The sequence below is a fragment of the Veillonella ratti genome, from assembly GCF_003992115.1.
Lineage (GTDB): Bacteria > Bacillota > Negativicutes > Veillonellales > Veillonellaceae > Veillonella_A > Veillonella_A ratti.
The window spans coordinates 1-47,454 of sequence record NZ_RQUX01000018.1; the positions used below are offsets into that span (position 1 = coordinate 1).

Below are 47,454 nucleotides of genomic sequence, written 5' to 3' on the forward strand. Positions count from 1 at the left end.
ATTCAATAGTTATATTAGGTAAATATTTATCATTAGGCATTAATGCATCTTTATAACCATTGACTAAATCATAATAAGAAAAAGTTTCTAGTGCATGTCTAGCAAAATCTTTATCATTTATAATTAGGTCTCTAGACTCCAATAATATAATTTGTTGATCATATGTTTTAAATGGTTTATCATATTCTATACTCAATTCAGTATCCTCAAAAAAAAAACCACTGCTGTATAAGCAGTGGGACGGTGACCAGCACTTAAGCTGAAATCATTTTACTACTTATACTATAACATGTTTTATTTATATGTCAATGTTTTTTTATTCTAACTAAATCGCCTATTTGAATAGGTGTATATTTTGGAAGTTTTCGATATGAGTAATTAGCGTTTGCAGTTTCTAGTTTTTGCTTTTGGAATGAAATCCGTTTAAAACTAGATATTGGATTAAGCAGGTCAGTAGATATTTGTTTATATTTTCGACAAATAGAAAATTTGGGGTAGGCTGTATCAATATATAAAGTGGCCTTGATGAGGTCATATGTACCATAATCTATATTATCAATTTTAACAGGGTCACCGATAGTAATTATATTTAACTGGTCATTTTCCATTGCTCCATCATTTGTCCCATAATCTACCATTACGGTAAACTCATCTATAATTTCAATAATTTTGTATGTATCATTCATGGTTATTTATCCTCTCTTTAATAAAAAATGATATTGTAATTTTGGCCCCATTGGCTAAGCCCAAATTAATTAGTATTATTTTTTACTTGGAATAGCAATTACCTTGTATTTATCTTACATAATATCTCCTTATTTAAAATAAATTTGTTTTAATCCTTCTAATCCTTCGGGGATACCGTGGCATTTAGCAAGGCAATAAAAGTTTAGTTCATTATTTTCTTTTAATAGGCTATCTGGAAGTAATAATTCAACCGCAAATGAGTTTGCTTGACGTTCTATTTTGTCAATAGAAAAGAGAGTATAACGGCTTAGAAATGGAATATTCACATCTTTATGTAATAACATATGCCCTAATTCATGCGCACAGATGAACGGATGAAGTTCTTCTGGTGCATTTTCGTTAATATGAATTGTCTTCATTCGGAAGTGAGTATCACAATAACCTAAGATAGCGCCTAAGTTTTCGTATTTAACAACAATATCTAATGCCTTGCATATTGAAAAGGGATTATTGGTATTGTTGTTTTTTATTAATCTATTAACAGTACCTTTAATGTCCAATGGCAATCAGTCCTCTTTGTCCTTGTTTTTGTACTTATTAGGTGTAAATTTTTGTTTTGCTCTGCTTTTCGCAAGTCGAATTGAGGACTCAAGAGAGATACGTAATAGTTCCTTGGTTTCCTCATCCATTTCTTCGTCACCATTGAAAAAGTTTAAGGCAGATTTATCGTCAAGATCATCTAAGATATTTTGTAAACGTTTCTGAATGTCACGTTCGTCTTTTTGTGTAAAATTATTTTGCGGTGAGGTAGAATTATTGATTCCGTGAAGTGTATTCATATCAACGTTGAAAAAATCTGCTATACCTTCAAGGATTTCAAAACTAGGTTTTCTTTGATTTCTTTCGTACATACTAATTAAGCTTTTGGATATTTTAAGATAATCTGCTAGTTCTGATTGTGTAACTTTGCGTGTAGTTCGTAAATTATATAATGTTTCTCCGAACGTCATTTGAAATTCACTTCCTTTCTTTTAATTAAATAATATCACATTGAGTGAGTAAATACAATGAAAAAGTTCACATAAAGTGATTGACAACTTTTTAGACATGTAGTAAACTTTAAGTGAACTTAGAAAGGAGGGATAAAAATGAAGATGAGTATTGGTGAAAAACTTACAAAGCTAAGAAACTCTAAAAATTTAACGCAAAAAGAACTAGCAACTAAGTTAGGAATATCTAGTACATCTATTGCTATGTATGAAATTAACGAAAGGGTACCTCGTGATGAAATTAAAAAGCGTATAGCTTCTTTTTTTGATGAATCAGTGCAAAATATATTTTTTTAACAATGAAGTTCACTTAAAGTTAATTTTAGAAGGAGCGAGGTTAATGCCACCAAATAAAAAAGCTAAGTTAGGAAAGAAGCTTTTTATGAAAATAGAGTATAAAAAAAGGCAAGCAGAGCAGTGCTTACCTTTTAGTGTAAAAGTAAAAAATAAGTTGTTGGTAGAAATAAGCTTAAAAGCCTAGTTGTTTAACTACATAATCCTCCGCAGCTTTGCCTTGCATTTCTTCCCAAGATGAAAAATCAGTATGAGCAACTATATAGTTGTCCCACTCTTCATCAGGTATTGCAAGAAAGTCTTCTTTAGATTCAATAGTAAATGGAGAATTCTCTAGAAATTCATCAATACTGCTAGAGTCTGTATGATGCCTCATAAAGCTAGGTGGGAATAGTTCGTCAAATGGAACAGCTGAAGTTTCTGACAATTTTTTAGCGTTTGCACTAAGCTCATTTAAAGATTTTTCTAGGGCGTCTAATCCTTCTATTTTCATAATACACCTCCTTTCTTGAATTAATTATAGCACGAAGGAGTGAAGCCAATGCCACCAAAAGAAAAAGAGCCACAAGAAGATGTGACCCTTAAAGTATATAAGAAAAGAAAAACGCATATAAATTCACATTACACAAAAAGTATAAACCAGATGGTAAAAGAAAAGTTATTAAAAGGTTGTTTTATAAAACGAAAAGTTGAAAGAAGAAAGACGGTTATTCTAAATTATTTCGTATCTTTTCTTTTAACTTAATTAAATCAGTAGTATTAGGGAAATCTTCTGATTTGATTTCTTGGTCAATTTCGTTAGTTTCGATGAGATTAATAATGTAGTTCAAAGTTTTAAATATTTCCTCAATTTCACCTAAGGTAAATTTGAGTTCCAATGAATTAGATTTTAGTTTAGTGTATGCAGAATTAAAGCATGATTTTTCTTTTCCTGAAAGATCTAATTCTTCAAAATCAAAAATATCTAGGAGTAGATAATCAAGGGCGTTAAAAAGTAGCGTATGTTCGTTGGGGGTTAAGACGTATTTAAACTTTAAAGACATAGTAAATTCACCACCTTTCTAGCATTTATTATAGCACGGAAAGGAAGCGAAGAGAGGTAAAGCCAATGAAAGTAGAAATTAAAGAAAGTTTAAAGGAACTTATTTTAAAAAAAATAGAATGGTATAAAAAATCAGAAAATATAGGACAAGAAATAGATGCCACGATACCAAAATTGCTTGATTTATATATTAATTTAAAAGAAGAAGAGTCTTGCAGATGCAAGACCCTAAACAAGAAAAAATTACGAATTGTTAATAATGGCACTATCACTAATTTCAACGGTCAAGGTATCTGCAATATGACCATTAATGATACCGATAAGAGTTCCATGGATAATAGCACTGGAATTTTTAGAAATTTTATCCTTCCTTTCTTAGGACATTATAGCACGGAAAGGAAGCGAAGAGAGGTGAAGCCAATGAATGTATCTAATAGCATGGAACGTTATTTAGTAAAAAGGCGGCTAAAAAAATTACTTGAAATTAGTGAAGAATTAAATAAAAAAGAGTATTCTCATACAACAAAAGTAAAAGAATACTCAAGAGAATATAACAAATTAGTAGATCAATTAGATAAAGCCATTGATGAAGAAGCTAGATGTTTAATTTGCTTAGTAGACAGTATAAAGAAAGGAGAAAAGGAATGAAATTAGAAATTAAAGGAAATGAAAAGTTAGAAAAGGCAATGAAAAGATTAGAAGCAGCACAAAAGGAATTAAAAGCTGCTGCATATGAGTTAAGTAGATTAGGTGTAGAAATAAAGTTAGAAATAAAAGATCCATGGAAATAAAAAAGAACCTCATTATTTCTAATAAGGTTCTTCAAAAGAATCATTTGATACAAGTTACAAGTTCTTCTAAAGCATGTTTAATATCTGCACCTAAATCATATAAAGCCTGCCAAGCTTCAGGTGGCAAATTATCTTCATGTTTTTGTAAAGTTTCTTTGTAATTAGTTTCAAAATTTTCTACTATGGTTAACATTTTATCATTCATAATATCACCCCCTTTCTTGATTTGATTATAGCATTTAAGAAATGAGGAATAAAAGGAGAGTAAACAATGCCACTACAAGAAAAAAATAAGTTAAGTGAAACTGAAAGACAAATAATTATTAAATACTTAAACGAAGAATTTAAGCCAAAATCTTTAAAACATGGAGTTAAGCAAGAGAAAGATGAGCCTGAAATTATTAAGAATATCATTTTAGAACTTAAAAAAATTGAAGGACTCACATATGCAGAAGCTTATGGAATCCTTCAAGCGGTAAAACAGAAATTAGAATATGAATCTAACTTTGTTTCTCTATAAGTTCAAGAGAAATAATTTGAATGGGCTGTTCTTTATCTACAATTACAAACGGTAGCTGTGTATTACTGTTAAGCAAGGTTACGTTGTGAAGAGCTGGCGGTAGAAAGTCTAACTTTTTAAGATCTAATTTATTTAAGAGTTCAGGCTTACTACAACGTAAGAGAAGTTCAGCCGGTGTATGAAGTAACCAACCGGAAACGGTTTCAAAATTATCAAAACGCCCTTCTAGACCTTTGGCAACTATTGGAAAATACGTTTGATAATCAAATAGACCAAGTAAAGATTCACTATGAACAGCATTATATGTTTTGCTAAAGGCTTTGTAGCTAGGCTTTCCTTCTTCATAAGGTAATGTAGTAGCTTGTAATAATTCATTGTTAGCCTTTAACGTCCAAACAAAATGGCATGGATTATAGTAATTGGTTAAGTCAAACATAATAGATTCTATGGCTTGCAATTCCTGTAATTTAAGTTCCATATTATCACCTCCTTTCTTGATTAGATTATAGCATTAAATTACAGAGGGGGTAATAACAATGGGCAATGAATGGGATTCAGAAGATTGGAAAACGGAAGATGAAGAGACAGAATTAAGTGCAGAAGATGAACGCTTGGTTCAAGAAATTATAGATTGTTTGAAAGGATAAAAGAATGGATATTAAAGATATTGAAAAGGCAACAGAAGAATATACATCAATTCTTAGCGTTAAAGATTGGGTAAAGGTTGATGAAGATGATGTAAATACTGTGTTAGCTACAGTAGAGTCTAACCGTATTTTGACAGCTGCACTAATTAGTGTACTGATGAATAAGAAAATTATTACCAAGTGTGAACTAATTAAATCCATAGCAGCAGTTAGTAAAGCTGAAAAAGAATTGGAGGGCTAAGCAATGAAAAAGGGTGAAGATATTCTATATGAAAAAGTAGGCAAAATTGCTAAGCGTTTTGATATGAATCCAAGTACCGTGTGGCGAAAAATGGAACTAATGCGTCAAGAGGGCGTGTATGACAAAATCGTTATAGAAATTAGCCCTAAAGTAAAACGTATCAGTGTGCCGGCTTTTGAAGCTTTTTTAAAAGGTCAGCATTTAGCATATTTAAAGGGGTGATAGTCATGAGAAAGTATTTACAGAATATACTACTATTTTTAGCTGGTTTGGGGGTTATGGCCACAGTGGGAACAGATGGCCCGCAGAGCACAATAGTAGATACTTTGATATGTGCATCATTGACTGTTAATTGTGTGCTAGGTGCATTGCTTTTACGGCAACCTGAAAAGGTAGACTTTGATACTAGCTATGATGATCTAGAAGAAAAAAAGTTACAAAGGTCATTTAATATGCCAGTGAATCCTTTTACTAGACGTATCAATGTGAATAATCCATATGGGGGTCAATATGAACAGAAGAAAGCGTAAAGCAGATTTAGAACTATTGGCCAAGGAATTGCTATTAAATGAAGAACAGCAAGAAGGACTACTAAAGCAAGCCCTTAATATAACGACTATACGGCGTTCACAAGGGTGGCAAGCTGATGTGATGCTACCTAAAGCTATGGTGGTAATTAAATCTAAAGCTGGCAAGTATGGAATCACGGTAGTGGCTAATACAAAATTGAAAGGAAGTTATTTTTTTACTAATAGGGAAAGAGCAGTGGCAAAGTTAATGGAGATTACTAATTATGCCACTATGTAAATTATGTGATGAAGTGGATAAGAAGACACGGGCTTATGTAAATTGTGCAAAAGTAGGAGGTTTAGTGTGTATGGAACACTGTAACGAATGTAAATATTATACTTTTGCTATGGGAATGAGCCGTTGTGTTTGTCCAAATCATGAAAATAAATATTATAAGAAAGTAAAAGAGGACTTACTCAAAAGAGTAAGCCCTCAATCCAGTTATCACGGAAAACCATGATATATTTTATCGACAATAAAATTATATCAAAAATGGTTAATGATAGCAATAAAGGCCTGTAAATATAGGCCTTTATTAACTAGATATAACATATTAAATAATCAACCATTGAGGATATAAAGATGAGAAAACGTAGAATTGTTAGCAGTAAAAATATAAAAGAAGTATTAGACTATCATAATGGCAGAACTTATAAGCGAAACTCTAAACGTAGAGAAAAGATAAATGCTACATCAGAAGCTATTCAGAAGCAGAATGAAAAAATGGCAGAATCAGAATTACGTATGACGATAGATAATAACTTCAAATCAAATGATTACTACTTGACACTTACGTATAAAGAACAGCCGACATGGGAGCAAGCTAAGAAAGATATTAGAAATTTTATAAGAAGATTGCAAAGAGTATATAAGAAGCTTGGTCAAGAATTGAAGTACATTTACGTGGCAGAAGGAAAGCGGAGAATACATTTCCATTTGCTTATTAATCGGGCGGTAGATTTATTTACAGAAGACTTGACTAAATTATGGCCAAAGGGAATTCATAAATTAGTATTGTATAGAGGACAAGCAGAGGATGCTATACGTCTAGCATCTTATTTTGTAAAAGAAAAACGTGCTTGTTATTACGAGAAAAACGAAGTATTTAAAAGACGATATACATCTAGTAAAAATTTGATTAAGGCAGAAGTTAAAGTAGAAACATTGAAAAGTAACACGTGGAGCCGCTATATTGAGCCACCGAAAGGCTATTATGTAGAAACTGATTCTATTGTTGATGGTGTGAGCCTTGAAGGTTATCCGTATAGATTTTACAGGTTAATAAAGATAAGGGGGCAATAATGAATACTAGGCGAAAGCAACGCATTTGGGAAACATGGAAGATTATTAGGAATCCTAATGCTAGAAGATTGCGAAAAACAGACAACTACACGTATTTAAAAAGTGATTTTTTTAAAATTTATATTAGAAACGATTCTACAGATTACAATGAGTTGTTGTTTAGTAGATTGGAGAGACTATAAATGCAGAATATTAATCAAGTATTGCTATGTGGACATGTAGCAAATGATGTGGAGTTACGGTATACAAAAACGCAAAAACCAGTACTTACATTTAGATTGGCTACAAATGAGACTATTAATGGTCAGAATGCTGTGTATTACCATAACATTGTATTGTGGACTGATGCGGAAGAATATGGTGCGCTTATGAAAGGAGATTATGTGACTATAGTAGGTAAGATACGCTATAGAAAGTGGACGGATAAGCAAGGACAAGATAGATATACTACTGAAATTTTAGCAGTTACTATGACGGTAGGAATGAAGAAGACTGCTTGTAACTTTGATACTTTTAGAACAGAGGAAAATATACCATTTTAAAAGGAAGTAGAGCGTAAGAGCATTTATTTGAAGGCGAAGATGATAGCAATGAAGTATAGACTCATGATTGCAATATTAATAGTAACAGTAACCGTTGTAGTGGTGACAATGTATGTATTAATAGGATTACTGGTAAGCAGAACACAGCCATATGTTTTGCTTTATATTATGGAGTTAATAAAAAATGATTTGCACGTTATTAAGGAAAACTTACTAAGGCCATTTAGATTTATAGAGAGGGTTAATAAATGAAAAAAGGACAAACAACAGATGATATTGCGGTGGTAGAAATCATTAATTTAGAAACAAAAGAAACTACATTTATAAAAGCCTATAAGAAAGAAATTACAGGCGATGCCATTAATCGTATGATGGAAAGTATGGCCAAAGAGAAACTTGAACGCAGTAAGTTAGCTGTTAAAGGAGTTATTAGTGTAGATGAATGGAAATTAAAGGAACGGTTAAAGCTAGACCAAGGTGAAGCGGTGGGTGCAAAAACAGGAGTGGTTATAACAGTAGCTACAACTATATGGTGCATCTTAGCATATTTTGCATATCAGTGGTGGATGGGGGTATTATAATGGACATAATTGAATTTAGAGGACGTGACCTTTCTGGCGAATGGCATTATGGTAATGCAGTACAAGAAATAGAAGGACACACATATTTAATAACAGGTACATGTGGGTTATCTTGTTATAGTCGGAAGCAAGTATGTGTTAATGCTATAGCGATTGAAATTGAAGCGGATACAGTAAGTCAGTATACAGGGTTAACCGATAAATATGGTATACGGATTTACGAGAACGATATTTTGTATGATGAATATGATGAAACAATTAATCTTGTAAGATTTGATGAAGGAAAATTTGTGGCAGATTATGGGGGATATATTACTGATGTATGTGAAATTAATGACACATCATGGGTACGAGGGAATAAATTTGAAGAGGATATGGAGAGTGAAGATGATGAAGATTAATGAACCGTTATTAGTGTATGTAGCGCATCCATATGGTGGATTGATAGAAAATAAAGAAAAAGTAGATAGGATTATGAGGTATCTCATTAAAGAGGATACAGACAATGTTTATTTATCACCAATTCATAATTATGGAATGACATATTTTAAGAATGAGTATGCTAAGGGGCTAGATATTTGTTTGCGTATGTTAAGGCAATGTGATGTGTTGGTATTGTGTGGAGATTGGCAAAATAGTAAAGGCTGTATAGGGGAATGGGTACAAGCTAAGTCCGATAACATTGATGTATATAAATATGATGAGTGGGTAGGGAGGTTAAAAGAGTATGGACGATAAAAAGAAAGAAGTGGCAGAAGATATTAAGCGTATTTGTCATGATATTGTAAATGAAGTGGCAGGTACAGTTAATAAGCGTAAATTTAATTATTACAAAATGACAGAACGTAGATTATATGCTTACTCAACTTTGAAGCTTAATATTATAAATTATATGAAGGATTTAGAAGATATTAAGCGTGAAAGCTTTGAACGCTCTAAAGACTTTGTAATGTTCCTTAGTAACTCTGGTTCAAAAATGCAGACAGATATAGAAACCTTGAGAGCTGCTAAGACATTAGAAATTAAGCGCAAGATGCATATTGATGAAAGTGAAATAAAAGAAGTTGATAGGGCGTTAGAAGCGATTGTTAATGAAGAGTACAAAGACATCATTAGGCTATATTACTTTGAAAGCAAGTCACAAGAAGAGATTGCACAGGCACTACATTGTGTTGAAACTACTGTGTGGAGACAACGCAAACGCTTGGTAGATAAGCTAGCTATTATCTTATATGGTGCTGATGCGGTTAAATAAAATTTGCAATTTATCGGTGCAATAATCGTGCAATTTACTGGTGCAATTTTATGTGATATCATAAATTGAAAGCTAAAAAAGGCGAAAAAGTAAGCATCCATTATATATGATGGGTGCTTTTTTTATTGCAGAAAGGAAGATAACATGTTATTGCCAAAGTATAAACGAATTGTAGACCGTAAGATGATACAGAAGATGCGCAAGCCATATTGTGAATTGTGTGGCGAGCGGACAAATATTGAACCGCATCATGTGCATACAGTAGGAAGTGGTGGCGGAGATATTAGCATCAACTTAATACAACTATGTACAGAGTGTCATATTAAAGCACATAGTGGGGGAATTAGTAAAGCGCAATGTGAAGAAGCGATTGCCATACGTGAAGGCATATCATGCGAAGAAGTCCATAGGATTAATAGAAAAGCAATGGGGTATGATGTATACTAGTAAGGAGGTGAAAATATGGAATATTACATTGAAATAATTATTTTATTAGCACCTGGATTTATTGCGAAGGAGGTTGCAAGGGCGTTAGGCAATGTAAAATCAAAAATAACACCAATAGACCAAGTTTTAAATTATTTTGTTTATAGTTTATTCGCAAGTATGTGGCTTTTATTAGGATTCGTGATAGTTCGATATTATATTCAAGATAGTATTATCTTAGGAATTATTATGATTATTGTTGCGATAGTAAGTGGTATTTTTACAGGAGCTATATGGCAATTAGTAATAAAAGGAATATGGCATCGAGCTATGAGGTTTATTACAATTAGTAAAGATGGCTATGAATACTTTCAAGAAGACACTTTATTAAATGGCAATTTAATGGATGGGAAGCCACACATTATTGAAATTGTAAGAAATGGAAATCGAATTGCCAGAGGTGAATTTATGGGGGCATCGTTCGGCTCTGATTCGTTAATAGAACTAAAAGTGAAAAGCCATCCTCATTATGATGGATGGCTAGATGGTCAATATAAGGATTATTTTCCATATATATCTACATATGTAGATGTGACAAATGGAATAGAAATAATTGAATACGGTTATCCAGAAGGGTTCTTTTCTGGAAATTTTGATGTAAATAAATTTATTTCTTCGGTGGAGTTGGAACAGAAGTTTGAGGGGGCTGTGGAGTAGGCGGAGCAGGTGGAGAAGTAGATGTTGGGCGCTGAAAACTTCTACGTTCATAACCTTCATTTAATGGTATTACTTTGTCCGACATTTAGTTCACCTCCTTTCAGTTGTATTTTATTATAACAAATTAATAGTTAATTTAGTAAAAGAGATGATATTCATATCGTCTCTTTTTTTATTGGAGCGAGTATGTTAAAAGCATGTAGTTATTGTGGTAGAGTCCATGAAGGTGATTGTGTAAAGAAACCTAAACGAAATTATAAACGTGAACATGATAATGCAAATGCAAAACGTGTGAAGATAAGACGGTTTAGATCTAGTCAATTATGGCAACGGTGTAGGAGTGAAGTATTGGATAGAGATAAACACTTATGTGTTCTGTGCTATAAGCAAGATGGCATAGTCAGTGTGAATGAATCGTTAGATGTGCATCACATTGAGCCATTGCATCAAGCATGGGCAAAGCGATTAAATAAAAATAATCTGATTACACTGTGTAAATATCATCATGGGTTGGCTGATAAAGGGGAGTACAAACCAAACTTTTTGAAAAAATTAATTAAAGCCCCCCCTATCAAAAATTAAAAATTTTGGCAGTGATAGCAAGACCGTACTGCTCCCCTCAATTTACACAATTTTCCCTTTTGGGACAGGCGCGTGTGCGCGTGTAAAATATTTACTTATATATATAGGCCGTATTCAAGAAAGGTGGTGAACATCTTGCGAAAAGCAACACCTGTAAATGCGACTAAAAAGCATTTAACTAAGAAGGAAAAAGAAGAACGATTAGCAATTGAAAGTGCTTTTACTAAGAGTGGTGATGTTGAGATTACACCGCCAGAATATTTAGATACAGTACAATTAGATGCCTTTAAATTTATTGAACAAGCATTGCGTGAAGCGGGCGTGCTAAGCAAGTTAGATACGGTGACGATAACACAAGCAGCGGTATCAATTTGTATGTTGCACCATAGCAATAGGCAGGTTATAAATGTACCAGATTTAGCGTATAATGATAAATTTGTGGCCACGCATGAACGGCTGGTTAGAACATATTTAAAGCTATGTGATGAATTATGCCTATCACCGCAGGCACGGGCTAAATTAGGGGTGTTAGTGGCTAATAAGCAAAAGGAAGCGCAAGACCCTTTGCTTATTGTATTGCAAGGTGATAGTACATGATGGATAAGGAACATAAAGCGTATCAATATGCATATGCTGTAGCTAAGAATAAGGTTAATGCACCTAAGTATGTTAAGCTGCAGGCGAAACAGTTTTTGAAAGTCGCCAATGGTAGAGACAAGAAATATATTGTCGATGAAGAAAAGCTTAAAACCATAGACAATGTGTTGAAATTGTTGATTATGGCCAAGGGGTTAAAAGCAGGCGAAACCATATATAATGCGTTAGCTGGATTCCAGTGGTTGTTTTTGGTCGCTGTGCTATGCGTAGTCCATAAGGATAATCCAAGTAAACGGCGGTATGAAAACGCAATACTGGAGATATGCCGTAAGAATGCTAAGACATTTTTAGTGGCATTAATATTTATTCTCTTATTTTTTTTAGAACCAAAGTACTCTAAGTTCTATTCTGTGGCACCTGATGGGGCATTGTCACGTGAAGTAAAAGACGCTATTGAAGAGATTATAGGTAGTTCGCCCGCACTTAGGGGCAAGCTAAATGGCAAGGAAAAATTCAAATTGTTACGAGATTATATTCACTGTAATCTGACTGACAATAGATATGTGCCGTTAAACTATTCAAATAGTCGCTTAGATGGGCGCTTGCCTAATGTATTTTTGATTGATGAAACAGGAGCACTACCTAATACATACGCTATTGAAGCTATGCGCTCAGGCCAACTCACTATATTGAATAAGTTGGGTATTATCATATCAACTAAATACCCTACTGTAACTAATCCATTTGAGGACGAAGTAGAATATGCAAAGCGTGTATTGTTGGGTACAGTAGACGATGATACAACCTTTTCATTGTTGTATGAGCCAGATAATCAAAAGGCATGGGCAACAAGTGATAGTATATTGGAACAAGCCAATCCACTAGCATTAGAAGTCCCTACCATGATGAATGATTTGAAGAAGAAACGCAAAACTGCTATTGAGATTGAAAGCAAGCGTGAAAACTTTATTACCAAGCATTGTAATATTGTATATTCGGGCGTTGGGTCAGAATCGTTTATTAACATTGCCGATTTACAGAAGGGCGCCGTAGATCATATTGATTGGTCAGGTCGTGAAGTATATCTAGGGGTTGACTTAGCGTTGACAACGGATAATGTAGCCGTTGCTATGGTAAGCTGGGACGATGAAGCGGAACAAGTGCTAATTGATTCACGCGCATTCTTGCCAGAAGATAGGGTTGAAGAAAAAAGTAAGCTTGAACGCATTCCATATCAAGACTTTATCAAGGCTATGTATGCGGTAGCCTGTGGGGATAGGACAGTAGATTACAGTGTAATTGAAGACTATGTATTCAAGGTTGAAGAAACGTATGGCGTAACGGTTATGGGCATAGGCTATGACCGATGGAATGCGCTTTCTAGTGCGCAAAAGTGGGAAGAAAAGTATACCGTAGTAGAAATTAAACAACATTCCAGCGTGCTGCATCCACCTACTAAATGGCTAACAGAACTCATTACTGATGGAAAAGTAGCCTATGAAAAGGGCAATAAACTGCTTGAAATCAACTTTCAGAACGCACGTTGCGTATACGATACAAATATGAATCGGTATGTCAACAAAAAGCGGTCAACAGGTAAGATTGATATGGTTGTGGCCACAATTAATGCCATGTACTTATTGCAACAAGATTACATGCTTAATCAAACAATTGGTTGGGCGATTCAGACGTAAAGGGGGTGATTGATAAATGAATTGGAAGAAATGGCTAGGACTGGAAACACGCAATGCAGAAGTACGGCAAGTTGAAGATGAGTTAGATGTATTGTTGAAAGGGTTTATGTTTAGAAAAAAAGTAACCCGAGAAGAAGCCCTATCAATACCAGCTGTTGCTAGCGGTGTACAACTAATAGCTAATGTTATAGCTGGCCTACCTATAAGGTTGTATAGAGAATCAAATAATCATGTGGAAGAAGTAGATAATGATATACGATTAAGGCTATTAAATATTGAAACTAATAGCGTATTAAATGCCTATGAAACTAAGGTGTCCATGATTCACGATTTAATACTAGAAGGTAGTTGTTATTGCTATTTAGGGAAAGATGGTAATACACCTATTAGTTTGGAATATATTCCTAAGGGGGCTGTTGGCTTAATTGACAATGGTAGGCGGATTAATCGTGAAATTTATTATGTTATTGACGGTAATATATACGATGAATTTAATATATTGCGTGCAGTAAGGAATAGCGCTAATGGCGTAAGTGGTAGGGGGATTATTGATGATAATGCTGTGATTTTATCCACTATGTACAATGCATTGTGCTATGAAAACGGCGCAATGAGTAAAGGCGGTAAGAAAGGCTTTTTAAAATCGGATAGGAAGCTATCTAAAGAAATGATGGACGAATTGAAGAAGGGGTGGAATCGTTTATATAGTAATAACAACAGTGATGTTATTGTATTGAATCAGGGGATAACCTTTGAAGGGGCTGATTCAACGGCTACTGAAAATCAGTTGAACGAGAATAAACAGACTAATACAGAGTTACTATATAAGATTCTAGGCTTTGCAGAAGACACCTTTACAAATGAAGAAGCCTTTAGGGTGTTTGTAAAAACGGCCATAGTACCTATCATAGACTGTTTAACACAAGCTATGAATAGGGCGTTGCTGCTTGAAGCGGAAAAAGGAAGCTACTATTTTAGTTTTGATATGAACGATTTACTAAAAGCGGACATGCTAACACGTTATCAAGCATATAAAACGGCCGTAGAAGCTAACTGGATTAACATTGATGAGATTAGAGCCTTAGAAAATATGGCACCGTTAGGCATTGATTTTGTAGGGCTTAATTTGGCTAATGTATTGTATTATCCAGATAGTAAAACGATATATACGCCTAATACAGGTACATATGGAGATTTAACAAAGAAAGGGGGTGAAGAGAATGAAGGTAGAGATACGAAACGGACAAGCAATAATTGAAGGTTATGTCAATGTAACGGAGCGAACGAGTTTGCCTTTGCAAGATGTACGGGGCAAATTTGTTGAAAAGGTAAGAAGCGGAACATTTAAGCGTGCGTTGGAAGAAAATAGAAATATTGATCTAATGTATAACCACAAGAGGAAGTTGGGTGACCAAGCAAGCGGTATGCTTGAATTGCGTGAAGATAATGTTGGATTATATGCACGTGCAGTTGTAAATGATGCAGAAGTTATTGAACAAGCGGAGAAAAGACAGCTTAAAGGGTGGTCATTTGGGTTTAAAGAAGCGGAAGCAACATGGGAAAAGGTAGGAGAAACAGAAGTACGGAATCTGAATAAGATTAGCCTACAAGAAGTTAGTATCTTATCTATTCAACCAGCATATTTAGGAACGACTATTAGTGTGCGTGAAAATAAAGAAGAATTGCTTGAATATCGTGCGATGGCATGCATTGAAGACATTGATTATGATATGGAGACAAGAAAAAAAGAAGAAGGGAGTAAAGAAAAAGATGAAGAAAAAGCTGATGTAAACCAAAAGTACAAAGATATTGTAAAAGCATTAGGAGAATAGCACTCATAAGAGTGTTTTTTTTATGTTCAAAGGTAAAGGAGAATTGAAATGAAATTTAAAAAATTGATTGAGAAACGTAATGAACTTGTTAAACAAATGAATGCGTTAGTTGAAAAAGCTGATACAGAAACACGTGCATTGAATGAAGAGGAAGTTAAAGCATTTGATACACTTAATGAAGAAGTAATGGCCATTGATAAAACCTTAAAACTAGGTCAAGAAGAACGCCGTATGTGGAACGTGGTTGATGATGACCGTAAGGATAAAGAAATTAATCAGGACGATTTAGAAAAACGTGCGTTTGCATCCTTCTTGCGCACAGGTACTATGGAATATAAAGATTTAGAAACACGTGCAGAAATGAGCTTTACCAAAGGCAATAATGGCGCAGTGATTCCTCAATCTATTGCAGGGAAAATTGTGGAAACAATTAAAAACATTTCGCCAATTTTAGAACTTTCTGATTTTTATGATGTAAAAGGTAAGCTAATCTTCCCTGTATATAATGAAGAAGAAAGTCGGATTAAATGTACGTATGCAGATGAATTTACCACATTAACAGCGAGTGCAGCGAAATTTACATCTAAAGCATTGGAAGGGTACACAGCAGGAGCCTTGGCTAAAATTTCTAAGTCCTTAATCAATAATAGTGAATTTGATATTGTGAATTATGTGATTACGAAAGTAGCGGAAGAATCGGCATTATTCCTTGAAAGAGAGTTATTGAACGGGACTACAGGAAAAATGGAAGGAGTACTCATGATTGGTGATGATCGTGTAATTAAAGCACCATCTGGTATTGCCATTACGGCTGATGATTTGATTGATACACAAATGTTAGTGCCACAAGTTAAACGTGCTAATGGTGTGTGGATTATGCACCCTGAAACCTTTAAGGCTATCTCTAAATTAAAAGATAAAGATGGCAATTATTTGCTTAATAAGGACATTAAGGACGCCATGCAATACCGTTTACTTGGTAATCCTGTGTTTGAATCTGATGCCATGCCAACGTTACAGGCAGGTAAAGCGGTGGCCGTATTTGGCGACATGAAAGGCTTAGCCACTAAGATTGTAAAGGATACGATTGAAATCCAAGTATTGCAGGAAAAATACGCTGACGAACATGCTGTAGGTGTAATTAATTGGCTTGAAGCGGATAGTAAAATTATCAATCCGCAATACTTTGGGGTATTAAAAGCAGGTGCTTAATTATGAAATACAGAACATTAGTAGGCTTTAGCGGTGTTATATCGGCACCGCTAGGAGCCGTCATTGAATTAGACAATGAAATGTGGGAACGGGATTTAGTCAACGCTGGTTATATTGAAGTACTTGAAGTAGATGAAGCTAAGCCTAAAGGCCGTGGCAGAGGTAAGAAGAATGAAGGTTAGTGAATTGACGGTAGAGAAAGTTGCTAGCTTTATTCGTGTTGATTTAGTCGATAGTATGGAGCGTGAAGTAGTTGCAATGGCTATTCAAGGGGCTAAAGCCTTTTGTGCCAGCTATACAGGGTTAACAGTGGAAGAACTGGACAATTATGAAGATATGCCATTAGCTGTGCTAGCTTTATGTGCAGAATTTTATGATTTAAGGCAATTTACTGTGGCGGAAACGGCTAATATTAATCCAACTACATTACAGATTTTAAGCGCTTATTCTAAAAATTTGATTTAATTTGATTGAGGTGATGGCGTGTATAGAAAAGGCCATTTAAGCAGTATGTTACAACATAGGGCGGAACTGTGGCATAATAGCGAAGCAAAGGAAATGGACGAATTAGGACAGTATCCTATTGAACCTACCTTACTTGGGCAGTTGTATTGCGCTGTGATACCTCAAACAGGTAGTTTACTAAGTGGGCGTATGGCTGATACAACACTATCAAGGACTACACATAAGATTGTTATAAGGTATCGTAACGATATTAAGCCTGATATGTGGTTTGTAATTGATGGTCAACGGTACGATATCTTATACATTCTAGATCCATATCTAAATAAAGAACGGCTTGAAATATTTTGTGAGGTAAAAGTATGAGTGGAAAAATTGAGGTGGAAGGTCTTAGCAATTTAGGGAAAGAAATCATTAGGCTAGGGCAAGAACAATTTCCTAAGCAGACGAAGAACTTTATGCAGCGGGCTGGTAATAGGCAACTTAAAATTGCTAAGGCACAATATAAAGCAGATTTATCTAGTGGTGGCAAAGCTAGATATAAGGAAGTTGACGGCAAGCGCAAGAGAACCGACCTTATAGGGGGCTTATCACGTGGGAGCGCCTATAAATATCAAGGCAATGAGTTTCAAGTGCGTGTTAAAAATAAAGCGCCACATGCGCATTTATTTGAGCATGGACATGCGACTAAAGCCAAGAATCCTAATAAGCAAAAGTGGGTTAGGGGGCGCAATACGATGGGTAAGGCTGCTAGACAATTTGAAAAAGAATATGGCGATATGGCAGAAGCATTTGTTGATGAGTTATTAGCGAGTGGATTAAAATGATTGGCACAGCAAATATTATAAAAGCATTAACCGTTACCATTAGAAATATTCTAAATGTAAAAGTAAATGACCGTGATATAGAAGAGGGCTTTGAACGGCCCTCTTTTTATATTGACGTAGAAGAGATTGATGATGAGCAATTAACTACTGAATATTACTATGATACGTACCATTTAGAAATGTATTATTTTGCGAGTGATAGCAAGATAGGATTTAAAGAGTTATTAGGTGTGCGTGAGAAATTACGTAGTATGTTTAGCAATCGAATTGAAACAGAGCAAGGCTTTGGCATTACATTTGATGAGGTTAAGCATTACATCAATAAGGCGGATAAAGTTTTACATACTACATTTAATGTGTTGGCAGTACAACGCATTCCAGATGTTGGTACTGAACCAATGATGGAAGAATTAGACGTTACTATTAATAAGAAGTAGAAAGTGAGGTAGTACAATGGGGCAACCAGTCATTGATATTATTTTTATTCAAAAAGCAGTCACGGCTATTAAGCGTAGCCAACGAGGGGTAGCGCTTGTTATTTTGAAAGATGATACACGGCAAGAAGCTGGTGTTGATTTGTTTAAATATGAAGCGGATATTACGAAAGATAAATACAGTGCAGAAAATATTGAGATTTTGAAACGGTGTTTCTACAACGATGTATTTAAATTACGAGTAGTTCATGTGCCAACATCGACTACAGAATTTGCGGATGTTAAGAAACTTATTGATAAGCAGAAATTTAACTATGTTTGGACAACAATTAAAGAGTTTCAAAAGGACTTGGCTAGTTATATAAAAAGTCGCAATAAGCAGTCTAAAGGGCGAAAATATAAGGCCGTATTACACAATGTAACAGTAGCGGATGATATGCATTTAATCAATGTACGTAATGACAGTGTGCATGGCATTGATGAAAAGCGTGACATTCCAATGAATGAATATTTACCACGCATTACATCGGTATTAGCGAATTTGCCAATGAATCGTAGTTGTACTTTTTATGATTTAGAAGATATTGATAGCGTAGACGAAAGCTTCATTGACGATGATGAAAATACGATTGATGCATGGGTAGATAAAGGTTATTTAGTATTATTCCAAGATGACGATGAAACTGTAAAAATCAACCGTGGTGTTAATAGTTTAACAACCTACACAAGCACAGAAACGGAAGATATGAGCAAGATTATCATTGTGGAATCTTTGGACATTATTTTAGAAGACCTTTATACAACCTTTAAAAAATTCTGGGTAGGTAAATATAAGAATCGTTTAAATAATCAGTATTTGTTTATTAGTTCTGTAAACACCTATTTCTTGACTTTAACTTCTATTGAAGCAGGTGAAATTCTTGATGAAGAATTTAATAATATTGCCTATATTGATGTAGAAGCGCAACGTCAAGCATGGTTATCTGTTGGCAAAACAGAAGCAGAAGACTGGGATGAAGATACAGTCAAGAAACGTACCTTTAAATCTACAATCTTCTTAGCTGGTAATATTAAGATTTTGGACGCGGTAGAAGATTTACATTTTAAAATTACGATGGAATAGGGGGTAAACTATGGATACGGTGATTCATAATAAAATTATTCGGGGGAATTTTGGCAAATGCTGGTTAGATGGTGAGCTGCTAGCAGAAGTTAAATCCTTTGAAGCAAAGTTAACGCTAGAATATGAAGAAGTAAATGTTCAAGGTGAAGCGGGGAAATATCAACGGCTAGTGGGTACGTCGATTGCAGGTACCGTTGTATTACATAAGATTGATAGTAAGATTCAAGCCAAAGTGGCTATAGGGGCTAAGACGCTACAATTAGGCGACATGAAGTTTGTAACAGCCTTAGCTGATCCTGATTCACACGGAGCGGAACGAGTAGAAATTTTAGGTGTAACATTAGATGAAGTCATGTTGACACAATTTGAAAATAAGAAGGTGCTTGAAACAAGTGTCCCATTTAAAGCAGCTGATTATAATTTCTTAGATATGATTGTTTAATTAAAAAGGCGAGAGGGGTATATACGCCCCTCTTTTTATATGAGGAGAAAATCAATGAAAAAATTGACATTAGAAGAATTATTAAATCGTAAATTAAATGATGGATTTCAGAGCAAGGAAGTAGAAGTTAAAACATTGGGTGGCACATTAACCATTGTTAAACAGCCATTGACTACTGTATTACGCATTGTAGAAGGTATTGATAAAGCGGAGGGGCTAACAGAACAGCTATCCATTTTTACTCAATTAATTTATAAATGTACCCCTATGTTGCATAATAAGCAGCTACAAGAAAAATATGAGTGCGCTGAACCTACAGATATTGTTATGAAGCTGCTAGAAGATAATTTTGATGAAATCACAAATTTAGGAACAGAAATTTTATCATTCTATGGCAATTCGTTCAAAGGTTTAAATGGTGAAATAAAAAAGCCGTTAGAACAGACAGCGAACTAACTGTTATTAGATATTACTTGCGTCATGGACATAAACTAAACGATTTATTAGCAATGGATAGTTTAGAATTTATATTTCTTCAAGCTTGTATGAATGCAGATTGTGAAGAAGAAAAGGAAATGTGGGAGAAGATATATGGCAAGTAGAGGAATCAATGTATTAATTTCATTGGTAGATAAATTTACGGCACCATTAAAAAAGCCTGTTCACGCTACACAAGAAATGCAACGGCAAGTGAAAAAAGCAAGTAATCAGTTATCTAGCTTTGGTAAAGGTGCTAATGCACGGTTTCTATCGATTACTAGCTCTATTGGTACAATGACAGCGGGGCTAACAGGGATAGGTGCTATATTATCCGTTGGCGCCTTTAAACATTTTGCCGATGAAGCGATGGAGTTAGCTGCACATCAAGAAGAAGCAGAAGTGAAGCTTGAAACTATCTTGAAGAATGTTAAGTCTATTCAAGCCATGGGCGGTGATGCGGTAAAGCGTACTAAGGAAGAACTAGTAGAGTATGCAGGCAAGCTACAATCTATAGGTGTTATTGGTGATGAAGTAACGCTTAGTGGCATGCAACAACTAGCTACCTTTCAACTTAATGGGGAACAAATTAAAACATTAAGTGGGGGCATGCTTGATCTATTAGTGCAACAAAAAGGATTAAACGCTACGCAGGAAGATGCTGTAGGGATTGCTAATTTAATTGGTAAAGCTATGATGGGTAATGCTGGGGCGTTATCAAGGGTAGGTATTACCCTATCTGATGCAGAAAAGCAAGCTATTAAATTTGGTGATTCCAATCAAAGGGCTGCTATTATTGCACAAATTTTACAAAATAATGTAGGGGGCGTAAATAAAGCGTTAGCAGAAACGCCAGATGGCAAAATACAGCAAGCACAAAACGCTTATGGTGATATGCTGGAAGTGATGGGTGGAAAGTTAGTAAAGATAAAAGCAGTATTAGCAGGGACTTTTTTCAAATTAATACCCGTTATTCAAGAGAAATTAGGCGCTGTATTTGATGTATTAGTATCAAAGCTAGATGTATTTGCTGTTTGGGTGGCAGAACATGGAAATGAAATAGTTAATGGCTTATCGGTGGCATTTAATGCTATTGTTCAAGGCATTACTATTATAGGCACGGTTATTGATGTGTTTATACAACATTCAAATGTGCTAATACCGTTATTATCTGGCATCGTAGCAGGATTTGTAGCATTTAATGTTATTAGTAAAGTAGTAGCTGTGTTTACGCTATTGAAAACGGCTATGCAGGGCGCACAAATTGGCATGGCTGCTTTTAATGCAGTCATGGCGGCTAATCCAATTGTATTGATTGCCTTAGCCATAGCTGCACTTATTGCATTGATTGTAGCGTTGATTATGTATTGGGACGAAGTAAAGGCAGTAGTTATAGCCTTTGGTGAATACTGTAGTGCGGTTATTAATGATGTAATGCAGTGGTTTACAGAATTAGGTAATGCTATTGTTGACGCTATTTCAAGTGCTATTGATAGTGTGATTCAGTGGTTTGTTGAGTTAGGTAATGCTATTGTTAATGCCATAGCTAATGCAATTAAAATGGCAGTTGATTGGTTCAACAACATGGTAAATGATGTGATTACGGCTATTAATCAGATTATAGTTGCAGTTACGGAAGCCATAAATAATGCTATCCAAGGGGTTATAACATTAGCACAGACAATTGTTACAATTATTACTAATGTAATCATTGTATTAGTTGCAGGTTGGATTAATATGTATGCCACGATTTATACTGTGCTAACATCTTTAGTGAGTAGTATGATGGAATGGTTTGTGCAATTAGGAGCGTCAATATTTAATACTATAATGTTTGTGGTTGATACAATTTATAATTTTGTAGCTACAGTACATGAAGCAGGTTATAAAGCGGTTATGGGTTTTATTAATCAGTTTAGTGGTCTGCAAGATAGTATTGCACAAATATTTCAAGGGATTATTGATTTTATAACAGGCGTTTTTACTGGTAACTGGGAACAAGCTATTTCTGGACTTGTTAACATATTTACAGGTTACTTTAACGCAATTAAAACTGTTGCAGATGGTATATTAGGTGCTATTAGTGATAAGATTGCTAGTATTGGAAATGGACTATCTGCGGTTAAATCCTTTATATTTGGTGATGAAAGTAATAATGAACATCACAATGCAACAGGTACAGGCTACTGGCAAGGCGGTAGTACATACGTTAACGAAAATAATCGAGGGGAAGAAATTGTATTGCCAAGTGGAACACAGATTATACCTCATGATGAAACCGTTAAGCGGGCATCTAATAGGACTGGTGACATAAAGCTTTATTTAACGGTACGAGGTAATGTTATTGGTAATGAGGAATTTATGGAACAATGTGGACGTTATATTACTGATAAGGTTAGATTAGCAATGAATAATATGTAAGGGAGTGGTGTAATGTCATTTTTGAATATGCTATTGGATCAGGTAGAATACTATTTGAATAGACCATCAAAAGCTGACATAGTATTGTATGATGATCTAACCTATGAACATGTAGTTATGCCTGTGGTGCCTGCTACATTACCCGAAGTAGAATACAACATGAATAATGAAGTGTTTAATGGTGCTACAGGTGATATTTTATTAGCAGGATATATGGGATTAAGAATATATACTCTAAGTGATATTTTGTTACCTGTAGATAAAAACTATAAATTTATTAGACCAAGGGGAAGTGATGGGGAAGAAGTAAAAGAATTTATAGAACAACGAATGAAAGAGCGAAAAGTAATGCGTATTGCTGTAACATTTAGTGATGGAAGTGAATTGATTAATATGGCGTGTTTATGTAATAAAGCTGAATTTGTGAAAGATAAAGTAGGAGATTATAAAGCGACTATTGAATTTTGTGAGTATAAGTATGTAAATCAAACTACAGATAGTACTACAGGTAGTAATAACACATTAACAGGATAAGAGGTGATGGTATGAAGTTAGAGTATGTAAATGTAGCTGATAATGATAACCGTGAAATCACGGCGTATACAAGTAATTACAAGCTATCGGATAATACGGATACACTTGGCCAAGAATTTACCTTTGACTTAGTAAGCAATCCTATTGATGTTAATATGGATAATCTACAGCTTGCGATGGGTGGTAAAATTACTTTTTCTAACGATAAGGCAAATAATAATAGAACAAGTTTTAATGATTCAGGGAGTGAGCAAGAATTACAATCTATATTTACTGGCATTATTGTGGATTGCAAGAAATCAGGTATTAACAAGTATTCATACACCGCTTTTGATTATGCTTTTTATCTAAATAAATCGGAAACATCAATACAATACAATGATATTAATGGGACTACGGCAATTAGGCAGGTTTGTGCTGTTAATAATGTACCATTAGCTAGTGTACCTATAATTAACACTAAGATTAAAAAGGTGTATGAAGGAACGCCAGTATCTGATGTTATTAAGGATATACTCAAACAAGCCACAGAAGAAACGGGAAATAAGTATAGGATTGAAGTACGTAATAATCAGTTGTATGTAGAAGACTACAAGGACTTAGTTCTTGATGTGGCCATTACTGGTATTGTTGGTGATTATAGCTATACTGAATCCATTCAGGATATGAAAAATCGTGTACTTATTATTTCCTCTAGTGAAAAAAATATGCAGGTGTTAGCCAATGTAGAAGATGGCGAAAGTATTAAGCGATTTGGCGTATTACAAAAGGTACAAAAAGTAGAGGACAAAGAAAAGGCAAAGGCATTGCAGGTGGCAAAAAAATATTTAGACGATCTAAATAAAATTAAGAAGTCCTTTAGTGTTAAAGTGCTTGGTGATGATAGTGTGCGCAGTGGCCGTATCTTGCAATTTAATCAACCTATTATAGGTATGGTAGGTAAATTTTTAATAAAAAACTGTAGTCATGATTATGGGCAAAATCATACAATGAATTTGGAACTCATTAAGCAAGAATGAAGGTGATGTAATGGAAGAATGGCATGCACAAATGGCCAACGAATTTAGGAATCGTGATAATCCTAAACCAATGGGATGTATTTTAGGTAAAGTAGAAGCCATTGGCAGTGATTGGCTAGTTACTATACGTGATGGGAAATTTAGGATTGATAAGACTAATGGTTATATTTGTAATCAAATCTTACGCCATGAAGCGGAATATACCTATGAGCATAGTGGTAAGACTACAGTTAATGGCTGCATGGGTGGGCCTGAAACAAATTACAAATCAAAAGGCAGTGGCAAGCTGTATATTAAACCTATATGGCGTGTAGGTGATTTGGTAAAAGTGACACCTGATGAAAGTGGCCAACATTATTTTATTGATGATATTGTTAGACAGTAGGTGAATAGGATGTTTCCAACAGACTATAACTTTAATAATTCAATTGAAAGCACATCGACCAAGACTAATGCACAAAATAGCGTAGGGCGTAACATGAGGTTTGACTTTAAATTAAAGCGATTTGTTATTGTAGATGGTGTGAACGTAGAAACGAATCAAGTGGACGCTATCAAGCAATGGATTGAATTATTTATCAGAACAGAACTAAATAAGTTTAGGATTTATAGTGATACCTTTGGCTTGAACTTAGATAAGTTAGTAGGTTATCGTTTGCCACGGTCATTTGTTGTAAGCGAAATTAAACGGCGCATTACAGATGGCATATTGAATAAAGTACCCTGTACAGAATCGGTGAGTAATTGGCGATTTGACAAGGGTACTTTTTCTTTTACTGTAAAAACAACCACAGGTGAGGAAGTGAAATATGAGTACGAATATTGATTTTAATAAGCCAATTACTGTTGATATGGTGCATAATGTGATGCTTGATGAAATTAATGAAGCCTATCAAAAGACTGAAGGATTTCCGACCTATGATTTAACACGTGGCATGGCATTTGCTGCTTTATTATTGTGTTTAAAAGCACAGGATATTGAACGCAAGCAAGATGTAGATAATCTTGTAGGTGATGAGTTAACAAGAGTAGTATTTCAAAGGCGTGGCACGGAGCGTAAGAAAGCGACCCACGCTACGGGATATATTACAGTAATACAAGGCAACGGCATTATTAGCATTGGCAATATATTTGAAAGTGAAAGTGGCTTACAATTTGTAGCTACAGAAACTAAAGATGTTAGTGCTGGTAGTAGAGTAGCAATAGAATGTGTATCAACTGGCACTAAAGGCAATGTGCCTAAAGGGAGCATTACTAAAATGCCAGTTACCTTGGCAGGTATTATTTCCATAACTAATGAAGCGGCTACTATCAACGGTGAAGATGAAGAACGTGATGATGATTTAAGGCAACGGTATTATGAGGAACTAAGAGAGCCTGCAACTAGTGGCAATACATTCCACTATAAGCAATGGGCAAAAGAAGTAGAAGGCGTTGGTGAAGCTAATGTAATTCCGCTTTGGAATGGTGATAATACCGTAAAAGTAGTGTTGATTGATAGCGACAGACAGCCAGCAAGTACTGATTTAGTTAATTTAGTACAAGCATATATAGATCCTAACTCTAGCGGTACAGGGGAAGGTAAAGCACCTGTTGGGGCTTATTGTACTGTAGTTAGCGCACAGCCTGTAAGAATTAGCGTGAATATTAATGGCGTGATTAAAAGTGAAAATACAACGGCAAGTATTATTAAAGGCAAGCTAGAAAAGAAAATTAAAGAATATTTGAAACAGATTGCGTTTAAACAAGATTATGTCAGTGTAGCACAAATAGGGGCAATCATAATTAATACAGATGGAATTGAAGACTATGATAGTTACCGTGTTAATGGTAGCACCACTAGAATTAATTTGACTAAAGAGCAGGTTGCTATATTAGGACAAATAGAGGTGACAGTAAATGAATAATGATAGGGAAATGCTAAAAATATATGCATTGAAATCAATCAATAAGTTATACCGCAATGATCCATGGGTTAGACAATTATATGACGCAGCAGGCGTAACAATGGAAGACGTTGACAAGAAATTGGATGAACTTTTTGACAACGTCTTTTTTGATACAGCTAGCGAAAATGGCTTGCTTAATTATGAAAAAGATTTAGACATTGGCGCAGAAGGCACTTTAGACGAACGAAGACGAAGAGTGCAAGCGAAGTGGCAACAATCAGGTAAGTTGGACTTAGAAAAAATACGTAAAATTGTAAAAATCTATGTGCTAGATGATATTGACGTGTTATTTGAAAATGGGCGGTTGAAGTTAGTATTTAACAATTCAAGTTTTGTATATGCGTTACCAGAAATTAGGCGAGACATGGAAGTAGTTAAGCCAGCACATTTGGGCATGGAAGTAGCAGATTTACATAGTGTTGACGGTGAATTATATGTAGGTGGGTGTGTAACAACATCTAGCATTGTAACGATTGAACCTAATGTAGGCATTAGCACAGAATTAGATGATGCGGAAATAGTGGCTGGTATTTATATAACTAAATCAAATGTAATTCATGATATTTATTGTTAGAAAAGGAGTGATTAATTAATGGCTTCACAATATCCTAAAAACGTAGTAACTAAAAAAGGATTAGCATTAATCAGTGAATGTATTGCTATGAATAAAGAATTGCAATTTACAAGGGTTGTTATTGGTGATGGCGATGTTCCTAAAGGAAAAAATATAAATGAATTGAATGATTTATTTTCACCAAAAATGGAATTACCTATTACTAAAGGCATTAACGAAGGTAATGGACAATTTTTAGTTAGGGCAACTATTTCAAATAAAGATTTGCAAATAGGTTTTTTTCCAAAAGAAGTTGCATTATATGCACGTGCTGAAGGTGGCAGCGAAGTATTGTATTCTTATACTAATGGTGGTGATAGGGTAGGCTTTGTGCCAGATAAATCAATACCTATTGAAAGCGAAATTTACAACATTCGTACAATTATTGGTGGCGTAGAAAATGTAACTGCAATTATCAAAGATGAAACATTTGTAACTGTGTTAGATTTGCGTGAAGCATTTGAGGAAAACTTTACAAATGATACAACAAGCATTGATGATACGGTGATTGATAAGAATAGCACATTAGCGAGGTTAGGCGCACGTGTGGCATGGGTCAAAAAATATTTTAAAGAGAGATTTAATATTGAAATTGCTAATGTATTAAAAAGTGAAGACTTTGATAATAATGTAATTCGGGCTATTGGCAAAAAAACCTTTAGTGGATTAGGAGTAAATGCACGGTTTAGTAATCCTAATTCATGGTTTATTTGCTTTGGCCCATTATTTTTTTGGTTAATTATCCAAGGTGGAGCTACAGGCCCCGTATCATCGTTCACTGGGCCCGTTAAGGTTAAATTTGCTATTAACTTTGCTGTACCTTTTGGCGTTACCCTGGGGGCTAATATCGTTGTTGCTGACATGGTTGGTATTGATAAACCCATAGATAGAGATGGCTTTTGGTATAGTGCTTACTCGCCCAACGGATCACGTGATAGTGGTATCGGATCGTGGTATATCGCAATTGGACGTAGTAGTTAAATTTAGTTACCAATCGCTAACCAACCAAAAGCGCCAAGCACATTTGATGATGTAATAGCTCTAAATTTGTCCAAATTAGATGTGGACATATCACTTGAAATAGACAGATTAGCTGTGCTAGTAACCCCACTTGTAGCATTTGTGTCCCAAACTATGACCGCGAGTAATTTATTTGTAAAATTGATTGGATATGATTTGTCCACGTAACTCGCATTTTGTGGCATATCGGCACTTCCACCTTGGATAATTAAGTATAGTGGATCACCCGTAACTTGCTTTATTGGTACCTTTCCCCACCATTTATTAGGGTCTCTAAAGTCGCCTTCACTTCCGCTATAACCCGCACGATTAGCGGCTTCTACAGCCTTTTTGATTTTTTCATTATTGGTTTGTCCACTTGTTAAAAAATTATTAAGCAACGAGTAAACATACGCTGTAGTTGCAATTTTAGTTGAGTTGTCAGAATAGCTTTGTGTTATTCCTGTTGATGTTCCTTGCAGATTAACGTTGCTATTAAAATTAGTCGTACCAGTTACTGTCCCACCCGTCAATTTTAAAAACAACGCTTGTAATGCATCATGAACATTTGTACTTTCATTATGGTCCTGCATCATATTTTGATGCGCATCTAGTGCTGTATTATGCTGATTCATGACAAATGCTAGTCGTTCTTCTGTTACTGCGTTTGCAACATTAACTACAGCCGATATATTTTGTGTATCGCCGATTGATAATACAACTTTCATTGTTTGCAGCGGTATCGCCTTTGATGCATCTGAAATATAAGAGTAATTATCGCCAGCGTTAGAATAAGCTATTAATTTCTCTATCCCACCAACACCATTTTTGGCAAAAATCCCAACTTCTCTGTGCTGGAACCCACTAAATACGCTTTGATTATCGTACACAAATGAATACTCAACTTGACCATTACCTAAAGACTTATAAGCACTCAATGTTACTTCTAAGTCTTTTTTTACTACATCTGTTAGTGACCTAATATCACCATTAAACATTCCAGAGCCTAATTTTGCTTTAGTAACGATTAATTGGTCATTTGTTAAGCCACTAGCAGATCGTGTAATCATTTCGTATCCAGTTTTAGTAAATGTTAATCCTGGAAATTGTGCCATTCTATGCCCCCCCTATTACCGAATTTTCTTCAAAGTAAATAGCACCTGCAATGGCAACGTGTTGCTCCATTTGCGGTGCTGTATAATCATCGGCAGTTTCTATTACCAGTGCTTCGGAAATGGTAATTATGCCGCCTAATTTTAATTTTTGTTCTAACTGATATTCTTCATACAGTTTGTAACCTAAATGTGATGGTTTATATACCTCAATCCATTTTTTCAGCTGATCAAGATTTATACATTTATCACGGCTAAAAAATAAATTAAAGTAATACTCTTTAGATACTTCTTCTATTCGAGCAGATTTATCAACAATATATTTATTGGCCAAAGATTCCATAAATTCAATGGTACTTACACTATTGCTATTAATTTTTAGCAATACTGCTTCCCGCCTATCCTGGATATTTTCAGCTACATCTTCGATGTGTAAATATTCTTCCCAATACTTTAATCCCCATGTGGCCGTTTCCGGGAACAATTGTTTTATCAACTCTATTTTAAATTGACGTAATCTCTCATGCTCACGGCTTTTAGCATCATTAATCGCCTTAAAATGTTTATCTTTAGACAAATAATTCGGCAAATATTGGGATATGTCTACTTTTTTTTGACGTATAAAATCAAACAATCAGTTTCACATCCTTTACATATGGCATTGATTCTTCATCAATCGTAATATTCTCTACTCCGCCATTAACTGTTAAATTAGCATAGTCATTAATCCCTGTTTTCTCAAGGATCATTTGACCTATTTTAGCTACAGATACATATGGCAGATTAAATATTTTGCTTCTAAAATAATCATTTACCATATTTTTTATTTCTTCCGCTGTGCCCGTGCCATCAGTTACTTTTAACTGTATATTTATCGCTACTTTTGTAGGACCTACAACTGTAACTGTTGGCCCTATTATCCTAAATTCAGCGATATGATTTGCAACTTTACTTATTAAATCATCACTCGGGAAATCATTGTTACTATCTCCAATTACTACTTTAACGGTGCCATTGCCTGCCCATAAAGGTATAACCCATACTTCACCAACACCTGGAACTTCTTGTGCCATTAATTTGTAATGTGCATCATTATTTGATGTTGCTGGCATATTTACCTTAAAATCAATTCGCTTTCGTAATTCCTCATCCTCTTCTTCGTCAAATCCATCATACGCTGCTTCTGGATTATTTACTTTTGAAATCCCATAAATAGATACTGGGATTTTATTAATCGTATCAGCTTCCACATTAAATTCTGCGCCTGGTTCCTGTGCTTCGGCTTTAACTTTTACTTGCCCTGAAGCGGGAATAATTACATCTTCTGATGTAATAAAATTTATTCCTGTTGCTGTTGCGAACATTGACCCTTTTAATAATTGAGCACCACTATTACCAAATACAGTTAATTCTACTATTGCCTTCGTCGCCTTTTTTCGATGTATATTATGCCGATTGCCAATCATCTCAAGATAAGGCCCCCAGGAAGTTTCTAAAAAGGCTGCAGCTAAAATCAATTCATCTTCTGCATATCCTTTTTCAAACTCCACTGCACTTGCTGACATCGTATCAAATGCAAATGTACCTTCTGTGGTGCTTATATTATCTGGATTTTTTTCTTCAAAATCAGCTTTTAATCTCTCTAAAATTTTCAACTGAGTTTGATTAAATTCAAATTCAATCATTTCACACCTCAATTCCAAGTACTGTATCACCATAAATAGTTACTAACTCTATTTGTAACTTAAATATTTTCTTCTCCTGTTCAATCCCTAATATATTTACATCTTTAATATAAGGATTTACTAGCAGCGCTTCTTCAATATATCTAAATACTTCTACCGCTTCAGTGCCATCATTAGTTACTGTGCCTATAAAATGCTCTAATTCTGCTCCGTAATCGTCAAAATAAGCTCTATATCGATAACGTTCTGTGATTAGTGCTTTGTAGGCCCATACTTTAATAGCTTCATTTTGTGTTAAAACTACCAGTCGGCCATTTTCTATGACAAATTGATTCTTTTTAAAATCAAAGGCATATTCCCTAAATTCTGGTAATTCATTTTTAGGTACGTCTTTTAACTCCAAAAATGGATTTGCCATTAATAAACACCATCCAATCTTACAAGCTTACAGAGCACCGCATATTGTTCGACAGTTTTATTATCCTGGCCTACGATTGGGATTAGTAAAACCGTATCCCCAACATGCCAAGTATCCGTCATAATAATATTTTCTGTATAGTCATTATCAATGTCATGATTATGACTAGCAAATTCTGCATAGCCCCCTCCACCGGCCCTGTTTTGAGTAGCCGATACTAAATGACCTTTAGTATGTCTTTCATGCCCTTGTAGCCAATATTCATCGAGCCAAATAAACGCTTTTGTAATTGGCATACCATCAACAGATACAACTAAATTAGGTGGTGGTGATACTATCTTGCCAAGTTTGGCCATAGCCTGTATACCTGCGCTCCCTGCCATACTTTTATTTAAATCTAATAGTTGTTTGTAAGGATTATCCAACTCTTTCATTTTTTCTTCCTCTTTCTTTTGCTAGGTTTAAAATATGGCGGAGCGATTTCACTTTGTGTAATTACTGGTTGTTCTGGATTGTCTGGCATATACTCTAGGGATAATTGCATGTCATGTTGATAATTATCAAAAGTATGCGTATCCGATTTTATAAAAAACTTTCCTTTTAGCTGTTCTTCTTCAACAATTATTACATAGCCAGTGATGCATTGAAAATATCCAGTTCCCTTAAGACTTGATTCATCTTCTACACGTTTTAATTTAGATTTGGCCATCTTAACATTGTCTACCGTTTCCCCTTCTTTGGGTGGTTGCATCTTATAAATATCTTGAATTAACCCATATCGCTGTACATCTGCATCATTAGTAAACACTTGACTTACTGACCCATGTTGGTCAATAGCCTTTACTCGATTAACCATATTTTCAATGCTTTCGCTATGTTCTGTATTGTTTACATTGAGCATGTCACTGGCTATATAATTTTCAATGACTGTCCCCTTTTCAATTACATTAAGTCCACCATCTAACATGATTGCTGTATAGGTTTTCCCTGTGTCCGCATATGTACGTTCAAATAACATACTAAATGTTTCTGTGCATGATTTATTTTCGGCTATAAAACTGACTACTGTATTTAATTGAGGTATTGTCTCTGCCACAGGCACACCAATTTCATTACAGATTTGTTTAATGGCATCTGTCACTGTTACCTTCTCAAACACACGTTGTATTTTTGATTTAGCCAAATAAATCATATCGTCATAAGCTGTAAAAGAAAATGTATATCCGTCTGTTGACCGTCTTCTAAAGAATATACGGCCGTAAAACAAATCATACGTCCGGTCTTGTTCATCAATTACGCTAAATGTAACTAAACCGCCAAGCTGTAATGATAAATTGATAAAGCTTTCATCTTTAGTATTGTAAGCTATTTCAAATTCAATTTTTCGTGCCGCTTGTGATGTATCCCCACTCCACGTTACTTTAAGAATGTAATTACTTATGTCTTTATCTTCAACCCCATTTTCTGTGCCCGGGGGATCTGTATAGTATAGCTTAATCATAATGTAAACCTCTTACCATTAAGGCTGACAATCCCTCGTGTTGCTTTAACTACATCACCAGCCTTTAAATTTTTCTTAGCTAACTGCTTGTATAATGCCAGTCTTTGAGGTCCTTGTTGTTCAATTTTACTAAATTGTCCAACTGCTCGTGCTGCAATATCCATAGGACTATCTCCAGGATAAATATTAAATTCTCTTTTTTCAGGGATTTCAGCCACACGACCATTTAGCCCTGTAATATCATTAATTTGTTCCGCTTCAGGTGTGATGTAACGATACTCTTTTAAATTCAACGTATAATAAATGTCACTCGTACCATCTTTTTCTTGATAAGGGAACGATTCTATGGTGCATGCCAAGCTAATATTTGTGCCAGAAATAGTAATGCGGCATGGCTTACGTTTAGTCGCAAATGTTTCTATTTTTTTTACATATGACCACGGATCATCAGCTTGCCCATCAACAAAACTATATTGTTGCGCTGGAAATAATGAACTAAACTTTAATGTTTTAAGCCCTGGTGTACCAATCATATTAATATCGCCAATATTATTAACTCGTATTGTAGCATTATTATACGGGTTTTCTACTTCATATGATGATGGTGGAACAGGTAATCGAACCTGCTCCCCATCACACGAAATAACAAATGTACAGCCTTGATTTAATCCACCATTGCCAGTGCTACTCAACACTTTACGTATAAAACTCATAAAAGATGCCATTACACTGCCCCCTCATTTTGATTAATCGCTGCCTTTTGCATTTCATAGTAAATCGCTGCTGCCACTTTTCTTGCTAACTCTTTAATGTCACCACCAGAAGTAATAGTGGTGCCATAAAAGTTAATATTAATCGCTGGTCCGCCACCACCACTACGTTTGCCTTGATTGTAAGCACTTGTTAACGACTGGTCATGTGGTATTACTTGTGTGCCGGTAGGTAAATTTACAATTTCAGCGCCTTTATCATGGATCATCGCTGGGCCACCCATCCAGTTGTTGGTGCCTGTATATAAGCGTGGTATCCCCAGTGGGCCAAATTTAGAGCCACCAATACCAGGAACCCAAGATGGTACGTCAACAGATATACCATTAATGCCATCAATAATAGAGTTAATAGCCCCCTTAATACCATTTAACACGCCTTCACAGATGCCCGTGATGCCACCAAAAATGGAATCAAAAATGGAAACAACGGCTTGCCAGGCCCCAGCCCAATCGCCGACAAAAACCGCTACAATAAAGTTAATTACCCCGGCTAGCACGCCTATTACTGCCCCCATGACAGATGCCACTACATCAATAACCATCACTAGTTGATTGGTAAATATATTAATTACCACCATAATAGCTCCTACTAGACCCGCTCCAAGGATTTGTGATACAGCTGCAATAGCTCCAAATAAAATAGCCAAAGGCCCTTGCCCTTGTGCAGCTTGATTAAATAAATCGGCTAATAAATTAATGATTGGTTGTACCGCTGTAATCAATGCATTAAATGCTGGTTGTAATGTTGTATAAGCACGATTAAACGCATCACTAATAATCCCCCACATTTGCATAAAAAACGGGCCTACTTTATCCCAGTTTTGATACAAAATATACGCTGCGCCAGCAATAGCCATTATGGCAATGCCAATTGGGCTTAAAAATAGCGCTCGACCAGCCATAGCAACCATACGTATGCCTCTTGCAATCATAGTAAAGGCTCGAAAAGCCCCACTACTAATTGAGGATAAGTTAAATCCTTTTAATGCTCCAAAAATACCTTGAAACACATTGCCAATGCCGGCTCTCATGCCGCCAAGTAATCCGCTAAATAATCCACCTACATTAATACTTCGAATCCCACCAAGAGCGCTTTTAATAATCCCACTCCAAGTTAATCCACGCATAAATGTAAACGCACTAAGCGCACTACTTTTAACTACGTTAAATACAGTTGTTAACCCCCCATAAGATTTCATGAGCCCTTGCACAGAGTATTGTAATAACTTGTTACTTACAGTGCCACCAGCCATTACAATACGCACGCTAGCCCAGGTACGCATTAATGTGCCACCCATAGTAATTGCTTTGCCCAATACCAAAGTAAATCCAGTAAAAGCAACAATCCCAATTGCAATATTGCCTAACAATAATTTTTGCTCTGGTGTTAACGCATTAAGGCTATCTGCAAACCATGCAATAGCAGCAGCTGCGGCCTGGATTTGAGGCCGTAATACATCGCCCATATTTATCGCAAATGATTCAATGGACCCCATCATATCGTCAATGGATCCTTTTACCGTATTTTTCATAATTTCAAATTGGGCTTGTGATGACCCAGCTGCGTTGTACATCGCCTCTGTCATTTCCCGATATGCTTCAGGTGACGTTTTTAATAGTGCCAATAGCCCGCTATAGCCTTCTTCGCCTGAAATAGCTTTAGCCATTGCTACTTGCTCTGTATCAGCTAATCCCCCCATCGCTGTGCGCAATTGTCCAATTACATTTTCTAGGCCAATAAAATTCCCCTGCGAATCTTTTACCTGAATGCCTAACTGCGATAAAGCCTCTGCTGCCGCTTTAGGTGGTGCAGCTAACCGTGATAACGTAGAGCGCAAAGTTGTACCAACAGTTGATGCTGCAATCCCATTATTACGCATAATCGCCATAGCAGCTGATAAATCCTCAATCTGTATCCCCAAGGTTGCTGCTGGTGCGCCTGCATATTGCATAGCAACACCAAAATCATTAAGTGATAGGCTTGACATATTATTTGCTTGTTGGATTACATCGGATACTCGTACAGTATTGGCTGCAATATCCCCTTGTTTTAACCCCCATACATTTAAGGCATTACTTACTACTTCTGAGGTAAGCGCCAAATCTTCACCGGCGGCAACGGATGAGGTAATAACGGATGGCATCATAGCCATTATTTCTTTAGCATTATAGCCCGCAGCGGCTAGATTATCCATCCCCTGCGCTGCTTCAGTAGCCGAAATCGGAAAATCAGCCCCTAATCGACTAGCTGTAGAGCGCATTTGTTCCATTTCTTCAGCGGTGGCTCCTGCTTTAGCAGCCGCAGCAGTAACAACAGAATCAAACCCAACAAAGGCTTTTGCTCCCATTGCTCCCATTGCTACAATGCCTGCTGCAACCGGAGTTAAGGCTTCCCCCACGCCTGAAATATCTTTCCCCAGGCGTTGAACATTGCGACCGGCAGCGTTTTGTTGCTTAGCTGTCATTGACAACTGGCTATTAATTGCCCGTAATGGCGCTGTCACACCATCAACCAAGCGCATCATTACATCAATTACTTCCACTACCGGTTCACCCCTCTACTATTTAGCTTATTGATATAATCTGCCTCGGCCTTTTCTTCTTCTATTTCTTTTAAAAAAAAGGCTCTCAAAACAATTTTTTCATTTTCTGGTAACGATAAAAACACCGACGGCAACACGTGATGTTTTTTAAATAAAATATATAAAAATTCCGTGTAACCGTCGGTCTTAATTAGTTTTTTACTTCTTCAACTGCTTTTTTATTTTTTTCTTTTTCAAAACCACTTAATTTATTAATTTTGCCAGCAATGGCAGTGATTTCACCGGCTAATAAGATTTTTTCAAACAAATCTTTTTTAGTGCCAGCTCCAAATTTTTTCAAAACTTCTTGATTTTTAAAGTCTTCATTGATAATCCCATCGGCGAGAGTGGCCAATTGTAAATCAAACAAATTAACTTCCTGTTTACCATCTTCACCAACCGTCATATTTCGCTGCTGAATTTCATTCATGCGCTTCGTAGGAATTGCTTGTAATTCTAATACAAATGCTCCCCCTAGTGCCTTACTTAACCGAGATACTTCATAATTTTCTGTAGGCAATTTAGTAACTTGTTTCACATCAGCATTTAAAAGTAATTCTGTTAAATTCATTATTTATTCTCCTTTTTACAATAATTATTCTGCAACATCTAATAATTCAAAATCTGTAAACGTAAAATCGTAATCATCTTCCACTAATTTTTTAGCCTGCCAGTCAGCTAAAGTTAACTTATCAAATGTGGCATCTCTAATTACCACCCGCTCTGCTCCAACCGCATCAGGATCATCCACTTTAGATACAATCGTACAAACAGTTTGCTTACCAGCTTTAATATTATCAGCCATTTTTACGGCAAAAAAAGAAGAGACATGGTTTAACTTAACGTTGCCCGTTGCCTCTGCGCCTGTAATTTTATACTGCTTAAATACTTTTTTTACCTGGTTAACTTCTTCTTTAATCAATTTTACTTCTGCTTTAAAGGCCGTTACTTCAGCCATGTATTCACCATCAATCCAAAGTTCGCCTTGCGTGCCAGACATTACCTGTTCGGCTTTCATGTTATCCATATTAATTTTCTCCTTTTACTAAATTGCAATATTTAAGTCAATATCTTCCATGGCATCTAAAATAGTAACTTTGGCTTTTAAAAATACATGCTTCTTAGTATCGGCTTTCTTCAATTCTAAATCCGACATTTGTGCCAATTCTTCTTTTGTTTTCTTACCATTCTTTAGTAGCCAAGTCTTAACCGCTTCAATGTCAATATCAATCGTGCTGCCACCTTTTAACAATAAGCGACCATCTTCTAATTCTTTGAAATAGCCCATAATCGCTGTAATCAATAAGCATTTATTGTCATAATCGTTGGTGTATTTACCGATATAACTATCTTCCGCTGTTTTTTTGATATCGTCATACATCATGTCGGCAATATCAACAGATTTAATCGTTTGATAGGCTTCCAATCTACCTTGTGTAGTTGTAACAAGGCTGTTCATGGCACGAGACATTTTAAATTTGTCACCATCAAACCAGATAAAAAATTCCCCTTTATTTACTTTTTCATCATTTTCATCAAGGTCATATTTATCACAGTCAATAACTTCGTTCATAGGTGCGTACGTCGCAGAAATAGTCATAGGTGTTCCACAGATAAGACCTGCAATACGTGCTGTATATTCTGCACCGGTATATGTCTTAGTTTTTGTTTCTACAAATTCGTTGCTAAAGTTAATTACTCCTTCGTAGTCCGCATTGTATTGAGGTAATACTACTTTAACTTTTTTGTATTTATTTTCACGATTAGTTTTTAACCATGTAGCAATTTTTTCTTTTTGCGTTTCTTCAATTGTTGGGATTGCTAAGTAATCCCAACGTTCCGGAGCAATTTTCTTCAAAGATGCATCAAATTTATCAGGCGTATTTTCATTTTCGCCCCCTTTAGGCTGCAACATCACTCGAACCCGATACGGTGTTGTTACATAGCCCATTAATGTCTTCAAAATATAATCTTTATTCTCTTCAGATAATTCCGACGGAATATCATCAGTTGTATAAATCGTAAATGGATTTGTTAATGCTTCTATCTTTTCGTCATTTACGGTACGTTCTTTTAATAGCGTATTGATAGTAGATTCATCATCTTCCAGGATTAAAACTGCAATCCCTCGTTTGGATCGTTCTACCGCTTCAATCCCCGCTTCGGTAAACGCAATGGTTACTTTCGGCATGCCTAATTTAGCCATAGTTATTCCTCCTCAATTACAAGGCTTACATCGCCTATTAATTCTCTGTCTCTTTCGCCATTATCGACTTCAAGAGCTTCTATAAATTCTGTTGTTAAATAAATTTGGTAAATATCGTCCTCTTCTCCAGCCCTGCCTACACTAATATCCAACACTTTTAAATGCCGTTTACCTACCTGTATACCTTGCACAAATAAAAAATAGACCCGGTCTAGCAGGTCTGCATAATGTAAGTTGTCTTTATCTCCCTCTTTTGGGAAATAGGTTAGGATGATATTTACCTTTTTCTGCGCTGTATTTTTGGTATATTGCCCCGCAGTAATTAGCAGTTTAATAAAAAAGCAAGGTGTATTATAATTCCGTTGCACATCATCGGCATACACCTTGCAATTAAATTCTTTTTTTAATTCTCCAGTTACAGCGCCCATAATACTAGATAATTTCATAATTTATCCTTTACAAGCCGATAAAACTTCTTGGCCATAAGCGTTTTAATAATTGGTCCTTCTGTGTTAATAGTACGTTTTGTAAAGAAAGTCCCTTGCCTAAACCCTTTTGCATTGCCTTTTGAGTCAACAATTTTATGACCTCTTTCTGCCAAATGATAGTGTGGAGATGTATTTCTGATTTTGGCTACACTTTCATTGCCTCGATAATCATACGATACTTTCCAATTTTTACTAATTCGTTGCTTAGAGTTTTGGTTTTTACCTATTGGCGAGTTTTCTATCAAAGCCTTGCGCATTCGCCTAGCGCCAGTTTCTAACGCTGCTTCACTTTCCGTCGGAAACGTCTTGGCCATATGATCTAACTTAGCCATAAACTCTTCAATTTTCATCAGTTTTCAGCTTCCTTTCCACACACATCAATTCCAGTTTGACATCAGCCATATAAGGATTAATTACTGTGTTTATTTCGTATACTACATTTCGGTATCGTACGTACATGCCATTATTAATTCCTGGTCTAAACCGTATCGTAACCTTAATAAAATCTTCAGCTTTATCTTTAAACTGTTCAAAATAAGCACGTCCCCTAGTTGGTTCAAAGCGTGCCCATATTTTATGCTTAAAAACAGGCAAAAGCCCTACGTGAGTAAGACCAATTTCATCTTCATATTCACCATCAGTTAAGATTTCGATGCGCTTATCTAATACGCCAATCTCGTCAATATTAATCATTTACATCACCTTTTGCCTGGCCTGCATTAACCCCTAAATGGTTAATGATCGCCTGTACACTTAATGGCATGTCATGGATGTTAGTTTTAGTCGTATAAATAGACCTATTTTCGTACCAATGTCCTACTAATTGCATAATGGCCAATGTAAATAATTGGCTGTTGTCATAGGTTCGACCTGTCATTTGCTCAATGATAGTTTGTGCTGCTTCGGTCAATGACATAATTAAATCATCATCTTCCGTCAAATCCTCATCAATTCGCAAAAAGTTTTTTATTTTTTCTAATTCAACAACAGCCATTATTTACCGCCTTTCTATGCACCTGTAGCAGCTTTGTATACTAATTTAACTAAACCGTTAGTATCAGTAGGTTTACCATCAACTAACATAATGGATTTACGTACAATATCATCTGTTTCGTTATCTTCATAAATTTTTAACCCGATAGAGTATGCTGTATTTAATGTGTAATGTTTAAAATCAAACAAAAAGGCAAATACTTCTCCATCAGCAATGTTGTTAGATCCTAAAGTTTTAAGATAAGGAATAAGCACAACCGGGCGCCCCAATAAAGTGCGTTCTGGCTTACCATCAAGGCCATAATCAACACGGGCAATTGGTTGTTTATTATCATCAACCATACCAATAAACTTCATAAATGTTTTTTTCGTCATAAACCATTTCGGTCCATCTTCATAAGCTTCATCAAGCTCACCTTCAGCTTCCGTCAATAAGGCATAAGAGGCCGCACCAGCTTCAATAGATACGCCTGCAGCTGTATCTTTTAAAATCCCAGTAGGTTTTTTATTGCCATCACCAACAATAATTGCTTCTTCTAAAGCAACGGCCATTGCTTCGGATAAATGCTTAACTAACATTGTTTCAAAAGCACTCCAGGCTTTAACTTCAACTTCAAGGCTTACAGATACGGCGCAGCGTAACTTATATGCACTAAAGGTAATGCTAGCATCCAATTTTTCTTTTTGCTTGTCGCTAGTTTTCCCTTCATCTGTCCATGTTGCCGTTGGTTTAATGGATGCCGTTGGGATTGCAAGACCTGTTTTATAATTAGTCTGATTAACCAGTGGGATCACTCGACCATACACCGTTAATTTTTCTAAAATTTTATTTAGTGTCGTAACGGGAATGATTGCACCAATATCATCTTGTTTGGTATTAGCATTCGCTCTAAATTCCACTGGCATCGCTTGGCCACGCATTACATAATTCATAAATGCGCTACGATATTCTTCAGTTTCGTACATTTCCATGGCTTCAGGCACAGTTCCCGGTTGTTCAACCTGACGTACCTGGACATTTTCGTCTGTATTAATTCCTGTATTAATAGCTTTTGCAATACGTTCGCGTTGTTCAATTACATTTTTTTCTTCAGCAAGCGCACGAGCTTCTGCTTCTAATGCATCTAAATCTAATCCTTCAGCAGTTCCTTCAAGTGCTGCTCTAATTTCTTCCTGGCGTTTAATAATTTCTTGTAATCGTTTGTTCATGATTCACCTCGTAATTTACAATTTACATATTTGTTAAAATAAAAATTCGTTTCCGCTGTTCAGCTGGAGCACGCTCTTCTTTTTTTACTATTTCTTCAAATTTTTCAATATCAATTCCTTTTGCCCGGGCATTTATGGCTGTTCCTTCATATGCTGGGAAATCAACAATTGATACGTCATATAGTTTCTTAATTCGTTTAATAACCCGACAATACAGTTTGTTTGTCGTATCCCTAATTTCTTCATCTTCATCGACAACAAAGGCAAATGACATTTCCTTCAAGTCACCACGCTTAACCAATTTATACACATCAGTCCCTGTAGTAGTATCAATGATATCCGCATCAATACGCAGCCCTTTTTCATCTGCTTTAATGCGCAATGTCCCATTACTAGCACGTGCTAAAATTGTTCCCACTTTTCCATGATTATAATTAAGCACTGTATTTGTCATATCACTACCTTCAAAAGCTTTTGGATCAACTCGTTCTAAATACTTCCATCCAGTATCAGGACTTTCATAAAGGATTGTTTCCTGATTAAACACGGCTGCATACCCTTCAACTTGCATTTCATTGCTTGTCGTCATCTCCGCCATTCGGCGTTCCACTGTTTCCCCCATCACCATCACCCCCTTTCATTGGCTCTTGTCCTTCATCATTCACTTGATATTTCGACTGATCACCAGCTTTAACAAAGTTCAAACTAATCTGGCGTTCATCGCCACCTTCGATGCCAGCATATCCAAAAATTTCACGTATTTCATTAATAGTTAGACCACCAGCCGGTATTAATGTCTGACAAATTTTAATCTTTGAGGAAACAGACATAAAAGAAAGACGATTACTTTCCATGATGATTTCATGGCCAGCTCGTCTTTCTTTTTCTGTAAATATTTTTTCTGTTAATTCCTGGGCAAATTTTACAGCTAATGGTTCAATTACAGATTCATAAAACGAAATATACTCATCTTCTTTGTAATTTCCTAGTAAAATACCTTCCGATAATCCAAAATGCTGTAGCACATTTTTCTTTGCATAATCCATCTGCCCACTATCAAAAGTAGTAACAGTATCATTAAGCTGCTGAAAATCTGCTTTATTGTCCATACTACCAATACCACTGCCATTTTCTGGCGTTGTGTAAGTATCAACAAATAATTGCCAATTTTCCTTTTGGTCTTCCGGGCGCATGGTTGTCTTCCATTTGATAATTCCTCGCAATTTACCAAATGATTTAACAACATTAATAATGGCAGCTTTAACCGCTCGTAATGTATTGATATCTTCAGCAAATATTTTTTCATTGCTATCGCCCCAAAATTCGTTGCGGTTAAAATGACGGCGTAAATGTACTATTTCGCCATATGGGACTGTAATATATTCACCACCCATAAACTGAAATTTTAAAAACAATTCCTTATTCGTACCTACCGTGCTTTCATAGAGTTGTACAGTGCCAGAATCTATAGGATATAGCCCTAACACATGCCCAAACTTATCAGTTTTAATGTACACAAACGCATTATTATAGGTGTAATATTGCGCCACAACTTTTTCCAAAAAATCACTAGCATTCATGAATGGGTTAGGCCTTACGGTCAAAATATATTCCAATTCGCTATTTTTGTCCTTTTTAATGACATTTTCTTGTCTAATAACTTTTCTTATTTTGATTTTACTAAAATGGCGTGCAATAGTATCAATGCAAGTCCTAATAGTCGAATCATCATATAGTTTGCCATCAAACATTGTAAAGAGGTTGTCATAACCATTTAGCAATTTTGCACCTTGTAATTGCTGCGTATTTTCTTCTTGGTTTCCCCATGTAAAGCCAAATATCTTTTCAAATAAGCTTCGCTTTTGCAATATTCCACCCCCTTTCTTTTTTAAATTATATTCAAATACTCTTCCCGATTACGTTCAAACACAACGTAGGCATCTAATAAACTAGCAAAACCATCAATACGCTGCTTCGCATTCATAGTTTTTGTAGGCTGTATGTTTCCGTTGCGGTCAATATCAATAGCCACATTGGCCATACACCATTTCAATACAGGGTTATTATCATAATTTACCCGATTGGCTTCCAAATCAGCACCTATCGATTTCATGGGTCCAGATAATGTCTTTTTCCCTTGGATAACCGCTTCCATTACGGCTTCCCCAAATACGTCCTGCATTTCATTGACAAAATACGATGCACTCCAGCTATCATAGCCAACTTTATACAAATAAATGTCTTCCTGCTCTTGCATCTCTCTAAACCATTCAACAATCAAACGATAGTCAATGCTATTGCCAGGCGATTTACGTACAAAGCCACGTTTGTGCCACACATCATAAGGCACTTTATCTTCATGTATACGTTTTTCAAATAAGTCCTCAGGTATCCAATACATCTGTTTAGCATACAATTGATTTGCTTCTTGATTACACCAAAGCAATGTGGCACAGGTTAAATCAGTGGTTGCTGATAGGTCAACACCACCAATTGCATATCTCGGCCGCACATCGGACAATGTATATGTTGCTTCATTATTCAACTGTTCAAATGTCAAAAACGCTTCTGAAGATGTTTCCCTAATATTAAAATCTTTAGTTAATAGATTTTTAACATATATCGGATTAGCTTGCGCACGCTTCACTTTATCGGCCAATTGGTCTTTATCTTTAATGGTTCCCAACGCTGGATTTGCTTTCTGCCAACACTGTGGCCTTACCCATTCTGACCTATGGTCCAATTCATAAATTATTGGCAACACTCTCTCGTCATGATAGCCGTTGGGATCATCATACCCTGCAATGATATTTGCCGCTTCATCGTATTTAATATCGTAAATGCTTTCTCGCACAGTCCCGGCTGTTGACGTAATAACCATTAACGGCTGCTCTCGTGCCGTCATTCCATCAAAAATTACATCATACAAGTTTTTATCCTTAATAGCATGTAATTCATCGATTAACGCACCATGTACATTAAGTCCATCAAGATTGTTAGAATCTGCTGCTAATGGCTCAAATACACCATCATTCACTTTGCACTTAATTTTGCTTACCAAACATTGGCAACGCTTATTTAGTGCTGGTGATTTCTTAACCATCTTTACCGCTTCATTCCAAATAATTTTTGCCTGGTCTCGCTTAGTAGCAGCGGAATATATCTCAGGCCCCGCTTCACCATCCGCAATCAATAAGTAATCGCCAATTCCAGAACTCAATGTTGATTTACCATTTTTTCTGGCCACAATCAAAATTAATTCTCGGTACTGCCGTAGCCCTGTTTTTTTGTCAACAAAGCCAAACAAAGCTGATAATAATGCTTTTTGCCAAAGTTCCAGGATTACTGGCTTGCCCGCCCATTTACCTTTAGAGTGTTTACAAAATCGCTCAATAAAATCAATGACATACTGCGCCTTTCCCTCGTCAAACCTATACGGATTATTTTTATCTGCCATATTTTGTATTAGATGATCATACAGTCTTTTTACTTTTTGCGATGTAACTACCTTACCTTTTTCAATAGCTTGATGATAAATTTTAATATAATTCATGGCTCACCTCGACATCGTTTTTAAAAATTCGTCAAATCCATCATCATCTTCAGCTTTGATATGATCAGGTAATTCTCCTAAGATAGTTTTTATCAATAAATTGTAATTTTTTAAGGCAGAATTGTATGCTTTCCCAGCAGAACTTTCTTTTTTCCCGTACTGATTATCACCATTTTTATACATTTCAATAAAACCGGTCTCATCAACCAATACCCTCAATTCATCTAGTTTAAACTCTAAATCAATTGCAAATTGTATTGTTTTTGACAAGAGTTTCATTTTATCTTTATCAATTTCTTTAAAAGCTTCTTCATACTCTTTAAATCGAGCCTTTTTCTTGCGCTCAATCTTTTTTAAGAGTTTTTCTTCTTCGGGCAACTCCCTTCTCATACCACACCCCCCTACTAAAATTACTTGCATTTTACGAAAATCCCCGCCCCCGGCGTAGAAAAATTTTTAAATTAATCTACACCATGGGGGGTGTCCTCAACAATCTTAACTAAGTTGCCATCACCGTCGAACACGAGCTGTCGACCTATACAGTGCTTGGCATGTACAGTGTTATGGCACTCAATGCACAACAGCTGTAGGTTATCCCAGCCATAAGCTATGTAGTCATCATTAATGTTGTCTGGCGTGAGTGGCTCAACGTGATGTACTATAAATCGTTGCTTGCCCTTAGTAATCACACCGTCTACATCTCCACTATGATCAGCTACTGCCTTTTTTATATGTCGGTTTTGGCAGCGTTCACATATCCATAATTTGCTTTCTGCAAACGCCCGTGCATTCTTACGCCATCTTGTTGCATTGTAAAAGTCTTTAGAAAAGTCTCTAGCCATACAATCTTATGCATTGTAAATTTACAATGCCCCCTTTTAATTTCCTAAATTTTTCTATAGTCTATTTTTTACAGGCCCCTTTTATTTAATAACATTTTTTGGTGGCTCTTTAAATCTACCACTCCATTTAATTAGTCTACCTGCTTTACTCCGCATCCCACTTTTAGCAGTCACATAGGACTGACACAACCCGTCATAAATAATTTGAGTTGCTGTACATTGTCCTTTATCGTTATTTAGGCATTTCTTTTTTGTGCATATAATGTTGCTAATAATCATCACCGTCCTAAAATTAGCATAAAAAAAGCACCTTCAAAAGGTGCTTTTTTATGGAGTTTTGCAAGTGAAAAACGAAGTGTGAATAAAATGCTGGAGACTACATTTCATTAATTCACACTATCATTTTATCAAAAAGTCTTGTGACTTGCTGTGACTTGTTTATATAATATATCAAATTCTTCCAATGCTTCTTTGTGTAATCTCCTGGAAATCCATTCTCGGCCATAATTTACAATAGATGCTATCATTGACCAGCCATATCCGTTAATATATCGCCCAATTAAAATGCTTCGATATACCGGTTCTGACACATTTTCAATAATCTCTCTTGCATATTCTTTATATGCCATCAGCTTAAATTGCTTATTCTTCAGTTCATTAATGCAGACTTCAATTTCTCCGATTTTATCTGCTATATCTTTCCTAATTCCGCCTGTAACTTTAAAAGTAGAGTATTGAATGCCGTGCAACGTATACAAATCATCTTGCAATCTCTTGCGATCTAACTCCAAATTGTTTACTTCGTTATTCAGCTTGCGAATTTCTTGCAAAAATTCGCTGCTAGTCATTCATTCTCCTTTCTTGAATAAATACTTCTATTTTTATTTATTCTATCATTTTTTATAGCTTTTATCATTTTAAACTATGGGCATATTTTTCTTCCAATCCGTCTATAAGCTTAAAAATAGAGTTGTAACTCATTTTTAAAGCTTCCAATATGCAATCAGTATTATTCATGCCATAAATATTATAAATTTCTCTTGCAATCCTTAATATCTCCTCTTTATCTTCTGAAAATAAAAAATTATATTTCCATATTTTATCAATTAACTGATTAAGTTCAACTGCACACATTAAAAGATTGTTTTTATTTTTTATAAGCCCTGCATACTTACTATCTATAGCATTAAGCTCTCTTAGTAATCCTGCTCTAAATTCCTCAATTTCCATTTTTCGTCTCCTTATAATTATTTATAAAAAAGTGTTCCTATTACACCACCACCAATGCCAATCTTTATCAAATTGATAAATTATACTCTGATTTTTATAATCCTTAATTCCTAATTCTACATAGTCCCTAATCTGCCCCCCTGTTAATTCAATTTCATCTCCATTACTATAAAGTAACTTAAACTTGCTTACCTTTATCTTTGTTCCAACTATCATTTTGGATGATTGATAGCCCTTAACATTTTCGGGATATTTTTCCACTAATTGTTTTATGATTTCTCTTGTTGATATAATATTAGCTTTTACTCCATACTGTGGATTTATCCAAAAATCCATATATATTTCTCTCTTATTAAAATCAAAAAACTTTTGCCGAATCAAAGTATGTCCAAAACCATTTGCTAAGGCCGCATCAATTTGTATTTTAAGAAAATTTTCTTCTGTTCTATTCATATCTTATTCGACCAAACCCAAATCCTTTTATTTATTTCATGGTAAAAATACCAAAAACTTATTTTTAATGCCTTTTCTTTCATTTTCTTTCTTTTTTTAGCGCCATATCCATTAATATGCTCTCCAATTACATATCTACGTGCTAAATACAAATTTATTCTTGATTGTCCAATTTTATAATACATATTCTTCACCTAATTTTTTCTCCATCCACCTTTATTGCGTCAACAATTCCATGCTTATTAAAATTATATCTTTGCCTGTAGATTCATCTTCTATGACTGTTTCAACTTCTTTTAACATCGATACTACATCACAGGGATAACCAATCTCGTATTCCTTATGTATTTTATTTTCCCCATCAAAATATGTAACTTTATAAAACATTATTATCACCATCTCCAAATATATACAAGCCTTCGAGTTCATAACTATAAATATTAATTACTCCTGACTTATGTAAACTCAAATCCAATATATACGATTTCCCATTTATTGTTATTACATCTACAATTGCTCTTGATACAATAG

71 protein-coding genes and 1 pseudogene are annotated in these 47,454 nt (G+C 35.5%); 39 read left to right on the forward strand and 33 right to left on the reverse strand.

Translation table 11 applies throughout. The features are described from left to right. The 4 genes and pseudogenes from EO124_RS10275 to EO124_RS07880 all read right to left on the reverse strand — a co-directional run. Positions 1-196: pseudogene (locus EO124_RS10275) on the reverse strand (Abi family protein); the annotation flags it as partial. A gap of 109 nt (positions 197-305) precedes the next feature. Continuing rightward, the gene (locus tag EO124_RS07870; protein ID WP_127059061.1) at positions 306-686 is read right to left on the reverse strand and encodes a hypothetical protein; all 381 of its coding nucleotides are present in this window, start codon (positions 684-686) and stop codon (positions 306-308) included. A gap of 129 nt (positions 687-815) precedes the next feature. Beyond that, positions 816-1,247, reverse strand: coding sequence for an ImmA/IrrE family metallo-endopeptidase (locus tag EO124_RS07875; RefSeq protein WP_127059123.1), 432 nt, complete (start codon positions 1,245-1,247; stop codon positions 816-818). A 6-nt stretch (positions 1,248-1,253) separates the two neighbouring features. Beyond that, the gene (locus tag EO124_RS07880) at positions 1,254-1,697 is read right to left on the reverse strand and encodes a helix-turn-helix domain-containing protein (protein ID WP_127059062.1); all 444 of its coding nucleotides are present in this window, start codon (positions 1,695-1,697) and stop codon (positions 1,254-1,256) included. A 138-nt stretch (positions 1,698-1,835) separates the two neighbouring features. On the opposite strand from EO124_RS07880, the gene EO124_RS07885 reads away from it, so the two are divergent. Further along, positions 1,836-2,033: a helix-turn-helix transcriptional regulator gene (locus EO124_RS07885; protein ID WP_206512557.1), complete on the forward strand. Its 198-nt coding sequence runs from the start codon at positions 1,836-1,838 to the stop codon at positions 2,031-2,033. A gap of 43 nt (positions 2,034-2,076) precedes the next feature. After that, entirely contained in the window at positions 2,077-2,217 is a 141-nt protein-coding gene (locus tag EO124_RS10205; RefSeq protein WP_164726586.1) for a hypothetical protein, read from the forward strand. Here EO124_RS10205 and EO124_RS07890 read toward each other — a convergent pair. Further along, positions 2,206-2,523, reverse strand: a complete 318-nt coding sequence (locus EO124_RS07890; protein ID WP_127059063.1) for a hypothetical protein — start codon at positions 2,521-2,523, stop codon at positions 2,206-2,208. The two genes, EO124_RS10205 and EO124_RS07890, sit on opposite strands and share 12 nt — an antisense overlap. Positions 2,524-2,737: 214 nt before the next feature. Further along, the gene (locus EO124_RS07895) at positions 2,738-3,073 is read right to left on the reverse strand and encodes a hypothetical protein (protein ID WP_127059064.1); all 336 of its coding nucleotides are present in this window, start codon (positions 3,071-3,073) and stop codon (positions 2,738-2,740) included. A 65-nt stretch (positions 3,074-3,138) separates the two neighbouring features. Here EO124_RS07895 and EO124_RS07900 point away from each other — a divergent pair, with 65 nt between their 5' ends. Then, the gene (locus EO124_RS07900; RefSeq protein ID WP_127059065.1) at positions 3,139-3,720 is read left to right on the forward strand and encodes a hypothetical protein; all 582 of its coding nucleotides are present in this window, start codon (positions 3,139-3,141) and stop codon (positions 3,718-3,720) included. Then, positions 3,717-3,863, forward strand: a complete 147-nt coding sequence (locus EO124_RS10210) for a hypothetical protein (RefSeq protein ID WP_164726587.1) — start codon at positions 3,717-3,719, stop codon at positions 3,861-3,863. Before EO124_RS07900 ends, EO124_RS10210 begins: the two co-directional genes overlap by 4 nt. 40 nt (positions 3,864-3,903) lie before the next feature. Here EO124_RS10210 and EO124_RS10215 read toward each other — a convergent pair whose 3' ends face one another. Continuing rightward, entirely contained in the window at positions 3,904-4,068 is a 165-nt protein-coding gene (locus tag EO124_RS10215) for a hypothetical protein (protein ID WP_164726588.1), read from the reverse strand. 66 nt (positions 4,069-4,134) lie between these two features. Here EO124_RS10215 and EO124_RS07905 point away from each other — a divergent pair, with 66 nt between their 5' ends. Continuing rightward, positions 4,135-4,383, forward strand: coding sequence for a hypothetical protein (locus EO124_RS07905; protein WP_127059066.1), 249 nt, complete (start codon positions 4,135-4,137; stop codon positions 4,381-4,383). On the opposite strand, the gene EO124_RS07910 is transcribed toward EO124_RS07905, so the two are convergent. Next, positions 4,364-4,861, reverse strand: coding sequence for a hypothetical protein (locus EO124_RS07910; protein ID WP_127059067.1), 498 nt, complete (start codon positions 4,859-4,861; stop codon positions 4,364-4,366). The genes EO124_RS07905 and EO124_RS07910 overlap by 20 nt on opposite strands. Before the next feature lie 173 nt (positions 4,862-5,034). Between EO124_RS07910 and EO124_RS07915 the strand changes: the two genes are divergently transcribed. The 34 genes from EO124_RS07915 to EO124_RS08080 all read left to right on the forward strand — a co-directional run bounded on the left by EO124_RS07915 (position 5,035) and on the right by EO124_RS08080 (position 27,863). After that, positions 5,035-5,271, forward strand: coding sequence for a hypothetical protein (locus EO124_RS07915; protein WP_127059068.1), 237 nt, complete (start codon positions 5,035-5,037; stop codon positions 5,269-5,271). A 3-nt stretch (positions 5,272-5,274) separates the two neighbouring features. Further along, positions 5,275-5,493, forward strand: a complete 219-nt coding sequence (locus EO124_RS07920) for a hypothetical protein (RefSeq protein ID WP_127059069.1) — start codon at positions 5,275-5,277, stop codon at positions 5,491-5,493. A 5-nt stretch (positions 5,494-5,498) separates the two neighbouring features. After that, positions 5,499-5,801, forward strand: coding sequence for a hypothetical protein (locus tag EO124_RS07925; RefSeq protein ID WP_127059070.1), 303 nt, complete (start codon positions 5,499-5,501; stop codon positions 5,799-5,801). Further along, entirely contained in the window at positions 5,782-6,078 is a 297-nt protein-coding gene (locus tag EO124_RS07930) for a hypothetical protein (RefSeq protein ID WP_127059071.1), read from the forward strand. Before EO124_RS07925 ends, EO124_RS07930 begins: the two co-directional genes overlap by 20 nt. A gap of 345 nt (positions 6,079-6,423) precedes the next feature. Beyond that, complete coding sequence (locus tag EO124_RS07935; RefSeq protein ID WP_127059072.1) at positions 6,424-7,143, forward strand: rolling circle replication-associated protein; 720 nt, start codon at positions 6,424-6,426, stop codon at positions 7,141-7,143. Positions 7,144-7,325: 182 nt separating this feature from the next. After that, complete coding sequence (locus EO124_RS07940; protein ID WP_127059073.1) at positions 7,326-7,685, forward strand: single-stranded DNA-binding protein; 360 nt, start codon at positions 7,326-7,328, stop codon at positions 7,683-7,685. A 248-nt stretch (positions 7,686-7,933) separates the two neighbouring features. Beyond that, positions 7,934-8,266 (forward strand): hypothetical protein, encoded by a 333-nt coding sequence (locus EO124_RS07945; RefSeq protein WP_127059074.1) that lies wholly within the window; start codon positions 7,934-7,936, stop codon positions 8,264-8,266. Next, positions 8,266-8,667 carry a YopX family protein gene (locus EO124_RS07950; protein ID WP_164726589.1) on the forward strand — a complete coding sequence of 134 codons (402 nt, stop codon included), beginning with the start codon at positions 8,266-8,268 and terminating at the stop codon, positions 8,665-8,667. Before EO124_RS07945 ends, EO124_RS07950 begins: the two co-directional genes overlap by 1 nt. Then, the gene (locus tag EO124_RS07955; protein ID WP_241230690.1) at positions 8,654-9,004 is read left to right on the forward strand and encodes a DUF4406 domain-containing protein; all 351 of its coding nucleotides are present in this window, start codon (positions 8,654-8,656) and stop codon (positions 9,002-9,004) included. The genes EO124_RS07950 and EO124_RS07955 overlap by 14 nt, the downstream gene beginning before the upstream one ends. Then, entirely contained in the window at positions 8,994-9,521 is a 528-nt protein-coding gene (locus tag EO124_RS07960) for an RNA polymerase sigma factor (RefSeq protein ID WP_127059076.1), read from the forward strand. The genes EO124_RS07955 and EO124_RS07960 overlap by 11 nt, the downstream gene beginning before the upstream one ends. A gap of 144 nt (positions 9,522-9,665) precedes the next feature. Further along, positions 9,666-9,968, forward strand: coding sequence for an HNH endonuclease signature motif containing protein (locus EO124_RS07965; RefSeq protein ID WP_127059077.1), 303 nt, complete (start codon positions 9,666-9,668; stop codon positions 9,966-9,968). A 15-nt stretch (positions 9,969-9,983) separates the two neighbouring features. Then, positions 9,984-10,664: a hypothetical protein gene (locus EO124_RS07970; RefSeq protein WP_127059078.1), complete on the forward strand. Its 681-nt coding sequence runs from the start codon at positions 9,984-9,986 to the stop codon at positions 10,662-10,664. 348 nt (positions 10,665-11,012) lie between these two features. Further along, entirely contained in the window at positions 11,013-11,246 is a 234-nt protein-coding gene (locus tag EO124_RS10280; RefSeq protein ID WP_206512558.1) for an HNH endonuclease, read from the forward strand. A 135-nt stretch (positions 11,247-11,381) separates the two neighbouring features. Next, positions 11,382-11,843 carry a hypothetical protein gene (locus tag EO124_RS07980; RefSeq protein WP_127059080.1) on the forward strand — a complete coding sequence of 154 codons (462 nt, stop codon included), beginning with the start codon at positions 11,382-11,384 and terminating at the stop codon, positions 11,841-11,843. After that, complete coding sequence (locus EO124_RS07985) at positions 11,840-13,537, forward strand: terminase large subunit (protein ID WP_206512559.1); 1,698 nt, start codon at positions 11,840-11,842, stop codon at positions 13,535-13,537. Before EO124_RS07980 ends, EO124_RS07985 begins: the two co-directional genes overlap by 4 nt. Positions 13,538-13,553: 16 nt before the next feature. Further along, positions 13,554-14,795 carry a phage portal protein gene (locus tag EO124_RS07990; RefSeq protein WP_127059081.1) on the forward strand — a complete coding sequence of 414 codons (1,242 nt, stop codon included), beginning with the start codon at positions 13,554-13,556 and terminating at the stop codon, positions 14,793-14,795. After that, the gene (locus EO124_RS07995; protein ID WP_127059082.1) at positions 14,758-15,369 is read left to right on the forward strand and encodes an HK97 family phage prohead protease; all 612 of its coding nucleotides are present in this window, start codon (positions 14,758-14,760) and stop codon (positions 15,367-15,369) included. Before EO124_RS07990 ends, EO124_RS07995 begins: the two co-directional genes overlap by 38 nt. Positions 15,370-15,417: 48 nt before the next feature. After that, the gene (locus EO124_RS08000) at positions 15,418-16,581 is read left to right on the forward strand and encodes a phage major capsid protein (protein WP_127059083.1); all 1,164 of its coding nucleotides are present in this window, start codon (positions 15,418-15,420) and stop codon (positions 16,579-16,581) included. Between the two features lie 2 nt (positions 16,582-16,583). Next, positions 16,584-16,763, forward strand: coding sequence for a hypothetical protein (locus EO124_RS08005; protein WP_127059084.1), 180 nt, complete (start codon positions 16,584-16,586; stop codon positions 16,761-16,763). After that, entirely contained in the window at positions 16,753-17,046 is a 294-nt protein-coding gene (locus EO124_RS08010) for a head-tail connector protein (RefSeq protein WP_127059085.1), read from the forward strand. Before EO124_RS08005 ends, EO124_RS08010 begins: the two co-directional genes overlap by 11 nt. A gap of 45 nt (positions 17,047-17,091) precedes the next feature. Continuing rightward, positions 17,092-17,409 (forward strand): phage head closure protein, encoded by a 318-nt coding sequence (locus EO124_RS10445; protein WP_127059086.1) that lies wholly within the window; start codon positions 17,092-17,094, stop codon positions 17,407-17,409. Further along, complete coding sequence (locus tag EO124_RS08020) at positions 17,406-17,870, forward strand: HK97 gp10 family phage protein (protein ID WP_127059087.1); 465 nt, start codon at positions 17,406-17,408, stop codon at positions 17,868-17,870. The genes EO124_RS10445 and EO124_RS08020 overlap by 4 nt, the downstream gene beginning before the upstream one ends. Further along, positions 17,867-18,307, forward strand: a complete 441-nt coding sequence (locus tag EO124_RS08025; RefSeq protein WP_127059088.1) for a phage tail terminator family protein — start codon at positions 17,867-17,869, stop codon at positions 18,305-18,307. The genes EO124_RS08020 and EO124_RS08025 overlap by 4 nt, the downstream gene beginning before the upstream one ends. 16 nt (positions 18,308-18,323) lie before the next feature. Continuing rightward, positions 18,324-19,427: a phage tail sheath C-terminal domain-containing protein gene (locus EO124_RS08030; RefSeq protein ID WP_127059089.1), complete on the forward strand. Its 1,104-nt coding sequence runs from the start codon at positions 18,324-18,326 to the stop codon at positions 19,425-19,427. Positions 19,428-19,437: 10 nt separating this feature from the next. Further along, the gene (locus EO124_RS08035; RefSeq protein ID WP_127059090.1) at positions 19,438-19,869 is read left to right on the forward strand and encodes a phage tail tube protein; all 432 of its coding nucleotides are present in this window, start codon (positions 19,438-19,440) and stop codon (positions 19,867-19,869) included. Between the two features lie 54 nt (positions 19,870-19,923). Then, the gene (locus EO124_RS08040) at positions 19,924-20,325 is read left to right on the forward strand and encodes a hypothetical protein (RefSeq protein WP_127059091.1); all 402 of its coding nucleotides are present in this window, start codon (positions 19,924-19,926) and stop codon (positions 20,323-20,325) included. 135 nt (positions 20,326-20,460) lie between these two features. Continuing rightward, a complete protein-coding gene (locus EO124_RS08045) occupies positions 20,461-22,767 on the forward strand; it encodes a phage tail protein (protein ID WP_127059092.1) in 2,307 nt (768 codons plus the stop codon). Positions 22,768-22,779: 12 nt separating this feature from the next. After that, positions 22,780-23,301 (forward strand): hypothetical protein, encoded by a 522-nt coding sequence (locus EO124_RS08050; RefSeq protein ID WP_127059093.1) that lies wholly within the window; start codon positions 22,780-22,782, stop codon positions 23,299-23,301. 11 nt (positions 23,302-23,312) lie between these two features. Continuing rightward, positions 23,313-24,320: an XkdQ/YqbQ family protein gene (locus EO124_RS08055; RefSeq protein WP_127059094.1), complete on the forward strand. Its 1,008-nt coding sequence runs from the start codon at positions 23,313-23,315 to the stop codon at positions 24,318-24,320. A gap of 10 nt (positions 24,321-24,330) precedes the next feature. Further along, on the forward strand, positions 24,331-24,705 hold the full coding sequence (locus EO124_RS08060; protein ID WP_127059095.1) for a DUF2577 family protein: 375 nt from the start codon (positions 24,331-24,333) through the stop codon (positions 24,703-24,705). Between the two features lie 9 nt (positions 24,706-24,714). Further along, positions 24,715-25,146 (forward strand): DUF2634 domain-containing protein, encoded by a 432-nt coding sequence (locus tag EO124_RS08065; protein WP_127059096.1) that lies wholly within the window; start codon positions 24,715-24,717, stop codon positions 25,144-25,146. Next, positions 25,130-26,227 (forward strand): baseplate J/gp47 family protein, encoded by a 1,098-nt coding sequence (locus EO124_RS08070; RefSeq protein ID WP_127059097.1) that lies wholly within the window; start codon positions 25,130-25,132, stop codon positions 26,225-26,227. The genes EO124_RS08065 and EO124_RS08070 overlap by 17 nt, the downstream gene beginning before the upstream one ends. Next, positions 26,220-26,843 (forward strand): putative phage tail protein, encoded by a 624-nt coding sequence (locus EO124_RS08075; RefSeq protein ID WP_127059098.1) that lies wholly within the window; start codon positions 26,220-26,222, stop codon positions 26,841-26,843. Before EO124_RS08070 ends, EO124_RS08075 begins: the two co-directional genes overlap by 8 nt. 18 nt (positions 26,844-26,861) lie before the next feature. Further along, positions 26,862-27,863 (forward strand): hypothetical protein, encoded by a 1,002-nt coding sequence (locus tag EO124_RS08080; protein ID WP_127059099.1) that lies wholly within the window; start codon positions 26,862-26,864, stop codon positions 27,861-27,863. Positions 27,864-27,865: 2 nt separating this feature from the next. Here EO124_RS08080 and EO124_RS08085 read toward each other — a convergent pair whose 3' ends face one another. The 25 genes from EO124_RS08085 to EO124_RS10220 all read right to left on the reverse strand — a co-directional run bounded on the left by EO124_RS08085 (position 27,866) and on the right by EO124_RS10220 (position 47,310). Beyond that, a complete protein-coding gene (locus tag EO124_RS08085; RefSeq protein WP_127059100.1) occupies positions 27,866-28,996 on the reverse strand; it encodes a gp53-like domain-containing protein in 1,131 nt (376 codons plus the stop codon). Between the two features lies 1 nt (position 28,997). Further along, positions 28,998-29,627, reverse strand: a complete 630-nt coding sequence (locus EO124_RS08090) for a putative phage tail protein (protein WP_127059101.1) — start codon at positions 29,625-29,627, stop codon at positions 28,998-29,000. After that, positions 29,620-30,678 (reverse strand): baseplate J/gp47 family protein, encoded by a 1,059-nt coding sequence (locus tag EO124_RS08095; protein WP_164726591.1) that lies wholly within the window; start codon positions 30,676-30,678, stop codon positions 29,620-29,622. The genes EO124_RS08090 and EO124_RS08095 overlap by 8 nt, the downstream gene beginning before the upstream one ends. A 1-nt stretch (position 30,679) precedes the next feature. After that, positions 30,680-31,096, reverse strand: coding sequence for a DUF2634 domain-containing protein (locus EO124_RS08100; RefSeq protein WP_127059103.1), 417 nt, complete (start codon positions 31,094-31,096; stop codon positions 30,680-30,682). Next, complete coding sequence (locus tag EO124_RS08105) at positions 31,096-31,530, reverse strand: DUF2577 family protein (RefSeq protein ID WP_127059104.1); 435 nt, start codon at positions 31,528-31,530, stop codon at positions 31,096-31,098. The genes EO124_RS08100 and EO124_RS08105 overlap by 1 nt, the downstream gene beginning before the upstream one ends. Next, a complete protein-coding gene (locus tag EO124_RS08110; RefSeq protein ID WP_127059105.1) occupies positions 31,527-32,597 on the reverse strand; it encodes an XkdQ/YqbQ family protein in 1,071 nt (356 codons plus the stop codon). The genes EO124_RS08105 and EO124_RS08110 overlap by 4 nt, the downstream gene beginning before the upstream one ends. Further along, on the reverse strand, positions 32,594-33,322 hold the full coding sequence (locus tag EO124_RS08115; RefSeq protein ID WP_127059106.1) for a hypothetical protein: 729 nt from the start codon (positions 33,320-33,322) through the stop codon (positions 32,594-32,596). The genes EO124_RS08110 and EO124_RS08115 overlap by 4 nt, the downstream gene beginning before the upstream one ends. Then, complete coding sequence (locus tag EO124_RS08120; protein ID WP_127059107.1) at positions 33,322-35,910, reverse strand: phage tail tape measure protein; 2,589 nt, start codon at positions 35,908-35,910, stop codon at positions 33,322-33,324. Before EO124_RS08120 ends, EO124_RS08115 begins: the two co-directional genes overlap by 1 nt. A 190-nt stretch (positions 35,911-36,100) precedes the next feature. Continuing rightward, positions 36,101-36,520, reverse strand: a complete 420-nt coding sequence (locus EO124_RS08125) for a phage tail assembly chaperone (protein ID WP_127059108.1) — start codon at positions 36,518-36,520, stop codon at positions 36,101-36,103. A 24-nt stretch (positions 36,521-36,544) separates the two neighbouring features. Beyond that, positions 36,545-36,976 (reverse strand): phage tail tube protein, encoded by a 432-nt coding sequence (locus tag EO124_RS08130; protein ID WP_241230691.1) that lies wholly within the window; start codon positions 36,974-36,976, stop codon positions 36,545-36,547. Between the two features lie 18 nt (positions 36,977-36,994). Then, positions 36,995-38,155: a phage tail sheath subtilisin-like domain-containing protein gene (locus EO124_RS08135; protein ID WP_127059109.1), complete on the reverse strand. Its 1,161-nt coding sequence runs from the start codon at positions 38,153-38,155 to the stop codon at positions 36,995-36,997. Between the two features lie 2 nt (positions 38,156-38,157). Then, positions 38,158-38,601, reverse strand: a complete 444-nt coding sequence (locus tag EO124_RS08140; protein ID WP_127059110.1) for a phage tail terminator family protein — start codon at positions 38,599-38,601, stop codon at positions 38,158-38,160. Further along, positions 38,598-38,993 carry an HK97 gp10 family phage protein gene (locus tag EO124_RS08145; RefSeq protein WP_127059111.1) on the reverse strand — a complete coding sequence of 132 codons (396 nt, stop codon included), beginning with the start codon at positions 38,991-38,993 and terminating at the stop codon, positions 38,598-38,600. The genes EO124_RS08140 and EO124_RS08145 overlap by 4 nt, the downstream gene beginning before the upstream one ends. Beyond that, positions 38,983-39,336, reverse strand: a complete 354-nt coding sequence (locus tag EO124_RS08150; RefSeq protein WP_127059112.1) for a phage head closure protein — start codon at positions 39,334-39,336, stop codon at positions 38,983-38,985. Before EO124_RS08150 ends, EO124_RS08145 begins: the two co-directional genes overlap by 11 nt. Next, a complete protein-coding gene (locus EO124_RS08155) occupies positions 39,329-39,637 on the reverse strand; it encodes a head-tail connector protein (RefSeq protein WP_127059113.1) in 309 nt (102 codons plus the stop codon). The genes EO124_RS08150 and EO124_RS08155 overlap by 8 nt, the downstream gene beginning before the upstream one ends. A gap of 14 nt (positions 39,638-39,651) precedes the next feature. Further along, on the reverse strand, positions 39,652-40,845 hold the full coding sequence (locus EO124_RS08160; RefSeq protein WP_127059114.1) for a phage major capsid protein: 1,194 nt from the start codon (positions 40,843-40,845) through the stop codon (positions 39,652-39,654). A gap of 22 nt (positions 40,846-40,867) precedes the next feature. After that, a complete protein-coding gene (locus EO124_RS08165; RefSeq protein WP_164726592.1) occupies positions 40,868-41,467 on the reverse strand; it encodes an HK97 family phage prohead protease in 600 nt (199 codons plus the stop codon). Then, positions 41,418-42,713, reverse strand: a complete 1,296-nt coding sequence (locus EO124_RS08170; protein WP_127059116.1) for a phage portal protein — start codon at positions 42,711-42,713, stop codon at positions 41,418-41,420. The genes EO124_RS08165 and EO124_RS08170 overlap by 50 nt, the downstream gene beginning before the upstream one ends. Before the next feature lie 20 nt (positions 42,714-42,733). Further along, the gene (locus EO124_RS08175; protein WP_127059117.1) at positions 42,734-44,398 is read right to left on the reverse strand and encodes a terminase large subunit; all 1,665 of its coding nucleotides are present in this window, start codon (positions 44,396-44,398) and stop codon (positions 42,734-42,736) included. Positions 44,399-44,401: 3 nt separating this feature from the next. Next, positions 44,402-44,788, reverse strand: coding sequence for a hypothetical protein (locus tag EO124_RS08180; RefSeq protein ID WP_127059118.1), 387 nt, complete (start codon positions 44,786-44,788; stop codon positions 44,402-44,404). A gap of 71 nt (positions 44,789-44,859) precedes the next feature. Continuing rightward, positions 44,860-45,240: an HNH endonuclease gene (locus EO124_RS08185; protein ID WP_127059119.1), complete on the reverse strand. Its 381-nt coding sequence runs from the start codon at positions 45,238-45,240 to the stop codon at positions 44,860-44,862. A 407-nt stretch (positions 45,241-45,647) separates the two neighbouring features. Continuing rightward, on the reverse strand, positions 45,648-46,088 hold the full coding sequence (locus EO124_RS08190; protein ID WP_127059120.1) for a hypothetical protein: 441 nt from the start codon (positions 46,086-46,088) through the stop codon (positions 45,648-45,650). A gap of 64 nt (positions 46,089-46,152) precedes the next feature. Further along, positions 46,153-46,470, reverse strand: a complete 318-nt coding sequence (locus EO124_RS08195; RefSeq protein ID WP_127059121.1) for a hypothetical protein — start codon at positions 46,468-46,470, stop codon at positions 46,153-46,155. Positions 46,471-46,491: 21 nt separating this feature from the next. After that, on the reverse strand, positions 46,492-46,923 hold the full coding sequence (locus EO124_RS08200) for a hypothetical protein (protein WP_127059122.1): 432 nt from the start codon (positions 46,921-46,923) through the stop codon (positions 46,492-46,494). A 216-nt stretch (positions 46,924-47,139) separates the two neighbouring features. Beyond that, a complete protein-coding gene (locus tag EO124_RS10220) occupies positions 47,140-47,310 on the reverse strand; it encodes a hypothetical protein (RefSeq protein ID WP_164726594.1) in 171 nt (56 codons plus the stop codon). Positions 47,311-47,454 lie beyond the last annotated feature (144 nt).

Excerpts from the sequence above, each read along its gene's own strand:
- EO124_RS08110 (WP_127059105.1), bottom strand. The coding sequence starts at position 32,597 with ATGATTAAGCTATACTATACAGATCCCCCGGGCACAGAAAATGGGGTT.
- EO124_RS08180 (WP_127059118.1), bottom strand. The coding sequence starts at position 44,788 with ATGAGAAGGGAGTTGCCCGAAGAAGAAAAACTCTTAAAAAAGATTGAG.
- EO124_RS08030 (WP_127059089.1), top strand. The coding sequence starts at position 18,324 with ATGGGGCAACCAGTCATTGATATTATTTTTATTCAAAAAGCAGTCACG.
- EO124_RS07910 (WP_127059067.1), bottom strand. The coding sequence starts at position 4,861 with ATGGAACTTAAATTACAGGAATTGCAAGCCATAGAATCTATTATGTTT.
- EO124_RS08095 (WP_164726591.1), bottom strand. The coding sequence starts at position 30,678 with ATGATTGAATTTGAATTTAATCAAACTCAGTTGAAAATTTTAGAGAGA.
- EO124_RS08050 (WP_127059093.1), top strand. The coding sequence starts at position 22,780 with ATGTCATTTTTGAATATGCTATTGGATCAGGTAGAATACTATTTGAAT.
- EO124_RS07945 (WP_127059074.1), top strand. The coding sequence starts at position 7,934 with ATGAAAAAAGGACAAACAACAGATGATATTGCGGTGGTAGAAATCATT.
- EO124_RS07965 (WP_127059077.1), top strand. The coding sequence starts at position 9,666 with ATGTTATTGCCAAAGTATAAACGAATTGTAGACCGTAAGATGATACAG.
- EO124_RS08080 (WP_127059099.1), top strand. The coding sequence starts at position 26,862 with ATGGCTTCACAATATCCTAAAAACGTAGTAACTAAAAAAGGATTAGCA.
- EO124_RS07990 (WP_127059081.1), top strand. The coding sequence starts at position 13,554 with ATGAATTGGAAGAAATGGCTAGGACTGGAAACACGCAATGCAGAAGTA.
- EO124_RS07895 (WP_127059064.1), bottom strand. The coding sequence starts at position 3,073 with ATGTCTTTAAAGTTTAAATACGTCTTAACCCCCAACGAACATACGCTA.
- EO124_RS07905 (WP_127059066.1), top strand. The coding sequence starts at position 4,135 with ATGCCACTACAAGAAAAAAATAAGTTAAGTGAAACTGAAAGACAAATA.
- EO124_RS10205 (WP_164726586.1), top strand. The coding sequence starts at position 2,077 with ATGCCACCAAATAAAAAAGCTAAGTTAGGAAAGAAGCTTTTTATGAAA.
- EO124_RS07900 (WP_127059065.1), top strand. The coding sequence starts at position 3,139 with ATGAAAGTAGAAATTAAAGAAAGTTTAAAGGAACTTATTTTAAAAAAA.
- EO124_RS08145 (WP_127059111.1), bottom strand. The coding sequence starts at position 38,993 with ATGAAAATTGAAGAGTTTATGGCTAAGTTAGATCATATGGCCAAGACG.
- EO124_RS08025 (WP_127059088.1), top strand. The coding sequence starts at position 17,867 with ATGATTGGCACAGCAAATATTATAAAAGCATTAACCGTTACCATTAGA.
- EO124_RS08165 (WP_164726592.1), bottom strand. The coding sequence starts at position 41,467 with ATGGGGGAAACAGTGGAACGCCGAATGGCGGAGATGACGACAAGCAAT.
- EO124_RS08200 (WP_127059122.1), bottom strand. The coding sequence starts at position 46,923 with ATGAATAGAACAGAAGAAAATTTTCTTAAAATACAAATTGATGCGGCC.
- EO124_RS10210 (WP_164726587.1), top strand. The coding sequence starts at position 3,717 with ATGAAATTAGAAATTAAAGGAAATGAAAAGTTAGAAAAGGCAATGAAA.
- EO124_RS07870 (WP_127059061.1), bottom strand. The coding sequence starts at position 686 with ATGAATGATACATACAAAATTATTGAAATTATAGATGAGTTTACCGTA.
- EO124_RS07995 (WP_127059082.1), top strand. The coding sequence starts at position 14,758 with ATGAAGGTAGAGATACGAAACGGACAAGCAATAATTGAAGGTTATGTC.
- EO124_RS08010 (WP_127059085.1), top strand. The coding sequence starts at position 16,753 with ATGAAGGTTAGTGAATTGACGGTAGAGAAAGTTGCTAGCTTTATTCGT.
- EO124_RS07885 (WP_206512557.1), top strand. The coding sequence starts at position 1,836 with ATGAAGATGAGTATTGGTGAAAAACTTACAAAGCTAAGAAACTCTAAA.
- EO124_RS08185 (WP_127059119.1), bottom strand. The coding sequence starts at position 45,240 with ATGGCTAGAGACTTTTCTAAAGACTTTTACAATGCAACAAGATGGCGT.
- EO124_RS08045 (WP_127059092.1), top strand. The coding sequence starts at position 20,461 with ATGGCAAGTAGAGGAATCAATGTATTAATTTCATTGGTAGATAAATTT.
- EO124_RS08020 (WP_127059087.1), top strand. The coding sequence starts at position 17,406 with ATGAGTGGAAAAATTGAGGTGGAAGGTCTTAGCAATTTAGGGAAAGAA.
- EO124_RS07950 (WP_164726589.1), top strand. The coding sequence starts at position 8,266 with ATGGACATAATTGAATTTAGAGGACGTGACCTTTCTGGCGAATGGCAT.
- EO124_RS08035 (WP_127059090.1), top strand. The coding sequence starts at position 19,438 with ATGGATACGGTGATTCATAATAAAATTATTCGGGGGAATTTTGGCAAA.
- EO124_RS08130 (WP_241230691.1), bottom strand. The coding sequence starts at position 36,976 with ATGGATAACATGAAAGCCGAACAGGTAATGTCTGGCACGCAAGGCGAA.
- EO124_RS08140 (WP_127059110.1), bottom strand. The coding sequence starts at position 38,601 with ATGAAATTATCTAGTATTATGGGCGCTGTAACTGGAGAATTAAAAAAA.
- EO124_RS07960 (WP_127059076.1), top strand. The coding sequence starts at position 8,994 with ATGGACGATAAAAAGAAAGAAGTGGCAGAAGATATTAAGCGTATTTGT.
- EO124_RS08100 (WP_127059103.1), bottom strand. The coding sequence starts at position 31,096 with ATGGCAAATCCATTTTTGGAGTTAAAAGACGTACCTAAAAATGAATTA.
- EO124_RS07935 (WP_127059072.1), top strand. The coding sequence starts at position 6,424 with ATGAGAAAACGTAGAATTGTTAGCAGTAAAAATATAAAAGAAGTATTA.
- EO124_RS08075 (WP_127059098.1), top strand. The coding sequence starts at position 26,220 with ATGAATAATGATAGGGAAATGCTAAAAATATATGCATTGAAATCAATC.
- EO124_RS10445 (WP_127059086.1), top strand. The coding sequence starts at position 17,092 with ATGTTACAACATAGGGCGGAACTGTGGCATAATAGCGAAGCAAAGGAA.
- EO124_RS08115 (WP_127059106.1), bottom strand. The coding sequence starts at position 33,322 with ATGGCATCTTTTATGAGTTTTATACGTAAAGTGTTGAGTAGCACTGGC.
- EO124_RS08060 (WP_127059095.1), top strand. The coding sequence starts at position 24,331 with ATGGAAGAATGGCATGCACAAATGGCCAACGAATTTAGGAATCGTGAT.
- EO124_RS08065 (WP_127059096.1), top strand. The coding sequence starts at position 24,715 with ATGTTTCCAACAGACTATAACTTTAATAATTCAATTGAAAGCACATCG.
- EO124_RS07880 (WP_127059062.1), bottom strand. The coding sequence starts at position 1,697 with ATGACGTTCGGAGAAACATTATATAATTTACGAACTACACGCAAAGTT.
- EO124_RS07955 (WP_241230690.1), top strand. The coding sequence starts at position 8,654 with ATGATGAAGATTAATGAACCGTTATTAGTGTATGTAGCGCATCCATAT.
- EO124_RS08105 (WP_127059104.1), bottom strand. The coding sequence starts at position 31,530 with ATGAAAGAGTTGGATAATCCTTACAAACAACTATTAGATTTAAATAAA.
- EO124_RS07915 (WP_127059068.1), top strand. The coding sequence starts at position 5,035 with ATGGATATTAAAGATATTGAAAAGGCAACAGAAGAATATACATCAATT.
- EO124_RS10215 (WP_164726588.1), bottom strand. The coding sequence starts at position 4,068 with ATGAATGATAAAATGTTAACCATAGTAGAAAATTTTGAAACTAATTAC.
- EO124_RS07925 (WP_127059070.1), top strand. The coding sequence starts at position 5,499 with ATGAGAAAGTATTTACAGAATATACTACTATTTTTAGCTGGTTTGGGG.
- EO124_RS08195 (WP_127059121.1), bottom strand. The coding sequence starts at position 46,470 with ATGGAAATTGAGGAATTTAGAGCAGGATTACTAAGAGAGCTTAATGCT.
- EO124_RS07985 (WP_206512559.1), top strand. The coding sequence starts at position 11,840 with ATGATGGATAAGGAACATAAAGCGTATCAATATGCATATGCTGTAGCT.
- EO124_RS07930 (WP_127059071.1), top strand. The coding sequence starts at position 5,782 with ATGAACAGAAGAAAGCGTAAAGCAGATTTAGAACTATTGGCCAAGGAA.
- EO124_RS08160 (WP_127059114.1), bottom strand. The coding sequence starts at position 40,845 with ATGAACAAACGATTACAAGAAATTATTAAACGCCAGGAAGAAATTAGA.
- EO124_RS08125 (WP_127059108.1), bottom strand. The coding sequence starts at position 36,520 with ATGAATTTAACAGAATTACTTTTAAATGCTGATGTGAAACAAGTTACT.
- EO124_RS10220 (WP_164726594.1), bottom strand. The coding sequence starts at position 47,310 with ATGTTTTATAAAGTTACATATTTTGATGGGGAAAATAAAATACATAAG.
- EO124_RS08070 (WP_127059097.1), top strand. The coding sequence starts at position 25,130 with ATGAGTACGAATATTGATTTTAATAAGCCAATTACTGTTGATATGGTG.
- EO124_RS08040 (WP_127059091.1), top strand. The coding sequence starts at position 19,924 with ATGAAAAAATTGACATTAGAAGAATTATTAAATCGTAAATTAAATGAT.
- EO124_RS08005 (WP_127059084.1), top strand. The coding sequence starts at position 16,584 with ATGAAATACAGAACATTAGTAGGCTTTAGCGGTGTTATATCGGCACCG.
- EO124_RS07970 (WP_127059078.1), top strand. The coding sequence starts at position 9,984 with ATGGAATATTACATTGAAATAATTATTTTATTAGCACCTGGATTTATT.
- EO124_RS08175 (WP_127059117.1), bottom strand. The coding sequence starts at position 44,398 with ATGAATTATATTAAAATTTATCATCAAGCTATTGAAAAAGGTAAGGTA.
- EO124_RS08055 (WP_127059094.1), top strand. The coding sequence starts at position 23,313 with ATGAAGTTAGAGTATGTAAATGTAGCTGATAATGATAACCGTGAAATC.
- EO124_RS08135 (WP_127059109.1), bottom strand. The coding sequence starts at position 38,155 with ATGGCTAAATTAGGCATGCCGAAAGTAACCATTGCGTTTACCGAAGCG.
- EO124_RS08085 (WP_127059100.1), bottom strand. The coding sequence starts at position 28,996 with ATGGCACAATTTCCAGGATTAACATTTACTAAAACTGGATACGAAATG.
- EO124_RS07920 (WP_127059069.1), top strand. The coding sequence starts at position 5,275 with ATGAAAAAGGGTGAAGATATTCTATATGAAAAAGTAGGCAAAATTGCT.
- EO124_RS08000 (WP_127059083.1), top strand. The coding sequence starts at position 15,418 with ATGAAATTTAAAAAATTGATTGAGAAACGTAATGAACTTGTTAAACAA.
- EO124_RS07940 (WP_127059073.1), top strand. The coding sequence starts at position 7,326 with ATGCAGAATATTAATCAAGTATTGCTATGTGGACATGTAGCAAATGAT.
- EO124_RS07890 (WP_127059063.1), bottom strand. The coding sequence starts at position 2,523 with ATGAAAATAGAAGGATTAGACGCCCTAGAAAAATCTTTAAATGAGCTT.
- EO124_RS08150 (WP_127059112.1), bottom strand. The coding sequence starts at position 39,336 with ATGATTAATATTGACGAGATTGGCGTATTAGATAAGCGCATCGAAATC.
- EO124_RS08155 (WP_127059113.1), bottom strand. The coding sequence starts at position 39,637 with ATGGCTGTTGTTGAATTAGAAAAAATAAAAAACTTTTTGCGAATTGAT.
- EO124_RS08190 (WP_127059120.1), bottom strand. The coding sequence starts at position 46,088 with ATGACTAGCAGCGAATTTTTGCAAGAAATTCGCAAGCTGAATAACGAA.